This is a genomic window from Pedobacter sp. GW456-11-11-14-TSB4, assembly GCF_059424425.1.
Genome location: NZ_JBWKZK010000001.1, coordinates 738819 through 796489, shown reverse-complemented (window position 1 = coordinate 796489; position 57671 = coordinate 738819). Strand labels below are relative to the sequence as shown.

Sequence of the window (57671 nt, the reverse complement as noted above, 5' to 3'; positions counted from 1 at the left end):
AAATCTTCAGCAATAATTAAAAGTGGTTTACCAGTTTGAACAGTTTTTTCCAATACTGGCAACAATTCTTTCATGTTGCTAATTTTCTTGTCGTAAATTAAAATGTAAGGAGAATCTAATTCAGCTTCCATTTTATCTGCATTAGTTACAAAATACGGAGATAAATAACCTCTGTCAAATTGCATACCTTCTACAGTTTTTACTTCAGTTTCAGTACCTTTTGCTTCTTCAACAGTAATTACACCATCTTTACCAACTTTTTGCATTGCTTCTGCAATTAGAGAACCAATTACCTCATCGTTGTTTGCAGAGATAGATGCAACTTGTTTAATTTTGTTATTGTCATCGCCAACCGCTTGAGATTGTTTTTTCAAATTCTCAACAACCGCAGCAACAGCTTTATCAATACCACGTTTCAAATCCATTGGGTTTGCACCAGCAGCTACGTTTTTAATACCTGCAGTTACAATAGCTTGCGCTAAAACAGTAGCAGTTGTAGTTCCATCACCAGCAATATCTGCAGTTTTAGAAGCCACTTCTTTAACCATTTGAGCACCCATGTTTTCAATTGGGTCTTTCAATTCAATTTCTTTAGCTACAGTTACACCATCTTTGGTAATTGCTGGTGAACCGAATTTTTTATCGATAATTACGTTACGACCTTTAGGGCCTAAAGTTACTTTTACTGCATTTGCTAAAATGTCAACACCTCTTTTCAGGGCGTCACGTGCTTCAACGTTATATTTTACTTGTTTTGCCATTTCTTTTTTAAATTTTGAATGATTGATTGAGAGAATGATTAAAAAACCCTCAACGTATTATATTTTTTAGTTTATGCTGAATTCAATCATTTTAAATTCAGTGATTCAATCATTTTTTATAATGATCCTAAAATATCAGATTCTCTCATGATCAAATACTCTTTACCTTCGATCGTAACTTCAGTACCACCATATTTGCTGTATAAAACTTGATCGCCAACTTTTACAGTTAAAGGAATTAGAGTTCCGGTTTGGTCAGCAAATCTGCCAGGTCCAACTGCAACTACAACACCTTGTTGTGGTTTTTCTTTAGCGGTATCAGGGATGTAGATACCAGAAGCTGTTTTTTCTTCTGCCGCAGCAGTTTCAACAACTACTCTGTCTGCATAAGGTTTAAAGTTTAAAGCCATAAATACTTTTATTTTTAGTTTTTGTAATTGAATTAATTCGTAATCTTATACGATGCTTAGGGTTAATCAGTTTTTATGCCAAGCTTGTTTTGCTTGTCAAATTTGCATTTGCTGTCAGTTTATACTTTTTAGAGTTTAAATGGAGGTGTCAGACTGTCAGAGTAGAAGAAAGCGATTATATTTTAGAAGCGCAAGTGTAGTGCTGCTATCTCCTGCAAGTCCCGCCATACATTACAAGCCGCTCCTCTGTCCATTGGCCAGTCGCTTGCGGGCTTTTCATTGCTGTCGGGGCTAGTTAACAGAAAATTTGCAATTAACGTAGAAATGTATGATGATTATTTTAACTGCGCCATGGTTCCTGTTTCCACGAAGTAATCAAATGCAAATTTCTTTACCGAGGCATGAGCATTAATGGGATTACAAATCCCTTAGATAAGTAAGTTCGAGATGCCTAATAGAACATCTCGAACAGCTGAATTCAGTTGGCCCTAATTCCGCTCTCTTAAATGCCAAATATGCATGTAAAGCCTCATGATAACATGGTTATAAGAATATATTCTTTAGTAGCATTCCTTTGCCATGGTCTGTGGCACACAGAATATTTACTTTATGGTGTTCTGTGTGCCACAGACCACGGAGGGGAACAGCTGGAAGTTCAACGTACTTTGTACGATACAGATAAAAAAACTAATTTTTAATTGGCTCAATTTTTTCGATAGTATTAGTTGTACGCGGGTCATAATGTGTCCACAATGTCATATCGGTAAGTCGAATATGATTTCCGGCTGGTTCAGCAAATACAAATTTGTACAAACCTTTATGGCCAGGTGGTAAGCATTTGAGAGCCAAACCTATTAATTGCGTGATTGAAACAGTTTTGAGCTGCTTAAATTCTTGAAGACTAATCTCCTTTTGTTTTTTATTAGCAATGTCAAATAAAAAAGTGATGCCTCTTGAATATGGAAAACACTTACACTCTAGAATATAACACATTGCAGGACCTTCTCTTTCAATGCGAAACATTCTGTCTTTAATGGGCACCTTCGCAGTATCCAGCAGATAATAAATGGTATCAATTTTTACTTGAGCATTTACTTTTTGTGGGTTAAAAAGTAATAAAGACATTATTCCTATAATGAATGAATATTTCATAATATATTTATTTAATTACAGCCTGTTGTTGGAAGCTTATTTGTGGTAGCAATTAAATTTGCTCTATTGAATGTGGTTAAATCAGATGTGGTTATACTATGTTTTGTTTTTACAGCTTGAAACGCAGCATTAATAGTATTTATCTGCGCTTGTGAAGTGCCTGGCTCATAACTATCAAGACCGTATAACATAGCCATTCTCATTTCTTTCATTGAATAAATAAAACCTTGTTTTGCATTCCAGGCCTCTAAAACAGCAATAGATTTCTCGAAATAATCTTCTAACATCATGGTATGATTAGAATAATTAGCTGGCAAATTATTCATTAAATAAAAATTGTTTAAAGCCAACATCCAATTATCTTCATTATAGCTGCCATAATTATACTGTGCTGTTTCAATATTATATTTAATGTAGGCATGGAGCGTTTCATGAATAACTGTAGCTGCAATTAATAGTTGCGAACTATTTTGTAACATTTTCTCATTAAACCTGATGATTGAAGATTGACCTAGCCCGCTAGTAGGATCAGGACCATTTTCCCCCGTTTGGTTTAAGTCTTCCGTAGGGCGACTTAAATTTATTCTGAAAACCCAGGTCTCCAGATCGAGATATAATTCTACATAAATATTATCGGCACGAGCCCACGCCTTTCCAAAGGTTATAAAATGTGGTATGCCATCATCTCCAAATCTAAATCGTGTTGCCATTCCAGTTTTTCATTTGTTTTGTGTGTTATATTTCCAGACAAAGTCTTCGTTTTCAATATGGATTTAAGTGACCGCTGAAAAAGCGAACACTTAAACCAGATGGGGATTACAAATCCCTTAGATAAAAGTTCGAGATGCCTTTCAGAACACCTCGAACAGCTGGGTAATACTAAACAGAGCCTAAATTAATTTTTCATTGGTTCAATTGTTGTAACTGTGCTATTATTACGGGGCTTTGAAGGTATCCAAACTTTCATCTCTGTTAGTATAATGTTGTCTCCTTTCGGTTCAGCAATTATAAATTGATATTTACTTCTATTATCTGGTGCTAAGCATTTAAGAGCTAAATCTATTAACTGCGTAATTGATACCGTCTTAAGCTTTCTAAATTCTTGAACACTAACCTTATTCTCTTTTTTATTGACAATTGGATAGTAAAAACCAATTCCGTACCCATAGGGAAAACATTTACATTCTAACGTATAAAACATAAAAGGATTCTCGATTTCAACACGAAACATTCTATCTTTAATAGGCACATTTGCAGTATCCAATAGGTAATAAATGTTATCAGTTTTAACTTGAGCACTTACTTTTTGTAGGTTAAAAAGCAATAAAAATAATGTTCCTATAATGAATGAATATTTCATAATATATTTATTTAATTACAGCCTGTTGTTGGAAGCTTATTTGTGGTAGCAATTAAATTTGCTCTATTGAATGTGGTTAAATCAGATGTGGTTATACTATGTTTTGTTTTTACAGCTTGAAACGCAGCATTAATAGTATTTATCTGCGCTTGTGAAGTGCCTAGCTCATAACTATCAAGACCGTATAACATAGCCATTCTCATTTCTTTCATTGAATAAATAAAACCTTGTTTTGCATTCCAAGCCTCTAAAACAGCAATAGATTTCTCGAAATAATCTTCTAACATCATGGTATGATTAGAATAATTAGCTGGCAAATTATTCATTAAATAAAAATTGTTTAAAGCCAACATCCAATTATCTTCATTATAGCTGCCATAATTATACTGTGCTGTTTCAATATTATATTTAATGTAGGCATGGAGCGTTTCATGAATAACCGTAGCTGCAATTAATAGTTGCGAACTATTTTGTAACATTTTCTCATTAAACCTGATGATTGAAGATTGACCTAGCCCGCTAGTAGGATCAGGACCATTTTCCCCCGTTTGGTTTAAGTCTTCCGTAGGGCGACTTAAATTTATTCTGAAAACCCAGGTCTCCAGATCGAGATATAATTCTACATAAATATTATCGGCACGAGCCCACGCCTTTCCAAAGGTTATAAAATGTGGTATGCCATCATCTCCAAATCTAAATCGTGTTGCCATTCCAGTTTTTCATTTGTTTTGTGTGTTATATTTCCAGACAAAGTCTTCGTTTTCAATATGGATTTAAGTGACTGCTGAAAAAGCGAACACTTAAACCAGATTGAGGGATCTAAAAATCTATTCTCTGACTGCTTTGGTGTCAACAGACAGGTGTATTAAACCGGCAAATAAAAAGCTATAAGGAATAAGATAAAATAAATAGTTAAGATTTCTCCAATAAGGATAAACCCATATATTCATAAATGTTCCCAATAAGCAGAAATTAATTATTACAATCGCGAAGAATAATATTACCTTGTTTAAAAGAGCAAGTTTTTTTTTTAGGATTATTATGTTGTAGGGTAGTAAAACAAATATTAAAAATATAATTGGAATGATTACAAATACGGTTAGAGCAATAATTTTTTCATATTCTAAGAATGAACCTGAAAATTGTGAGTAATTCTTATTGATCTCTATGCTGATGTAATCATGAATTAATTTGATAATTGGCAATAGAATAAAAGCTAATATTAAATTTATGATAATTCTACTTTTCATTTTTAGGTTTTTTTATTAAAGGTTACTAATCTGGACAATTTTTCGACAATGTGCTCAGTGGTTTTTTACCTTCCATAACTTCTTTTACCAAATCCCATTGCGGACGAAAAATCTCAGTACTACTGATATTAGAATTTCCACCGTTAGTTTTCACAAAATTATCTATAGAATTTTGAAAAGTAGTCCAAAGTGCATCAGCTTCATTAAATGGTATGTTGGTAAACTCTTGCAAAGTTGTTCCCGCCCAACTTGTTAATCTATCTACACCTCGGGTGTAAAAAGTATATGACCCATTAGAGTTAACTATATACCCAAAATCCCTATTACCACTAACAGGATGATCGCCATACATCGGTTCGTGGATGGTGGTAAATGTCCACCTATCTGCTGATGAAAAAGAGGTGATAACGGAACCATCATCAGCAGGTAAATCAATTCCAATAATAGCCCCTAAAGGGTTTGTTGACGCCCATTTATCTCTGTCATCCAATCCATTAGCATTATATGGGTTAAACTGTTTAGTGCCACCGGTAAAAGAATTAATATTGATGCGTATATATTTCAAAAATTGACCTGGAGATAATCGTTGTCCATTAACTATTGGGAGCTGAGTTATGGTAATGGGGAAATAATCCATATTTACGATTGTACTGTGAGCATCGTCCAATTTTTGGATATTAGCCTTCTTTAAAATATAAAACCCTTGATTTGTCGCTAAAGCAGTTAAGTGATCCAAATTATCTATTACTATTTGAGGGGGCATAAACTTAGCAACAGCTAACCATTTTTTTAAAGTTTCACAATCAATATCACCAAATAGTGCAAATGGTTTGTTTTTAATTTGATCTTTTAGTTGTTGTTCATTTGACGGGCACTCCGTTATCCCCGTATTCCCACCAATGCATCCGCATGCAGAATCAGAAGCTGTTCCATTTGGCTCGCCTGCACAATCTTCATAAACATCTTTACCTCCTGGTGGCTGCTGGCCTACTGGGTATCCAGTACATACAGGATACAAGAAACGAATGATCTCTATGTAGGTAATGTTTCCCCATTCATCCTTTTCAATATAGGCAAGGTAAACATTGTCACAGGTTTGTCCTCCCTCTATCTCTGGTTCGAAACTGCTGATTGGATTTTTTGGATTTGCGGATGAGTTTTGTCTGTTAGTCGTTTTATTCCCCAATGTTTTGATGCTGTTCAGCCCTTTTTTATCCAGTTGGTTATCTGGTAATTGGGTTATGGTAACTTCGCCAGCGGTCTGTTTACCATCCTTAAATTGCCTGCCATTTGTCTGCTTGTAATTTAGGTCATAGTTGATGATATAACCAGTGAAGTTGATCTCTTTGGCATTTATACTTCCAGTAGCAAGGAGCAATCCATTTTCGCTAATGGACTGGGGAGTGCCTAATACCTCTGTTATGCCACCCGATACAATTGCTCCATTGTTCTCCTCAAAAACAACGCTTCTCTCGTAATCTATTTCCTTATTGTCTATCAAATATTTGGCAAGTGGCACACTGAGGATATGCTGGCCAGCTGCATTGACACTGGTGGAAGCGCTCTCCCATAAAGGTGGGAATCTAGCTATCTGTTTTGTTTTGCCCTTAGCACTGTTAGCAGATGAGATTTTTCTATTTTTTTCATTTTCGATGCTAATTTTTTCGGCGTAAAATTGTTTTGCTTTACTTAACAGGGCTGCGCTTGGGGCTTGTGGAGCCATTCTCAGATCTTTCTTACAAGAATTAATTACAAACAACAGCATGGCAAAGCCCAAAATTAAGCTAAGGTTAAATTTTTTAAGGGGGGGTAAAAAGTGTATTCATGATTGCGTTAATTATTTCTATAATAATAATTATAAAAAAAAATTATCACAAATTTATTGTACCAACTGGCATGTACGTTGTATGAAAGGCTAGTTTGGTTGTATAAAACAATTGTTAACAGCAATAGCATTTCTTTCGCATTACGATTGCAAATCGAGTTGGCAATGGCGCATCCCTAATAAACAAAAAAACTCCCTAGTCATTAAACTAGAGAGCTATCTATACTTTGCGCTAAAAATTATTTCTTAGTTGTATCAGCAGGTGTTGTTGCTGGAGTAGCATTTTGTTGTGTGCCACCTCCAATAACAGATGGAGTTGCTGCTTTATTGATTAACTCATCGGCTTTACCAGCTGCGCCAGTAGAAACACCAGCACCAGATTTGCCAATAGTTGTAATAGCCAATGAAGCGATAACAATTAAAGTTAACAATACCCAAGTTCCTTTTTCTAAAACATCGCCTGTACGTTGTACGCCAAACATGTTACTGCCCGAACCGCCCGTTGCTAAACCGCCACCTTTAGGGTTTTGTATTAAAACGAATAAACCTAATGCAACGCAAAAAATAATTAATAAAATGACTAATAAGGTTACCATGTATAATATGTTGTTAAATTTTCTTTTCTAAAGATTGAATAAGGTCGGCAAAGTAACGGCTTTTTTCTGGAAACTTCAAACTTAATTTTTCATAAGTGTCTATTGCCTTGTGGTAAAGCATTTGCTCTATATAAATTGAAGCCAAGGTTTCAGAAACAAGATCGTTATGATCTTCGGCACTTTTCTTCGCTTTATTCTCTGTATTAATTTGCTCTGCCTTTGGTGGTCTAATTTGTGGCTCGTTTTTAATAAAAGATTCAATAATATCGGCTCCTTTATGGGCTATTTGTTTATTAATTGGTCCTTTACTCGCTTCATCAGCAACATTAAAAGGCGTTTGCAGATGAAATATATGCTCTACATATTGCTGTTGCAGCTCGCTAGGGTTAGGATTGCTGGTTTTTTTTGGTGTTACATAAGGCTGAAAAATCTGCTCATGCTCTTTACGCGTTTTTGCTAACCACCATAAAAAAGTATAAGGTAATTTATCGTCGTCGTATTTGCTAACCGTTTGTGCTTCGGCTTCTTGGTCGTATTCTTCTACCAAAGGGATGACAGGTTTTTGATCATCAATAGTAATTTGGTCTGCACTAAAACTTTTTTCGAAAGCGAAAAAATCTGAGGCTACAATACTTTCAATCGCAAATTCATCTGGTAGTGTTTCTTCTGCTGATTTTTCCTCTTCTTCAAAAACCGGTGCAGGTTTTAACTCTTCTGTAGGGATGTATGACGATGCATTCAGCTCAATAATTTCATCAAAAGTTTCTTGCTCATCAGTTAAAGGAATGTTTGAAGTTTGAACCGAACTAACTTCGTTAATTTCTTCAAAAACCTCGTCTTCTTCAAATTCGTAATGCGTGTTTTGCGCAATACCTAACTCGTTAATTTCTTCAAAAACTTCTTGATCATCAGCTAAGTCAATTGCTGTTTTTTCTGCTACTTCCAATTCATCCGCCTTGATGGCGCCAAATGAAATTAAATGATATGGCTTTTGAATTAAACTTGCAGGAGCGTGGATAACCTGATGCAATAAGCCGCCATTATTGTAAAGAGCCGCGGTTGCCAACTTGTGGTTTTGAGTTTTGCCATTAAAACTAGCTTTAGCCAATAGCAAATGCAAAGGTTGGTAATATGGATATTTATTTACAAGATTTTGCAACATACCAGCATGTTCTTGTGTAACCAATAATGGTTTTGCAAGTAAATTTGCCAGCTGTTGTTTGGTTTGTAAATCGAGCTCCATGCCGCTAAGTTAATAATTGAAAGTTCAAATTTATTACCATTGTGCAAAAGCTTGGTTAAATATATTTTCGGTAAGTTTAAAATTTACCGCTTTAATTAACCTTGCCTGTTGGGCTTCTAAGCTTTGTCCGGCTAAAGAAAAATCTTCGAAAGCACTAAAGGTCGATTCGAAACTTTTGCTCTCCTTAAACTCGGTATTGTTGGTGTATTTTACTGCAACAGTTATAGTTAGCCTGTTTGCGCCAGCAATTGGTGCACTGTTGTCTTGTATGGCAATTGGCTTAATGTCATAACCGGTAATTCGGCCTTCAAAAACTACATCGGCCTCGTTTTGGGTTAAAGTTAAACGACTTTGCGTGCGAATACGTTCTTTTAAATCTTCAGTAAAAACGTTACTCAAAGTTGGGATTACCAATGGTGCATTGTTCTCGAATAACTGCACGCGAACGGTTTTTAAACCTGTTGTAGAAGCGCCATTAAATTTATAGCCACAACCGCTTAGAGCGCTTAGAGTTAAAACTGTTAAAATGAAGATCAGCTTTTTCATCGGTATATAATTTTTTTAATTGTGATGAAACCATGATGGTTTCATGCTTATAAGTTAAGTTCTTTTATTTTACGGTAAAGCGTACGTTCTGATATGCCCAACTCTTGCGCCGCAAATTTGCGTTTGCCTTTATGCTTCTTAAGTGCTTTTTTAATTAAATCAGACTCTTTATCAATTAAGGATAAGGACTCTTCTACTTCTTCGGCATCATGTGCGTAATTGTAATCTGTAGGGTTGTTTTGTGTAGGATGCTTAATGGTTAGCGTTGCCTCATTTTGGTTTGGCAAATCAATGTCATGGTATAACTGATTGATATATTGAGGATTGTCTGCGATAACATGATCTGTATTTCCCCCATTTTGGATAATTTCCGCTACCAATTTTTTAAGTTCAACCATATCTTTTTTCATATCAAACAGCACTTTGTATAGAATGTCTCTTTCAGAAAAATCTTCTTTGCTGCTGCCATTTATCGCCATTGGCAAATTATTGGCCTGCTCATTTGGGATATAGTTTAACAAAGCTTGGGCATTTACATTTCTATCTTTCTCTAAAACGCAAATTTGCTCTGCAATATTTTTTAGTTGCCTTACATTTCCTGGCCAGCTGTAATTGCTTAAAATTTGTATAGCTTCGGGTTCCAACTGTATACCGGGGCTGCGGTATTTATCGCTAAAGTCTGCTGCAAATTTTCTAAATAACAGATAAATATCTTCTTTTCTTTCGTTTAAAGCTGGAATTCGTAATGGAACAGTATTTAATCTGTAATATAAATCTTCACGAAATTTTCCGTTTTTAACACGGTTGTATACGTCAACATTTGTTGCCGCGATAATCCTTACGTCTGTTTTTTGAACTTTAGATGAACCAACACGCAAGTACTCGCCACTTTCTAAAATCCGCAGTAAACGAGCTTGTGTGCCTAAAGGCAATTCTGCAACCTCATCTAAAAATATGGTTCCGCCGTTGGCAACTTCAAAGTAACCTTTTCGTGCTTCATGTGCTCCGGTAAATGAACCTTTTTCGTGTCCAAATAATTCCGAATCTATTGTTCCCTCTGGTATAGCGCCACAGTTTACAGCTATAAAAGCACCGTGTTTACGAGCACTCATTTGATGGATGATGTGTGAAAAAACTTCCTTTCCACTACCACTTTCACCAGTAATTAAAACCGACATATCGGTAGGGGCTACTTGTCTGGCGGTATCTATAGCACGATTTAACAGCGGCGAACCACCAATTATACCGAACCTATTTTTAATATCTTGTATATCCATTTTTAGGTTTTGCGTTTTGCGTAATGCGAATAGCGGTTAAACGTTTCAACATTACAACCTTTCAACTTTTAAACGATTTTACCAATTAGCGTGGCTGATGTACAACGTTCTATATAAACATTTACATATTCGCCAGGTTTTACATTTTCTACTACCGGAAAAACAGCCATTGCATTTTGATCATTACGACCTCTAAATTCTTTGTCAGATTTTTTAGAGAAACCTTCGATTAAAATTCTAACGGTTTGCCCCACAAATTCTTCTAAACATGCTAATGAATCTTCTTGTTGTTTTTTAAAGATTTCTTCCAAGCGACGAGCTTTTACATCTTCAGGTATATCATCAACATATTTACGGGCAGCTAATGTACCTGGGCGTTCTGAGTAGGAGAAGGTATAAGCAAAATTGTATTTGGCATAATCCATAATGCTCAATGTGTCTTGGTGCTCTTCTTCAGTTTCGGTACAAAAACCTGCAATAATATCTGCCGAGATGGCGCAACCTGGAATAATGCGACGAATGGCATCAATTCTATTCATGTACCATTCGCGAGTGTAAGTACGATTCATTAAAGCTAAAATTCTGCTGTTGCCAGATTGAACTGGTAAATGAATGTAATTACAAATGTTATCGTGTTTGGCAATGGTATATAAAACCTCATCGGTAATGTCTTTAGGGTGCGATGTAGAAAAACGAATGCGTAAATCTGGGTTAATAGCTGCAACCATTTCTAAAAGTTGCGCAAAATTTACTGAATCTAGTTCTTCATCTTTTTTAACTAATTTTTCTGGCAACTCATTTTTGCTAACCAAAGCTTCCAATAAAGCATCGCCAGATAAGGTGTTCATTTCATCCTTTAGGTCGTCTATTTTCACTTGTTCTGCTTTAGGTTGGCTCCATAAATACGAATCAACATTTTGCCCAAGTAGCGTAACTTCGCGGTAGCCATTTTCGAATAATTGCCTACACTCTTCTACGATAGAAAAAGGATCACGACTACGCTCTCTTCCTCTTGTAAATGGAACTACGCAAAAAGAACACATATTATCGCAACCACGCATAATGGTTACAAAAGCAGTAATGCCGTTGCTGTTTAAACGTACCGGACTAATATCTGCATAAGTTTCTTCTCGAGATAAAATTACGTTTACTGCTTTATGGCCTTCTTCTACCTGACTAATTAAGCCCGGTAAATCGCGATAAGCATCTGGGCCCACAACAACATCAACCAATTTCTCTTCTTCTAAAAACTTAGCTTTTAAACGCTCGGCCATGCAGCCTAAAACACCAACAATTAATTTAGGATTTCTTCTTTTTTCTACACCAAATTGTGATAATCGATTGCGAACACGAGTTTCTGCATTTTCTCTGATTGAGCAAGTGTTAATGAAAATTACATCAGCTTGGTGGTAATCTCCAGTGGTTTCAAATCCAGTTTCTGCTAAAATAGAAGCCACAATTTCGCTATCAGCAAAATTCATTTGGCAACCATAACTTTCAATATAAAGTTTTCTGCCGTCGCTTTTAGTGTTTGCTAAAATTAAAGCCTCGCCTTGGCGCTCCTCATCGTGTTTCTTGTCGGCTAAAGTTAATTCAATCATCAATTATTCAATTTTTATCGGGGTTCAAAAATACAAAATTATATTTATAAATGACAAATTGTCAGCATCAAAATTATTGCTCCTTACATTAATCAAACAAAAAGCTATCGGAGTTTGTATTATTGGTTTAATCATAAAAGTATGCTCAAAAATCAGAAGTCGAGGCGATTAGCAAAATGGATAGGTGGAATTTTATTAGGTTTAGTTGTAATTATCGGCATTGCCTCAATTTATATTAATGCCAAGTGGAAGCCTTTATTAACCGAAAAAATTAAAGAGGGTGTTTATGAAGGATCTAATCGCTTGTACAAAATCGATTTTAAAGATATTCATCTCAATTTAATTACGGGCTCTGTTGTTTTAGATAGCATTTCTTTATACCCAGATAGTCTAGTTTTTAATGAACTAAAAGCAGTAAAGAAGGCCCCAACACATTTGTTTAGATTAAAGTTAGCACACTTAAAAATTGGTGGAGTTGGTATTTTGAAAGCCTATTTCAATAAAAATGTTAAAGTAAGTTCTATCGTTTTAGATCATCCATCTATAGATATGGTTTACCATAAAGTGCCAAAAAATACCGATACAATTAAAGATGAAAGAACCTTATATCAACAGATTTCTAAATCGCTAAAATCAATTCGTGTAAATGATATCAAAGTTATTGATGCCAATTTTGATTATTATAACGGATTAAAAAAGTTAAATGCAGTGAAGCATCTGTCTATTAATGTGAAGGATGTTTTAATAGATTCGATGGCTCAATTTGATACAACTAGGGTTTTTCATAGTAAAGATATTGCGTTTAACTTAAGTGGTTACAATTCTTTAACAGCAGATAAAATGTACACTATTAAGGTGGATACAGTTAAAGGTTCTATTAGTAACAAAACATTAAGAATTGTGGGCATTCAAATGATCCCAATGTATCCAGACTTGGTATTTAGCAGAAAATATAAGGTTGGTAAAGATCGCTACGACTTAAAATTTGATGAGATTAGCTTAAGCGGTGTAGATTTTATTGGATTAAATAATGATGGTAGCTTACATGCTAAACGATTAAACATTGGTCCGGCAAAGGTGGCTGTGTTTTTAAATAGAGAATTACCTCCACCTGCGTTTGATAAAGGAAGAAATTATCCGCATAATGCATTAAAACGTTTAGAGATGCAAACTTTAGTTGATACGTTAACTTTAAACAAAGTTGATATTGCCTACACGGAGTATAATGAAAAAACGAATGAGCGAGGAACTTTAAAACTGGATAATTTAAGCGGACAAATATTAAATATTACCAACGATTCAACAAGGCTGGTTACTAAAAATCATGCATATGCAGATTTAACAACCTACGTAATGGGTGCCGGAAAATTGAATGTTAAGATTGATTTTAATTTAACAGATAAAAACTCAGCATTTAGTTACGTTGGTCATGTTGGTCCGTTTAATTTAAAGGTGCTAAACCCTTTATCTAAATCACTAGGTTTGGTTGCTATTGAAAGTGGAAATGTTAGAAGTGTTGATTTTAATATCTCTGCAAACCAAAATGGAAGTAGCGGAACGGTTAAGTTTTTGTATAATGATTTAAAAGTTAATTTACTAAAAGAGAATGATAATGGAACTAAAGAAAAAAAGGGATTACTTTCGTTCTTGGCAAATACTGTTCTAATTAAAAATGATAATCCAACTCAAGGCGAAGCAGCTAGAACAGCAAATATTACTTTTAGTAGAGCACCACAGGCTTCGTTTTTTAATATCATGTGGAAAGGTGTTTTCACTGGCATTAGAGAGATTGTTGGTTTAGGAATCGTTCCGATGAAATCTCCGCCAGAGCCAAAAAATAAAGCTAAAACCGAGCGACAACAGAAGAGGGCAGAACGTAGAGCGGAAAGAGCGAAAAATTAGATTTTTTGTCATTCGGAGCGTTGCGAAGAATCTCTAGCTTTAAATTTTCACTGTAAGATCCGTCTAAACTCTGAAAGATAAATCATTTTACTATATTAGGAACAAAGAAACGACTAACTAGTATGGCAGAAAAAGCATCCCGAAAGATTTTATATAAATGGATTTTAGGCATTCTGCTTTTTGTTACGTTAATTATAGTTTCTGTTTCCTGGTATTTAAGTGCAAAACTTAAACCCATCATTCAAAAAGAGTTAAAAGAGTTGGTTTTAAAATCAACCAAAGGTTTATATAAGGTAGAATTTTCTAATCTTCATACCAATTTAATTACAGGTTCTGCAACATTAGTTGATATTAATATTGAACCTGATACGGCTATTTATAAGCAATTGATAGCAGAGCAGAACGCCCCAAACAACCTGTATTACATTAAGTTAAAAAAACTTTCCATCAAAAATTTTAAACCTTGGAAGGTTTATTTTGATAAAAAAGTAGACGTTAAATTGTTGCTGTTTGATAAACCAGAGATAAAGATGGTAAACAAACACTTCGATTTCAATGATGATCGTCCGCCAAGGCCACGCCAATCTCCATACGATTATATTAAAAAATTGTTTAAATCTATTAGGGTAGAAACAGTTGATTTTAGAAATGCGAAGTTTAAGTACATCAATAATAATGGTATCATACCAGAAGTAGATTCGGTAAACAACATCAGTATAAAATTGAGCGATTGGTTAATTGATTCGCTTTCTGCATCAGATACAACAAGATTTTATTTGCTAAAAAATGTAAATGTTTATGTGAATAATTACACGTATGCTACGCCAGATAGTATGTACCATATCAAAATTAATCAATTAGATTTTAACGCAGCTAGCGGAAGAGTTAACATTAAAAAATTTGGTTTGGTACCTAGATATAGTGAAGCAAATTTTGCAAAAGTAAATGGCTATGCTCGTGATCGTTTTAGCATCCAAATGAATAACATTAATCTTTTAGGGATAGATTTACAGGCTTATTTGCAAAAAAGGGAGCTCATTGCGAATCAGATGCAAATTGCTGATGGCAGCGTGGCCGTTTTTAACAATAATTCTTATCCTAAATTGGTAAAAATTAAGAAGGGGGCATTTCCTCATCAATTGCTGCAACAACTCAATGCAAAGCTTACCATAAAGATAATAAAGCTCAGCAATATCGATGTGACTTATGCCGAGTTTGATAGAACAAGTAAACAGATTGGTAAAATTTCTTTCGAAAAAACATCGGGTATCATCAGCAATGCTACAAATGCACCAAAGGTTAAAGCAATAAGTTCGCTTATGGAAGCAAATTTAGTGAGTTATGTAATGGGGCAAGGTAAATTAGCAATCAATTTTAAGTTCGATTTAAATTCGCCAACAGGAGCGTTTGAGTACAAAGGTGCCCTAACAAATTTAGATGGCAGACAGTTGAATAAAATTACCAAACCTTTAGGGATGGTGCAGGTTAATAGAGCTGATATTAAAAAGCTCTCATTTGATATTAAAGCAGATCATGAAATAGCAAAAGGAAAGCTAGATTTCGCTTTCAAGGACTTATCTGTAGCATTATTAAAAAAGGAAGAAGGCAGGCAACGTTTAGTGAAGAAAGGCTTACTTTCTATTTTGGCTAATGCTTTGGTTTTATATTCAGACAACCCAAGTGCCGATGGTAAATTTACCTCTGCCACTATAAATTACAAGAAAGAGCCAACGGCTTCATTTTTTAGTTTTATTTGGAGAACACTTTTTCAGGGAGTTAAATACAGCGTTGGTGTAACTCCAGAAAAGGAGGCTGAAATTAATGCGCATGTACAAAAGTTTGAACAGATGAAAGAAGATAGAGATGAACGTAGAAAGCGTAGGCAGTTAAGAATTGAACGCCGAGAAAGGCAGCAGCGATGATAAAAAACCGCCTTACAATTATTGCAAGGCGGTTTAAAAAATATTGTTAACTGATAATTGCTAACCGAAAACTAATTACACGATCCAGTTCCAGCCAAATCTATCTTCGGCTATCCCGTTTCTAATGTCGTTTAGCTCTTTCGCAATACCAGTGGAAACCGTACGAGAACTTACTTCGCTTAATTTATATAATTCACCTTCAAAACCAATTTCGCCAATCTGAGTTACTGTTGCAGCTGTACCAACTGCAAAAGCTTCTGTTAAATTACCATTTTTGGCGCCTTCAATAATTTCGGCAACGGTAACTTTTCTTTCTTCAACTGTAATTCCTTTATCTTTTGCCAAAGCGATAATCGTATCACGAGTTACGCCATTTAAAATGGTTTCGCCAATAGCTGCTGTAATTAATTTTCCATCTAAAACAAACATCACATTTGCAGCTCCCGATTCTTCTACCAAAGTATGTGTTGCAGAGTCAGTCCAAATTAATTGATCAAAACCTTCTTTTTGCGCTTCGGCAAATGGATACAGAGAACGAGCATAATTGCCTGCTGTTTTTGCAAAACCAACACCGCCTTCGTTTGCACGAGTGTATTTAGTTTCTATTTTTACTTTTAATGCTTTTGTGTAGTATGGGCCAGTTGGGGCAGCCAATAAAACAAATTTATAAGTGTCGCTCGCTTTTACACCTAAAGATGGATCTGTAGCAAACATTACTGGTCTTAAATAAAGCGAATAATTTTCTTGAGTAGGTACCCAACCTTTATCAATATTAATTAAGGCAGAAACAGCTTGCATAAAAATTTCTTCAGGTATAATTGGCATAGCCATTCTATCTGCAGAGATATTAAAACGCTCAAAATTTTTGTTGGCTCTAAAAACACTTACATCGCCATTTGGCAAACGATAAGCTTTCATTCCTTCAAAAATTGCCTGACCGTAATGTAATGCAGAAATTGCCGGGCTCATTGGAATTGGGCCATATGGTAAAATCTGTAAATTTTTCCATTCGCCATCTTCATAGTCGGCCATAAACATGTGGTCGGTAAAAGTTTTTCCGAACGGGATGTCTTTAAAATCTGTATCAGCTAATCTCGGATTGCTGTTTTCGGTAACCTTAATTTGTAAAGTATCTATCACTGCCTTAAGTATTAAATTTGCGTCAAAAGTACTAAAAAATGCCCTTAAACCCAAATTAATCTTATTTTCGAAGTGTTTGTAATACACTAAGCACCCATCCTTTTCCCCATTCATCCATTTGTTCTTCGGTCCATAAAAAAGGATAAAAAATTCGTTTTTGGAAACGTGGAGGCAAATATTTCTGCCAGTTGGTTCCGCCTGTGGCAGCAACATCAATTGGGTCTTTTTCTAAATATCGCACAGCGGATTTGTAATGCGCCAAAGGCCATTCTACATTTACATAAAGATCTAGTTTGCGTAATTCTTCTGCAAGCGCATTTACATCATCGCCCTGCGAAAGTAATTTATGGTATAAGGCGGAAAAGTTAGTGTGCTCACGTTCTTTTGCCAATGCTAAAAATTGTGCAGCGTATTTTTTGATAAATTGTTTTAACGTTAGCGTTTGCTTGCCACTCGCCAATTCGGTAGCACCAAATTTCCAGTATAAAAATTCAAATTTTTCTTCGATGGTTGCATCTTTTAGTTCTTCTCGCTTGCTTTTATCAACCAATTGAGTGAAATCTGTGGCGCTGATTTCAATCATGCGGTATTGGCCAGATTGAAATCCACTTGCAGGTAATAACGACATGCGGAATTTTAAAAATTGATCTTTTTCCATGCCATTAACCATTACTTCGAACGAAGTTGTTAAGGCATTAAAATAAGCGTTGATTCTTTTAACTCTCGCAGTAAAAAACTCAGTTGTTAAATTTTCATGTTCGGCAATTTGTCTGCATTCATGTAGCACCAACTTAAAATACAATTCTGTAATTTGATGGTACATAATGAAGATCTCTTCATCAGGAAAAGGAGTTTTTGGACTTTGTAAGCTTAGTAAAGTATCGAGATGAATGTAATCCCAATAGGTTAAAAAATCTGCGTATAATAAACCATCAAGATAAGATGCCATGTCTTGGCCCATCGCTTCATATTTTTCTTGAAGCTTGTTGATTTTGTTAATGATATCTGGTGTGAAATCCATGAAATTTTGATTAATGATAATGAAAATTGGTTGCAAATTAGATTTACAACAATATTTAGTTTTACTAATCAATAGCTAACTGGGCCTATCTATAATAAGCGTAAAGTTCGAAACCTGTATGGAAAATAAACACTTCAATTTATTATATTTAAACTTTATCATTAACTTTCTGCCATCCTAAATTTATTTTAGTTCATATCTTTCCGCTTTGTTACAGGTCAGGATCTGTTTGGTATGGCAGATGCTGAAATAAATTCAGCATGACGGCTATAGATATTAATACAACACCCTAAATTTAATCGTATTTTCTATCTTTTTTAATGATTTAAATAATTGTTTATCATACTCTGCATTGATATCTGTAATTGCATAACCCAAAGTTGAGTTGGTCATTAAAAATTGCCCAACAATGTTGATATTATGCTTAGCAAAAATGGTATTAATTTGCGCCATAATGCCTGGTACATTTTTGTGGATATGAATTAAACGATGAGATTTATCAATAGCCGGCAATTGTAAATTAGGAAAATTGCTACTCATATAAGTAGTGCCCTTATTCATAAAATCAATTACTCTTTTAGGGATAAAAGTTGAACTTCTAGGATTGCTTTTCGGATCATCAAAAACTACAATACCCATATCGGTACAGGTTTGGAAAGAGAACTTATTTTTTGCGCTCCCCAAATAACCAATGGTTTTAAGTTTAACTGCTCGCTCCAATTTTTCTTGCTCAATTTTTTCTCCATCGCCTAGCAAAATCATTCCCACATCGGCCACATATTTTTCTTCAAAAGAAGTTTTATGACGAATAGAAAATCCATCCCTTTTTAACAGAGTGATGGTTTCTTCGGGTACATCACCAATTACCAAACATAAAATTCTGTTCTTTGGGTATGATATCGCCCTTGGCAAATTATTTACATACAAAAACTCATCAAAGCTTGGGGTTACGTGGTCGGCTTTAGATACGATACTTTCTCTGGCAATATTTTCGGTAAAAGCATAAAACTTTTTAATCAATCCGCTTTCCCGAAGTTGGTAATCTGAATAGCCATCGCCAATGCCGTAAAGCTCACCTTCTAAAGCCATTTTACCAATCAATTTTACTTTACCACCTTCTTCACTTAGAGGGTTTTCGTGGTCGTAGTCAATAATTTTTCCATCACCTGTGGTTACAAAAGTGTTGGCGTAAATATTCTCTTTTTTAATGTGGTACTGACTTACCACTGGGGTAATAAATTCTTTAAATCCACCAGAAACAATTAAAACCTCATCGGCATGCTTTTTAAAAAAGGCAGCGTTGCGAGAAAATGAAGCAGAAACTTTCTTTTTTAAACGTGTAATAAGCTGCTTTAAATGAGCCTCATTAGCCTCCAATAATTGTACACGTTTAGCTAAACTTTCAGAAAAAGAAAGTTTACCTTCCATGGCTAAATTGGTATAATCTTCAATTTTTTTAAAAATAGCTTCCTTATCAGGATGTTTGTTTAAAGAGATACGGGCCAGTTCATCTAATGCTTCTACCTGTGTAAAAGTGCTGTCGAAATCAATGATGTAATAGTTCTGCTTTTTCATGTAAATTATTTCAAAGCTTCGCAAACTTCGGCAATGCTTTGGTTAAGGGGTTTAAATTCAAAATTGATTGCGGTTTTAATTTTTTCGTTGCTATAGTAACTTAAATTAAAGCTACTTCTTGCCGCATCTTTTGTTAAAGCTGGTGCTTTGCCGGTAAAAAGTGAAGCTAATTTTGCAGCTCGCCAAGCAATGCCCAACATCCAAGGTTTAGCTTCGGTGCTTGGTCTCTTAATACCAAAACCATCAGCTATTGCTGCAAAAAAATCTTTGTAGTGTAAGTTATCTGCCGATAGAGTAAATCTTTCATCACTAATATCACTATTCATCAGCAAAATCATTGCTTTGGCAACATCTTCTACATCAACAACTCCTGTGGCACCATCGGTATAAAATTTTAGGCCATCTTTAACCAGCTTAAAAATTGCGCCACTACCTGTAAAGCCAGCATTTTTGCCAATAATTACTGCCGGATTTACAATTACAGCATCCAAACCTTCGGCTATGCCTCGCCAAACCTCCATTTCTCCTTCATACTTAGAAATAGCATAAGAATGAACATGTGGGTTATACTCCCAAAAATCTTCCTCTGTAATCAGTTCGCCTTTTTTGGCATCGCCTAAAGCGGCAATAGAGCTTACATGTAAAAGTCTGGCGCCATGGTGTACGCACAGATTTACAATGTTAGAAGTGCCTTCGATATTAATTTTTATCAGTTTGTTTTTATCTTTCGGATCAAAAGAAATAAATGCAGCACAATGGTAAACTTGCGTTACACCTTCAAAAGCATCGGCTAAATCTTCGGGCTCATTAATATCTGCAACAAACCATTCAACTTGCTGGTTAGCTGCAATTAGATCGGGTATTTTGGATGTTTTTCTTTTTAATGCCCTTACCTGTATATTTTGGGAGGTTAATTGGTGAATTAACTCTGCGCCTAAAAATCCAGTAGCACCTGTTACCAATATCATTATATTTTTTTTAGGTAGTTCATTAAAATATGCTGTCAAAAATAGATATTTGATGCCAAACATTTATACCGATTTATGTCTTTATCCGATTTTTTTTCGCCCATTAATCCTGAAAAGTTTAGTCCCAAGCAAGGATTTTTAACCAGTCAGCTAGGTTTAAAGGCTCAATTTTTTACAGATCGTTTTCCAGAATTAGAGGATAAAGCCTACGATTTGGCCATTTTTGGCGTTAATGATGATAGAGGTGCGGTAAATAACAATGGTTGTACTTTAGCTGCAGATCATTTTAGAGAACAATTTTATGCCCTAAATGAAGGCGCTTTTACCAGTAAAATAATCGATTTAGGAAATATTAAAGCTGGTAGAGAAATTTCTGATACCTACTTTGCAGTTAAAACTGCTGTTGCAGAGCTGGTTAAGCTAAATATTTTGCCAATAATTATAGGTGGCGGACAAGACATTACCTATGCGCAATACATGGCTTACGAAAATTTAGAGCAAAAAGTAGATTTAGTAGTTATCGATTCGAAATTTGATTTAGATGAAGACACAGATGAAGGAGTTGCAACTACATCAAATTCTTATTTGAGTAAAATTTTCCTTCATCAGCCAAATTACCTATTCAATTTTAGCAATGTGGGCTACCAAACCTATTTTGTAAATCAGGATAGTTTAAAAGTAATGGATAAGCTTTACTTTGACGTGCACAGATTAGGCGAATTTATGCATGATATTTCATTAACCGAGCCAGTTTTGCGCAATGCAAACATGATTAGTTTTGATATGGGCGCTATTCGTTCTGCCGATGCTGGCGCAAATGTAAATGCTGGTCCGAATGGTTTTTACGGCGAAGATGCTTGTAGAATTACTCGCTACGCAGGCATGAATGATAAGTTAACTTCTATCGGTTTTTACGAATTTAACCCTGCTTTTGACAGAAACGGACAAACGGCGATGCTTTTAGCACAAATGGTTTGGTATTTTATAGATGGCTATTATAATCGCAAACAAGATTTTCCACTTACTCCAAAATCGCAATACATTATTTACCGAACAAGTTTAAAAGATGGCTCTGGCGAAATGAATTTTGTGAAAAGCAAACGCTCAGACCGTTGGTGGATGCAAGTGCCTTACCCATCTGGAATTTCTAAAAACGAAAGGTTTCACTTGGTGCCTTGCAGGTACGATGATTACAACACCGCAGTAAATGGCGAAATGCCAGATTTATGGTGGCGTACGTATCAAAAACTTTCTTAAATATTTTATTTGAAGCGCAAAACCTGTGCTCGTAGTTTAGGTTTGGTCCCGCCAATGCTACAATTTTGGTGTGTGTTAAAGCGTTTTGTCAGTGATTGTAACCAAATATTTTCGCTTATGTCGGGGCTAAAAAAGTTAGGTTTGTGTATTATGGCAACAACCGTTGTGCCTAAACCAGATTGCGCCAAATAGCCCCGTGTAACCCACAAACTTTCAGTTTTCGTAGGTGAAAGGGCTATGGGCAAAAGCGGGACTAGCGGTTGTGAGTAGCTGTTACTTTAATTTTCAAATTTTAAGTGTTACTTTAAATAAAAAGCATTACCTTATTTTTACAATAAAAAACTCCTGTTAAAACACATTTTTTTATATTTGTTCTTATATACAATCCCCTAAACCTCAAATATTAACATGAAAAAAATATTAATATCGGCAATTTGCCTTTTACCATTAAGCCTATTGGCGCAAAAACCTTTCTCAGTTAAAGGAGACATTAAAAATTTAAAAACAGGAGACAAGGTTTACTTAGCTTACACTAGCAATGGCTCTAGGGTAATTGATTCTGTAGTGGCAAATAACGGCTCGTTCGAATTTAAAGGAGAGGTTAACGATCCTTCGGCAGCGAATATATTTAAAAACGTAAATCCATATAAAAGAGGCGCAAATACTAAGTTTATGGATTATGCATCATTTTATGTTGAGCCAGGGAACATTGTTATCAGCTCTGTTGATTCGGTTAAATCTTCTAAAGTATCGGGTACATCAACAAATAATGATAATGCAGCGTTAATGGCTAAGTTAAAGCCATATAACGACAAAATGGATGTTTTGAACAAAGAATATGCAGCATTCACTCCTGAGCAAAAGAAAGATAAGGAAGTTATGGGTGCGTTACAAGAAAGAGGAATGAAGATTAATAACGAAATGACTCCTATTTATCTTGATTTTGCAAAGAATAACCCAAATTCGTATCTTGCTTTAACAACCCTTTCTCGTTTTGCTGCAGACCCAGAGCAAGCATCTAATGCAGAAGCTATATTTGCTAACTTAAACCCATCGCTCAAATCATCTAAAATTGGAACGCAGTTAACAGCGGTTTTTGAAGCAGGTAAAAAAACTGCAATTGGCGTAATGGCAATGGATTTTACGCAAAATGATGCAGCTGGTAAACCTGTAAAATTATCTGATTTTAAAGGTAAATATGTTCTTATAGATTTTTGGGCTGCTTGGTGTGGTCCTTGTCGCGATGAAAACCCTAATTTAGTAGCTGCATTTAATAAATTTAAAGATAAAAATTTCACCGTTTTAGGTGTTTCTTTAGATGGTGGTACAACATCAACCAAAAAAGAAGAATGGTTAAAAGCTGTTGCTGATGATCAGTTGAATTGGACGCAGGTTTCTGATTTAAATGGCTGGAGTAATGAAGTTGCTGTAGCTTGGGGCGTGAGAAGTATTCCTGCTAATTTTTTAGTAGACCCAACAGGTAAAATTGTTGCTAAAGGCTTAAGAGGTGAAAATTTACACACTAAACTAGAAGAATTTTTAAGCAAAAAAACGAAGTAATTTTAAAGCTACCATAAACAAGAAAGGCTCGATAATTTATCGAGCCTTTCTTGTTTATAAATATGTTCGTCATATCGACGATAGGAGATTTTGTTTTGTAATACAAATGGTAGTTCTATGCAGATTTCTCCTCGGTGAAGAACCTGGTTCGAAATGACGAGATAAAGCTTACATCAAATCAAAACCAATATCTTCTCTAAAATATTTGCCATCAAAGTAAATTCTGCCAGCATCTGCGGTAGCATGTTGCAAAGCATTAAACTGATCATCTTGCAAGCTAGTAATAGCTAAAACTCTGCCACCATTTGTTTTTACAATGCCGCCTTCTAAAGTTGTACCAGCATGAAATGCTAATGAACTACGTAGGTTTTCGATGCCAGAAATTGCTTTGCCTTTTTCATAATCGCCTGGGTAACCACCAGCAACTAACATAATGGTAGCTGCAGTTTTACTGCTAATTGCCAACTGATAACTGTTTAGTTTTTTATCAGCACATGCGATAAATAATTCAACTAAATCGCTTTCTATTCGAGGTATTACGCTTTCGGTTTCAGGGTCGCCCATGCGACAATTATATTCAATTACATAAGGTTTATCGCCTACTTTAATTAAGCCAAAAAAGATAAAGCCTGTATAATCTATATTGTCTTTTTGTAAACCATCAATAGTTGGCTGTATAATTTCATCTTTAACTTGCGCCATAAAAGCTTCATCGGCAAAAGGTACAGGAGAAACAGAACCCATTCCTCCAGTATTTAAACCTGTATCGCCTTGGCCAATTCTTTTATAATCTTTTGCTTCTGGCAAAATCACATAATTTTTTCCATCCGTTAATACAAAAACAGAAAGCTCAATACCAGTTAAAAATTCTTCAATTACAACGGTACTTCCGGCATTGCCAAATTTGCCGCCTAACATCAGTTTTAGTTCTTCTTGAGCTTCAACAATGTTATCTAAAATTAAAACACCTTTACCAGCAGCTAAACCATCTGCTTTTAAAACAATTGGCGTTGCATGATTAGAAAGATATTCCAATCCTTCGGCTAGGTTTTCATTGGTAAAAGATTTAGATGCTGCGGTAGGTATGCCATGGCGCTGCATAAACTGCTTCGAAAAATCTTTGCTGCCTTCTAAAATTGCACCTTCTTTTTTGGGCCCAATTACAGGAATGTGTTCTAGTGAAGCATCACTAGCAAAAAAATCATGAATACCATTAACTAATGGTTCTTCTGGGCCAACAACTAAAAGTTCGATACCTTCTTTTAATGCAAAAGCTTTAACGGCCTCAAAATCATTCGGATTGATGTTTACATTTTTGCCATAAGCACCAGTACCAGCATTACCTGGCGCAATAAACAACTTTGAGCATTGAGCAGATTGGCTCATTTTCCAAGCAAAAGCACATTCTCTTCCGCCAGAACCTAACAATAGAATATTCATACCAACAAAGATAATAATATGATTATACCGATAGGGATGATTTTTTATTAATATCATCAAATATAAATTGTTAGTAAAACAATGGTGGTGCTTTTGGCTTAATCAGCCCTTCTTTCCGCTTTACTTCGCTGTAACCAAAAGTTACCGCTACGTGTTCGCTACAAAAAGGTTTAATAAACAAAGCGAGAGGTTCTTTTGAGGCTTCTTCCCCCCCTCAATATACCTAGGCACTAATGGTATTTTTTATGGCTTATTGCTATTTACATAAATAGCAGTACAAACCGAAGTATCTTAAACCTGCCTTCCGGTAGGCAGACGGGATTTAGTGAAAATACTTTTTGCATAGCCTGCAAGGCGCAAAAAGATTGCAACGAGAGCCCGACTGCCCTTAATAATAGTACTGCAAGTGATTTTCAAAAAAAAATATTGTTGAATTTTTGGAAGGGTTTTTGAGCTAAAGGCCAATAAATCACTTCATATTTCGATATGTAAAAGATTAAAATTAGATTTGCCGCCAGAATGAAGCACATTGTTACCATATCTCTTGTATTTTTTAGCCTAACTCACTTAGCAAAAGCTGAGCAAAGAGTTGATGGCTTAAGAATTATAACCGAGCGTTATTGTAACAGGTTAGAGGTTGGTAATGAGGATGTTGTTCAGGATGTAACACAGCAAAACGACAATCATAGTCCATTCTTTCTATCATACAGCGAATTAACTTTAATTGGCATACAGCCCACATTTAAAGTTGCCGAATATAAAGTTCGTAATCATATTGTAGCCGATTTAACCATTAGGCAAAACGCAAAAAACAATAGTCCTTAGAGCGTTTTTACCAATTTCCTTAACTATTATCGAGTTTTAAAATTCAAATAACTGCCAAGTTGACTTAGCGTTAAGCAATGGCTTAGTTGTTGAAACTCGATTTTAGAACGTTGAAAAACATAAAGTTGCACGAGCCATGAATATAAGACGTGTTTAATCTTACAACATTTCAACCTTACAACAATTCAAACAATTTTACAATTAACAATAACAAAAACATGTTAGGATTTTTAGCCAAAATATTTGGAAGCAAATCAGAGAGAGATATTAAAGTATTACAACCTTTAGTAACTCAAATTAATGAAGAATATGCAAAACTTTCATCAATTACTAATGATGAATTACGAAATAAAACAGTAGCATTTAAAGCAACAATTGCTGATGCATTAGCAAATATCGATGCAAAAGTAGCTGAGATTAAACATAAAGCAGAAAATCAAGAGCTATCTCTTACAGAAAAAACTGCTTTATATGATGAAGTTGATGCTTTAGGTAAAGAGCGTGATACCGAATTGGAGAAAGTATTGTTGCAAATTATGCCAGCTGCTTTTGCTGTAGTTAAAGAAACTTCTCGTCGTTTAAGTGAAAACGAACAATTAGAAGTTACTGCAACACAATTTGATAGAGATTATGCAGCTCGTAAAAGCAACGTAAAGATTGTAGGCGATAAAGCATATTGGGCAAATAAATGGGATGCCTCTGGTACAGAAGTAGTATGGAACATGGTCCACTACGATGTACAGTTAATTGGTGGTATGGTTTTAAATAGCGGTAAAATTGCCGAGATGGCTACTGGTGAGGGTAAAACTTTGGTAAGTACTTTGCCTGCTTATTTAAATGCACTAGCCGGACAAGGTGTGCATATTGTAACCGTAAATGATTATTTGGCTCGTAGAGATAGTGAGTGGAATGGTCCTTTATTCGAGTTTCATGGTTTACGTGTAGATTGTATCGATAAACACGAGCCAAACTCTCAAGAACGTAGAAACGCTTATTTAGCAGATATTACTTACGGTACCAACAACGAATTTGGTTTCGATTACCTGCGTGATAACATGTCGCAAACACCAGATCAATTGGTGCAACGTAAATTGCATTTTGCAATGGTAGATGAGGTCGATTCAGTTTTAATTGATGATGCCCGTACACCTTTAATTATTTCTGGTCCAGTACCATTTGGCGATCAGCATGAGTTTCATGAATTAAAACCTCGTATCGAGCGTTTGGTAAATGCGCAAAAAGCTTATGTTTCATCAGCATTAAACGAAGCAAAAAAATTAATAAACAGCGGTAATGCTGGTACCGAAGAAGGCGATGGTGGTTTAGCATTGTTACGTGCTCACCGTGGTTTGCCTAAAAACAAAGCTTTAATTAAGTTTTTAAGTGAGGGTAGTGTTCGACAAACCTTGTTAAAAACCGAAAATCATTATATGGCAGAACAATCTAAAAATATGCCTAAGGTAGATTCTGAATTGTTTTTCCATATTGATGAAAAAAACAACCAAGTTGAGTTAACAGAAAAAGGAATTGAATTAATTACTCAACAAGGTGAAGATGCGAGTTTCTTTGTATTACCAGATGTGGGTACAGAGATTGCTGAGATTGAGAAATCTAGTTTAAGCAGCGAAGAAAAAATTGCTCAAAAAGATGCCTTGATGCGTGATTATTCTGTAAAAGCAGAACGTATTCATTCGGTAAATCAGTTGTTAAAAGCTTATACTTTATTCGAAATTGATGTAGAGTATATCATCGATGAAGGAAAGATTAAAATTGTAGATGAGCAAACTGGCCGTATTATGGATGGCCGTCGTTATTCTGATGGTTTGCACCAGGCAATTGAAGCTAAAGAAAATGTGAAAGTGGAAGATGCTTCGCAAACTTATGCAACTGTTACTTTGCAAAACTTCTTCCGTATGTACCATAAACTTTGCGGTATGACGGGTACTGCAACAACTGAGGCTGGCGAGTTTTGGTCAATCTATAAATTAGATGTGGTAGAAATACCAACAAACCGTGTAATGGCTCGTAAAGATGAGCAGGATTATGTTTACCGTACCATTCGCGAAAAATACAATGCAGTAGCCGAAGAGATTGTAACCTTAACACAGGCTGGTCGCCCAGTTTTAGTTGGTACAACATCTGTTGAGATTTCTGAATTATTAAGTCGTATGCTTAAACTTCGTGGTATTAAACACAACGTGTTAAATGCGAAAATGCACCAAAAAGAGGCAGATATTGTTGCAGAAGCTGGACAGGCTGGACAGGTAACAATTGCAACAAACATGGCTGGTCGTGGTACGGATATTAAATTAGGCCCAGGCGTTAAAGATGCTGGTGGTTTAGCTATTGTTGGTACCGAGCGTCATGAGTCTCGTCGTGTAGATAGACAGTTACGTGGTCGTGCTGGTCGTCAAGGTGATCCAGGTACTTCACAGTTTTTCGTGTCATTAGAAGACAACTTGATGCGTTTATTCGGTTCAGAACGTATTTCTAATATCATGGTTAAAATGGGTATTGAGGATGGTGAAGTTATCCAACACTCTATGATTACCAATTCTATTGAGCGTGCTCAAAAGAAAGTAGAAGAAAACAACTTTGGTGTTCGTAAACGTTTGTTAGAGTATGACGATGTAATGAACTCGCAACGTACAGTTATTTATGCTAAACGTAAAAATGCTTTATTTGGCGAACGTTTAGATGTAGATATGAACAACATGGTATTCGATGTTGCAGAAGATATTGTAACCGAGTACAAAGAAGAAGGTAATTACGAAGGATTTAAATTAGAAGTGATTAAAAACTTCTCATCAGATACAGCTATTACCGAACAAGAATTCAATTCTAAAAATATCCACACTTTAACAGATATATTATTTGAAGAGGTAACTTCATTTTATGCTCGTAAATCTGAAGCGATTATTAACCAATCGATGCAGGTTTTGAGACAAGTTTACGAAGAACGTGGTGAGCAGATTGAGCAAGTAGTAGTTCCTTTTACTGATGGAATTAGACATATTCAAGTTCCTGTTAATTTGAAAAAAGCAATCGAAAATAATGGTCGTGAAGTAACTAAAGCTTTTGAAAAAACGATTATTCTTGCTTTAATTGATGACAGTTGGAAAGAGCATTTACGTGAAATGGACGAGTTAAAGCAGTCTGTACAAAATGCGGTTTACGAACAAAAAGATCCATTAATTATTTACAAAATGGAAGCTTTTAATTTATTTAAAACCATGTTAAATGTGGTAAATAAAGAAGTTGTAAGTTTCTTGTATAAAGGTGGCATTCCGGTTCAGCAAGATGTTGATGATGTGAGAGAAGCGCAAGCTCCTAAACGCCAACCAAAGTTGCAAACTACTAAACAAGAGTTTGGCCAAGCAACAGGTGGCGATATGCCAATGGAAGACACTAGAGAATTAGCACCACAACAACCAATTCGTAAAGAAGCAACTGTTGGTCGTAATGAGCCTTGCCCTTGTGGTAGTGGTAAAAAGTTTAAAAACTGCCACGGTGTAAACGCATAATTTGTAATACAAGATAAGAATGCCGAATTTTGCAAAAAGTTCGGCATTCTTTTTATACAGCTGGTTAGTTGTTATATGTTTTTAAAGCAAGCAACGGCCGCAATTATTCAGATTTAATATGATGAAAATATCTCTTTTATTCGTTGTTTTGATTTGTGCAAATCAATCTTTTGCGCAAACAAGAGGCGTAGTAACTGAAAATAAAGATCCATTAATAGATAGTTTAATTGCAAAACGGATAGCGTTGAATAGCGTAAAACCAACAACTACAAATCCGGTTAGCAAAGCAATTTTTAACGGAATGGGCTATAGAGTTCAAGTTTTTTATGGTTCAGATCGTAAAGTGGCATTTAGTGAACAAACAAAATTTCAAACACTTTATCCTAGTACAAGAACTTACATTACCTATAAAGAACCTAATTATTATTTAAAAGTAGGCGACTTTAGAACACGGATGGAAGCTCAAGCATTTTTAAATGAGTTGAGAGGAACTTTTCCAACTTTGTTCATCTTTAGAGAAAAAATAAATGCGCCAATTTTAGAACAATAGCTGTTAAATTGAAAATTTTTGAAACTATCTAGTCGGTTGACTTAGAAAAATATAATCGCGATTAACATTTAACTTTACAACTTTTAAACATTACAGCAACCACACACAATGAAAGAAAAAATACAAGATTTAGCCGCTCAAATTTTTAATGAAGTTGTTGGTTTTCGTCAGCATTTGCATGCTAATCCAGAATTGTCTTTTAAAGAGTTCCAAACATCAGCTTTTGTAAAAGAAAAGTTAGCAAGTTGGGGTATTGAGTTTACGGAGATGGCAATTACTGGTGTGGTTGGATTAATTAAAGGAGCTTTGCCATCAGATCAGGTTATCGCTTTGCGTGGAGATATGGATGCACTGCCTATTGTTGAAGCAAATGACAAGCCTTACAAATCTAAAAATCCTGGTGTAATGCATGCTTGTGGTCATGATGTACACACTTCATCGCTATTAGGTTCAGCATACATTTTAAATGAGCTTAAAAATGAATTTGCCGGAACCATTAAATTGGTTTTTCAGCCAGCAGAGGAGATTTTGCCAGGTGGTGCAAGCATCATGATTAAAGAAGGCGTTTTAGAAAATCCTAAACCTAATGCCATGATTGGTCAGCATGTAATGCCGTTAATCGAATCTGGTAAAGTAGGTTTTAGATCTGGTATTTACATGGCATCAACCGATGAATTGTACGTAACCGTAACCGGAAAAGGTGGCCATGGTGCACAACCACATCAAAATATCGACCCTGTTTTAATAACTGCACACATCATTGTCGCCTTACAGCAAATTGTTAGCCGTAATGCCGATCCTCGTTTACCATCTGTACTTTCTTTTGGAAAAGTAATTGCTAACGGTGCAACTAATGTAATCCCAAATGAGGTAAAATTAGAAGGTACGTTTAGAACTTTAAATGAAGATTGGAGAAAGCAGGCACATATTTTAATGAAAAAAATGGCCGAGGGAATTGCAGAAAGTATGGGTGGAAGTTGTCATTTTGATATCCATCATGGTTATCCTTTTTTAATTAATGAAGAAAAAGTAACAGCTAACGCACGTAAATATGCAGAAGACTATTTAGGTGCAGCAAACGTTTTAGATTTAGATATTTGGATGGCGGCTGAAGATTTTGCTTACTACTCTCAGGTAACTGATGCCTGTTTTTACAGGTTAGGAACCGGTAATGTAGCTAAAGATACCATGCATTCTGTGCATACGCCAAATTTCGATATTGATGAAGATGCTTTAAAAACTTCAACAGGTTTAATGGCGTATATTGCATTGAAACAATTGGGAAATTAAAACTTCAGTGTAAAATTGATCTGAATTTTTACAGGTAAGCATCATCAAATAAATTAGGGCAAGGTATTTGCAATCAACATATTAATGAAAAAAATAATCTTCCTACTTGTATTCACATTTATTGTTTTAAAAGCCAAAAGCCAAGAAATTCAACGTTTTAACCCAGATACTATAAAAACTATTCAATTAGATTCTGTTGTTAAAATTACGGCTCAAAAATTTGGTATAGAAACTTTTATCAATGCAATTATTAGCGATACTAGCTTTTATGAAGCTTTTCGCAATATGAAAAAGTACACTTTCATAGCTGAAAATCGTATTTTTTCTTACGATAAAAACAACAAAGTTGATGGCAAGGTTTACCGTAAAATTAGACATAATAACGATGGTCCATATAAAATGGAATATCTGGTAAAAGAAAATAGCGGTAACCTTTACAAAAAGAATGGCAAATATCAATTGTATACTATCGAGATGTTCGATTACATTTTTATGAATGCCTACAATACCGATTTTGTTCCAAATGCACCAGCAAGTGATGGCAAAGGCGGTACAAATGAGAGTTATAAGGACAAGTTAAAAACCCTAATTTTTAATCCCGGTAGGCCAATTAAAGGTTTGCCATTTATTGGCAACAAGACAGAAATTTTTACGGCCAATATGCGCCAATATTACGATTATTCTTTTTATAGTGCTACGTATTTAGATTCAATTCCAGTTTACAGATTTAAGGTTGCTGTAAAACCAGATTTAAGCAAATGGACCAAAGACGGCCTAATGATTAAGGAATTGGTTACCATATTTGATAAAAGAACTTTCGAAATTTTAGGTAGATATGTTGACATGAAATACAGCAACATGCTGTTTGATTTTGATGTGCAAATGAACATCGAAATGAGTTATTTTAATGATGTTAAACTGCCAACTAAAATCACCTATCAAGGCAACTGGGATTATCCATTTAAAAAAGAAGAACGAGCAAGCTTTTTAGTAGTTCATAAAGACTACAGGCTGGGTAAAGGGAAATAAAAGATTATTATCTTTACTTTCTTTTAAAACACATTTATGCAAATAGTTTATCGTTCATTCGGGCTTTTTTTTATCAGTTCAATTCTATCAATCGCGGGTTTAAGCGCTCAAGTTTTAACCTCAAAGCAAATTGATAGCGTAGCAGAAAAAACCTTGGCTACTTTTAACGTTCCGGGTATTGCAGTTGCAGTAATAAAAGATGGAAAAGTAATCCATTCAAAAGGTTATGGCGTTCGCTCTATAAAAACCAATTTAAAGGTTGATGAAAACACATTGTTTGGCGTTGCATCAAATACCAAAGCAATGACAGCTGCCGCATTGGGCATGTTAGTAGATGAAAAAAAGATAACTTGGGATACGAAAGTAACGGATGTGATTCCTGAATTTAAAATGTATGATCCGTATGTTACGAATGAATTTACGGTTAGAGATTTGCTCACACACAGAAGTGGATTGGGTTTAGGTGCAGGCGACTTAATGATTTGGCCAGATTCATCAACAGTTACAAAGAGTGAGCTTATTCATAACCTTCGCTACTTAAAGCCAGTTTCTTCATTTCGTACTAAATACGATTATGATAACTTATTGTACATTGTTGCCGGAGAAGTTGTGGCCAAAGCTTCTGGGAAGACATATGAAGACTTTATCGAGAGTAGAATTATGCAACCTTTAGGCATGAATAAAACTGCAGCTTCATGGTATCGCTTAAAAGATAAATCTAATGTAATTGATGGTCATGCTCCATACCAAGGTAAATTATTGCCAGTAGGTTTAAGCTTTGGAGAAATTGCCAACGCAGCTGGCGGAGTTTATTCGAGTATAACTGATATGAGCAAATGGGTAATTGCGATGCTAAATGAAGGGAAATATGGAGAAAATTTAGATAAGAGCTTATTCAGTTATGCTGTACACAAAGAACTGTGGACACCACAAACCATCATCGCCGGTGGCAATCCATCTACTTTTAGTAGTTATGGTTTAGGTTGGTTTTTAAGTAATGTAAATGGTAAATTCCAGGCAACACACACTGGCGGTTTATCGGGAATTGTTACCCAAGTAACGCTTTTACCAGAGCTAAAATTAGGAATTATCGTGTTAACTAACCAACAATCTGGTGCGGCATTTAACTCCATAACCAATTCAATTAAAGATGGTTATTTGAATGTTAAAGGGTTAGATAGAATTAAAACTTATAACGATAACCGTTTGCGAAGCGAAAAACAAGCCGATGAAATTGTAGCAAAAACTTGGGCCGATATCGCGGCAGCTCAAAAAGCTAATTCGACCAAGCCAGATTTTAAAAACTTTTACGGAACATTTAAAGATGCTTGGTTTGGTGAGGTTACCATAAGCGAAATGAATGGAAAAATGCATTTTCAGGCAAAGAATTCACCGAAATTAAAAGGTGATATGACTTATTATAAAGGCAACACTTTTATTGTAAAATGGTACGATAGAAGCTTAGATGCCGATGCTTTTGTTAATTTTACTTTAAATAATACGGGCAAAGCCGATGGTTTTAAAATGGAAGCTATTTCTCCATTAACTGATTTTAGCTTCGATTTTCAGGATTTAGATTTTAAAACAACCAAATAAGATATGAGAAATATTACGAAATCAATTACCTTAATTGCAACGTTAGCAATTTTTATTTTAAGCATGGCGATGAAACCAAAACCTAAAAAAGTAATTTTCTTTGGCGATTCGATAACGCAAGCTGGCGTAAGAGGAAACGGCTATATTAATCAATTAAAAAAAGCTATAGACACCACAAAGTTTGAATTAATTGGAGCTGGAATTGGAGGAAATAAAGTATATGATCTTTACTTAAGAATGGAAGATGATGTGCTAAACAAAAAACCAGATTTAGTTTTTATTTACGTTGGCATAAATGATGTTTGGCATAAATTGGGTGCAAAAACAGGTACCGATTATGATAAATATTTAAAATTTTATCAGGCATTAATTAACAAAATACAAGCTAATGGCAGTAAGGTAGTTTTGTGTACTCCAACTGTAATTGGCGAAAAGAAAAATAATGCCAATGAAGTTGATACAGATTTAAATAAATACGCCGAAGGTGTACGTAGTTTAGCAACTAAAAATAATCTTCCACTTTGCGATTTAAGAAAAGCTTTTGTTGATTATGAAAATGCTAACAACACTGAAGATAAAGAAAAAGGTGTATTAACAACAGATAAAGTGCATTTAAATGATGTGGGCAATAGATTGGTAGCAGATACAATGCTGCCATTTGTGAAGTAGAACGCTACTCTAAAAGGGGTGGGGTTCTCAAATACATTAACGATAAATATATAGTCCCTTTTTGGGGATTTAGGGGTATGATTACAGGAGAAACGATAGAAAAAATTAAGGAGACTGCACGTATAGAAGAGGTGGTAGGGGATTTTGTGCACTTAAAAAAACGAGGCTCCAGCTTAATTGGTAACTGTCCGTTTCATGGCGAAAAAACCCCTTCTTTTCACGTTTCGGTAAGTAAAGGCATTTACAAATGCTTTGGCTGTGGTGTTGCTGGCGATTCGGTGCGCTTCATTATGGAGCATGAAAAATATTCGTATCCCGAAGCATTAAAATTTCTAGCCAATAAATACAATATTGAGGTTGAAGAAACGGTTGAAACCGTTCAAGATCTTGAAGCACAAAATACTCGAGAAAGCTTATACATAGTATCGCAATTTGCCGCGAACTTTTTCGAGGATCAAATGTGGAACAGTCAAGAGGGTAAAACTATAGGTCTAAGTTATTTTAAAGAGCGAGGATTTAGAGAAGATATCCTCAAGAAATTTAACTTGGGCTACTCTCCCGATGTTTGGGATGCATTAACACAAGATGCGGTAAAAAATAAACATGCTGAAGAGTATTTAGAAAAAACAGGTTTAGCGATTAGAAATGATAAGGGTAAACTTTACGATCGTTTTCGTGGTCGTGTAATGTTTCCCATCCATAACTTTACAGGTAGGGTTATTGGTTTTGGAGGAAGAACGCTAAAAACAGATAAAAATGTTCCGAAATATGTAAACTCTCCTGAAAGTGAAATCTACCATAAATCAAACGTTTTATATGGTTTATTTCATGCTAAAAAGGCAATTAGAGATCAAGATAATTGCTATTTGGTAGAAGGTTATGCCGATGTACTATCGGTACACCAAGCAAATATAGAAAATGTTGTTGCTTCTTCAGGAACATCATTAACAATTGAGCAAATTAGATTAATTGGTCGTTTTACGCAAAATGTAACCATACTTTACGACGGTGATGCTGCAGGTATTAAAGCATCATTACGTGGTTTGGATATGATTTTGGAGGAAGGATTAAATGTAAAAGTTGTTTCTTTCCCGGCAGGTGATGACCCAGATTCATACATGCACAAAGTTGGTGCAGGTGCTTTTAAAACTTACATAGAAGAAAATCGAAAAGATTTTATTTTATACAAAGCCAACATTCTTTTAGCCGATGCAGGTAACGACCCAATTAAAAGAGCGGGCATTATTCGGGATATTGTAGAGAGTATTGCAAAAATTCCGGATAACATTAAGGCTTCGGTTTTTATTAGAGAATGTAGCAGTTTGTTGCAAATTGAAGAACGCATTTTGCTCACTGAGCTTAATACGATGCGTGCCGCCAAATTAAAAAAGGCTAACAATACGCAAAGTAAACAGCAAGCTCAATATCAGGATATGCCACCTGATAATTTTTTTGATGATAATGCGCCTTCTGCACCAGCAACTGCTTCAGAAAATGTTATTGCTAATGATGATTTACAAGAACATGAAATTGTTCGTTTGTTGCTCTCATTTGGGCATGAATTGGTAAGTTGGGATAAGATTGATAACATGTACATCGGCTCATTCATTATGCAAAATTTAACCGATGTAACTTTCGAAAATGCAATCTGTAAACGCATTATAGATCATTATAGAATAGAAATTGAGAACGGTCAGCTGCCAACTGCTAATCAATTTATTAAAAGCGATGATAGAGCAATTGCAGATTTAGCAATCACTTTATCAACCTCGCCATATACGCTAAGTGAAAATTGGTACAACAAGCATAATATTTATGTTAGAGATGAAACGGTAAACCTAAAAGCAACAATTTTGGGTGGGTTGTATCATTTAAAAAAACGTAAAGTAGATCGAATTTTATTAGATTTATTACATGAGATAAAAACAGAAACTGATGCTACAAATCAAGAAATTTTAATGCAGCGTTATGCTTTTATTAAAAATGTAGAAAAAGAAATTTCAAGATTTTTAGGTTCTGTAATCGTAAAATAGATGAATAAGTCTCAATACTCACATCTCACTTCTCAATACTAAATTTATGGCTCAACATAACGATTTAGGTTTTAGGGGTGAAGCAATTGCCAAAGTTTATTTAGAGAAATTAGGCTACGAAATACTAGATGAAAATTGGATACATGGCAAAGCCGAAATAGATTTAATTGCTTATCAGGATAAAAAAATGATCTTTGTTGAAGTTAAAAGCAGAACATCCATCGCCTTTGGTTTACCCGAAGATTTTGTAAGTGATGCCAAACAAAAACAAATGGATTTAGCTGCAAATGAATATATTGAAATTATGAATCATAAAGGCGAAGTCAGATTTGATATCATTTCTGTACTTTTTGATAAACATCAAAACCATACTATAAAACACATTGAAGATGCATTTTGGCCCTCTTAAAAAATCTTTTTTATCCCTTTGGGGAAGAATTAACTTCATAATATGCTTTGTTTTGTTTTTTGCATCATGCAAAGATGAACCTACAACCATTAATTTCAGTTCGCCAAACCAAGGAGATAACTTTTATTTAGGCGATGAAGTTAAACTCAAATTAGATATCTCGGATAATGTAAATGTAAATTCGGTTGCTTACTTTATTGATGGCAAGCTAATAAATACAAACAAATCTTCAGATTCAGCTTTGCTTAAAACAACTAACTTACCTTTAGGTTACAGATTAATTACGGCTATTGTTACACAGGGTGATGTAAAAGACACCACAAATACCAATATCGTTTTAACCACCAAGCGCATCCCAAAAAAATTGAGTTATACTGTAGTAAACACTTTTCCTCATGATACAAGTGCATATACCGAAGGTTTAGGATATGTTGATGGGAAGTTATTAGAAAGTACAGGAGAAAAGGGAGCTTCGCAACTTAAATATGTCGATTTGAAATCTGGCAAGACCTTGCAAAAAACACAATTAGAACCTCAATATTTTGGCGAGGGATCTTTAAAAATTGGCGATAAGATTATCATGTTAACGTGGCAAGAAAATTTAGGGTTTGTATTTGACGCTAAAACATTTGAGCAAATTGGTACTTTTCCTTATCAGCAAAGCAGAGAGGGTTGGGGTTTAACATCTGACGGAAAAAATATTCTTCGCTCCGATGGCACCAATAAGATTTGGTTAATGAATGCGAAGAATTATCAAGAAGAAGGTTTTATAGAAGTTTATGATAATAAAGGCCCTCTAAACAGCATTAACGAATTGGAATACATTAATGGTAAAATTTACGCCAATGTTTATCTAACCAATAAAATTGTTGTGATCAATCCACAAAATGGAGAAGTTGAGGCTGAAATAGATTTAACTGATTTAGTGCCAAAAAACTTCTTTAAAACTTCAAATGAAGTTGATAATAATGTTTTGAATGGAATTGCTTGGGATGCGAGCGGCAAAAGACTTTTTGTAACTGGTAAAAAGTGGCCAAAGCTTTATCAAATAAAAATAGCTCAATAAATTAATATTGAGCTATTAAATAATATAATAATTTTCAATTATTTTGTTGCAGCTGATTTTTTAGCCTCCTTTAAATAACCATTAAAAGTAATTGACTGCTTATTAATGCTAACTACGCTTAAAGTAGCATATCCACCTTCAGAAACGCTCAAATTCATCTGCACATTATCTTTTACATCCTTCGTTTGTATAGCAATGTTCCACCCTTTTTTTCTTCCTTTTGTGGTTTGATAAGTGAAGTTGGTACTTGTAAATTTATAACCACTTTCATCATTATTTCCGCCATATGCAGTTCCATTAAAAGCTCTTCCATAAAATGGCAAGTACGATATCAAACTGTCTGGTGTTATCCTTAAATCATAATTATCTGTACTCAGGTTAATTGTGCCACCAGTTGGTGGCCCAGCCATTTTATTTAAAATTTTACTTACTTCATTTGAGTTTAATGGTATGGCTGAGGTTGCGACAAAGATGAAGTTTTTTTCATTTAAAATTTTTGTTGTAGTTGCTTTGTCTGTTTGGGCATTTGCATTGAAAGCTAAAAAGCACAAAATGGCAAGTCCTAATTTTTTTATAGTATTCATAATCATTGTATTATATATTAATAACAGTAAATCATTTAATAAGTTTAAATAAGCGCTTACTTCTATTAATGATTAACAAATCAATTAGAATCCATAACTCAACCAGAAATAATTATTGTACATTGATTTAGCTTCATTAGTCAAAATTCTAAGTAACTGCATTTCTCTTAATTATTTCAACAAATAAACAATAACTTATCTCCAGCTTTTATACAAATTAATTAACCCGTTTGTAGATGAGTCATGGGTATTTACTTCAGCATCATCTTTTAATTCTGGCTGTATTTTTTGAGCCAATTGTTTACCCAATTCAACTCCCCATTGATCAAAACTAAATATATTCCAGATTACTCCTTGCACGAAGATTTTATGCTCATAAAGCGCAATTAAACTACCTAATGTATAAGGTGTAATTTTTTTAATTAATATTGAATTTGTTGGTCTGTTGCCATCAAAAACTTTAAATGGAGCCAACTCTTTAATCTGACTGTCTGACTTTCCTGCTTTTTTCAGTTCGGCAATAACTTCTTCTTCGCTTTTTCCATTCATTAAAGCCTCTGTTTGCGCAAAAAAGTTAGACAAAAGTATCGGATGATGATCACCAAGTGGGTTTAAACTTTGAGCAGGAGCAATAAAATCACAAGGGATTAATTTTGTACCTTGATGTATCAATTGATAAAAAGCATGTTGCCCGTTTGTACCTGGTTCTCCCCAAATTACTGGTCCAGTTTCGTAATCAACATTGTTGCCATTTCTATCTACATGTTTGCCGTTACTTTCCATATCTCCCTGCTGAAAATATGCCGCAAAGCGATGTAAATACTGGTCGTAAGGTAATATAGCTTGTGTTTCAGCTCCATGGAAATTAATATACCAAATGCCCAATAATCCTAAAATTACAGGTATATTTTTTTCGAATTCAGTATTTTTAAAGTGCTCATCGCTCGCATGTGCACCAGCCAAAAGTTGTTTGAAGTTATCAAATCCAATTCCTAATGAGATAGATAAACCAATTGCACTCCATAAAGAATAACGACCACCAACCCAATCCCAAAACTCAAACATGTTTTCGGTATCAATACCAAATTCTGCTACATCTTTAGCATTGGTAGATAAGGCTGCGAAGTGTTTTGCAATATCTTCTTTTTTTGCTCCACTTTTCAAAAACCATTCTCTAGCACTATGTGCATTTGTCATGGTTTCTTGTGTAGTAAATGTTTTAGAAGCAACCAAAAATAATGTAGTTTCTGGATCAACATCTTTTAGCGTTTCTGCCAAATGCGTACCATCAATATTAGAAACAAAATGCAGATTTAGTCTCGTTTTATAAGATTTTAAAGCTTCAGTAACCATAACTGGCCCTAAATCAGAACCTCCGATACCGATATTTACGATATCAGTTATTGCTTTACCTGTGTAACCTTTCCATTCTTCAGATATAATGGCGTTGCTAAATTTTTCCATTTTAGCTAAAACGGCATTTACATCAGGCATTACATCTTTGCCATCAACCAAAATTGGTTTGTTAGTTTGATTACGCAAGGCGATGTGTAAAACGGGTCTATCTTCAGTCTGGTTAATTCTATCGCCACTGTACATGGCATTTATTGCCTCATCTAATTTGCACTCTTTTGCCAATTGAACTAGCAATGCAAGCGTAGTGTCGTCAATTCTATTTTTAGAAAAATCTACTAAAATCTCATCAAAAAGGATGGAAAATTTTTTAAAACGTTCCCCATCTTGAGCAAATAAATGCTTAATATCTGTTTCGCTTATGGCTATAAAATGATCTGCAAGGTATTTATAAGCAGCTGTATCGGTAAAATTTATTTTTGGTAGCATAATTGTTTATTTAAATTGTAAAAATACAAATAACAAACAAACTTAAACCAAATATCATGTTAGAAAATTTAGAACAATTAGTAAGGGATAACGCACAAGATTTGATCGTAAAAAATAATGCTGTACCAAATGAGCAAAATGACAATGCAATAAAAGCAGCATCTAGCTCAATTTTTGATACATTAAAATCGCAATTAACATCTGGTAACCTATCGCAAATTGCAGATATTTTTAATCAAGGTAAAGCACCTGAAGGTAACGCGGTTGTACAACAAGCAACTTCTAGTTTAACTGAGAAATTGGCTGGTTTTGGCATTAATGCTGATACTGCAAAAAGTATTGGTGCAGCCTTAATCCCTGTTGTTTTAGGTAAATTAGCTAATAAAACTAACGATCCTAATGATAGCTCATTCAATATTCAAGATGTATTAGGCAAACTAGCAGGCGGTTCTGATGGCAAGTTTGATTTAACTGATGTAATGGGCATGTTTACAGGTGGCCAAAATCAAGCCAATGGGCAACAAACTGGTGGTGGAATGTTGGATAAATTAAAAGGCTTGTTTAACTAAATTAAGCTAGTTTTTAAGGCCGAATTCTTTTTTGAGGATTCGGCTTTTTAGTTGCTTTTTCTTTATCTTGTTCTATTAATCCAATCAACATGAAAACACTTCTCTTATCAGCATTGCTGATTACTCCATTTTTAAACTTTGCGCAAACTAATTTAAAAAGTGATGCGGCTAAAAAAGCCGATGCAATTACGCAAAAGGTAATTAACTGGCGGAGAGATTTTCATGAACATCCGGAATTGGGCAATTTAGAAAATAGAACAGCAGATATTATTGCTAAACACCTACAATCATTAGGTATAGAAGTTAAAACTGGTGTAGCCAAAACAGGTGTGGTAGGTATTTTAGTTGGTGGTAAACCTGGTCCGGTAGTGGCTTTGCGTGCCGACATGGATGGTTTGCCAGTTACTGAAAGAGTAGCTTTACCCTTTGCTTCTAAAGTGAAAACTAACTATAATGATCAAGAAGTTGGCGTAATGCATGCCTGTGGGCACGATAGCCATATGGCGATTTTGATGGGCGTTGCAGAAGTAATGGCTGGTATGAAAAAGGATATTGCCGGGACTGTGAAATTTATCTTTCAGCCAGCCGAAGAGGGAGTGCCTGTTGGACAAGAAGGTGGGGCAGAATTGATGGTTAAAGAAGGGGTTTTGGAAAGCCCTAAAGTTGATGTGATTTTTGGATTGCATATCAATTCGCAAACTCCAGTTGGGCAAATAGTTTATAAGCCAGGCGGCACAATGGCTGCGGTAAATGATATGAAAATTACCATTACCGGTAAACAGGCACATGGCGCTTACCCATGGAGCAGTGTAGATCCAATTGTGGTTTCGGCTCAGATTATCAATAGTTTGCAAACTATAGTAAGCAGAAACTTAAATGTTACCGAAAACCCAGGTGTGGTAACTATCGGAAGCATACATGGAGGTGTTCGTTCTAATATTATTCCAGAAAAAGTGGAGATGTTGGGTACAATAAGAAATTTAAGTGCAGCTGATGAAAAAATGTTTATTGAGCGAATTAAAACAATTGTAACTAAAACAGCAGAAGCGGCTGGTGCAACCGCTGAAGTAAAAATTCCTTATAGTGCACATTATCCGGTTACGTTTAATGATATCGCTTTAACAGAAAAAATGCTCCCATCTTTACAATATACCGCAGGGGCGGATAATGTGAAATTGAAACCACCGGTTACAGGTGCTGAAGATTTTTCTTTCTTCCAAGAAAAAGTACCAGGTTTGTTTTTCTTTTTAGGCGGAATGCCGAAAGATCAAGATCCATTAAAAGCACCATCGCACCATACACCAGATTTCTTTTTAGATGAAAGTGGATTTACTTTAGGCGTAAAAACGTTATGTAATTTAACTTTCGATTATATGGGAATGAAGAAGTAATTTTTAGACATCAAAGATGTCTTATATCTATAGGTAATATGCAATAATGATGTGCGACCCCAGCTGGGGTCGAATTTGCACTTGGTTATATGCTATAGATATGTTTTCCCTCCGGGGTAAAATAAAGCATGCTATTCGACATTTGTAATGTCGAGTTGATATCGTGGGATTTGTAATCCCTTAAATTGAGTTGCTGCTAGATATTTTTTATGCCCTTAACTTATGCAATCTGCAAAATTTTGTGGAATGGCTTAGTTTGTTAAACCCGGTAGTAGCGAACACGTAGGCAAAGCCGAAGTAAAGCGAATAACGGGACTATCGGCGCCTAACAACCACTGTAACTGCTTTTCAAAACCTTCTAATCTGTTAACTTTTAAAAATTTTTGGCCCACCAATCTCGAAGCAATGGATTTCACCTTGCTCAACTTTACAACATTTCAACTTTACAACCTTATTAACGTATATTTGCTATTATGACAAAAGAACAAGTTCAGGATTTAAGGGACAGAGTAACGTCGCTGAGGAGGTATCTTTGACGTTGAAGAGAAACTAGAAGACATTCGTATTGAGCAAGAAATGACCTTGCACCCTAATTTTTGGGACGACCCGAAAAAGGCAGAAAAACACATCGCGGCTATTAATGCAAAAAAAGTATGGACGGATGGTTGGCAAAACGCCAATACTGCTGTAGAAGATATTGAAGTGCTTTTTGAATTTTTTCAAAGTGGTGATGCCTCAGAAGAAGAGTTGCAAGAGCAATTTGATATGAGTTTAAAAGCTGTTGAAGATTTGGAGCTAAAAAATATGCTCAAAACTAAGCAAGATTCACTTAATGCGGTTGTACAGATTACAGCTGGCGCAGGCGGAACAGAAAGCTGCGATTGGGCTTATATGTTAATGCGCATGTATTTAATGTGGGCTGAGAAAAATGGATATAAAGTTACCGAGCAAGATTACAATGAAGGTGAGGTTGCCGGAATAAAGTCGGTAACTATAGAAATTGCTGGCCAATTTGCTTACGGTTACCTAAAAGGAGAAAATGGTGTGCATCGTTTGGTGCGTATTTCGCCTTTTGATTCGAATGCTCGTAGACACACTTCTTTTGCTTCGGTTTATGTTTATCCTTTGGTAGATGATACGATAAATATTGATATTAATCCTGCAGATGTAGAATTTGAGACTTTTAGAGCAGGTGGCGCTGGCGGACAAAATGTAAACAAAGTGGAAACTGCGGTGCGTTTATATCACAAGCCATCAGGGATTATTATTAAAAATCAGGAATCGAGATCGCAGTTGCAAAATAAAGAGAATGCATTAAGGTTGTTAAAATCGCAGTTGTATGAAATTGAGCAGCGTAAACGCGATGAAGAGACTGCTTTAATTGAAGGTAATAAAAAGAAAATAGAGTGGGGTTCGCAAATTAGAAGTTATGTTTTGGATGATAGAAGGGTAAAAGATCACAGAACGAATTACCAAACTTCTAACCCAGATGCAGTGTTAAATGGAGATATCAATGAGTTTTTGAAGGCTTATTTGATGGAGTTTTAATGTAAGGTGATTGCTTTCGGATAGATGACAAAATTAAACTGAGAATATTGTATATTTGCTATAAGCGTCTTAAACTATCATAAAATGGATACTTTAGTAATAGAATTAACCAATCAAAAAGCATATAAGCTTTTAAAGGAGTTAGAGGAATTACATTTGATAAGAGTTATAAAAAAGCAAACTAAATTATCTAAGCTTAGAAATCAAATTAAAACTCCGATGGAGGGTAAAATTATTGATGAGCAATTAAGTAAGCTAAGAGAAGAATGGCAGAGAGATATTTAATTGATACTTCTGTAGTTATCAAATACCTTAATGGTTCCCTTGTTAATAGTGGATTGATAATGATGGATAGGGTTGTTGATGAAGAAAGTAATTTGTCGTTCATATCTGAGATTGAACTACAAGTTTGGAATCCTAAAAATCCTGATGATATCATAGTTTATAAAGATTTCGTTGCCAATTCTATAGTTATAGGCATTGATGATGCAGTTATAGCAGAGACAACCAAAATTAGAAAATCGCATAATCTTAAGCTTCCTGATGCCATTATTGCAGCAAATTGTATTGTTAATAAGCTCACTCTTATTGCAGACAATGATAAGGACTTTCAAAAAGTAAGAACATTGAAGGTTATCAATCCTAATAATTTTTAGTCCATGAAAAATAAACTTTTTTTAATATATATTCTTTTTTTTAGTATTTCTTCAAGCGCCCAAGAGGTTATTCCGTTATATAAAGGAGTGATACCTGGCTCTAAAACAGCGCCTGCTAATTTTAAGGAAAATACAATAACCGGCAGTGATGGTGTGGCGAGAGTTAGCAGAGTTACAGAACCAACTTTAACTGTTTTTACACCTGCCAAACCAAACGGAACAGCGGTAATTATTTGTCCGGGTGGTGGTTATAGTATTTTGGCTATTGGCAAAGAAGGTTATGATGTTGCTAAAAAATTTGCAGAAATTGGTATAACTGCTTTTGTGCTAAAATATCGTTTACCTAATGATACCATTATGGTTGATAAAAAGCTAGCGCCATTGCAAGATGCGTTGCAAGCTATTTACTTGGTACGCAAAAACGCCAGTGTTTGGGGATTACAAAGCAACAAAATAGGCATAATGGGTTTTTCGGCTGGTGGACATTTGGCATCTAGCTTAAGTGTGCATTACAACGATATGAAAATCGAGAACCAAGAAAATATTAGTTTACGACCTGATTTCTCTGTGTTAATTTATCCTGTAATTAGTTTTGGTACGGTTACACATGCTGGTTCTGTAAAACGATTATTAGGCGATGAACCTACACAGGCTCAAAGAACTTATTTTTCTAATCAAAACCATGTTAATGCAGAAACACCGCCAGCTTTTTTGGTACATGCCAATAACGATTTAACTGTGCCTGTTAAAAACAGTTTAATGTATAATGAAAACTTGGCAAAATTTAAAGTGCCTGCTGAGATGCATATTTACCAATCTGGTGGACATGGTTTTGGATTAAACAATAAAACTACTACTGAAAATTGGTTTAATACGCTTAAAGCTTGGATGACTGCTAATAAGTGGTTATAATACAACTTGTCATTTTGGGGGTGATAGATTTCGTAAAAAATTAACGTAAAAGAAGTTTTTCTGCGATTAAAAAAGTCGGAAACATACTTGTCCCCCTTTGGAGGGGGTAGGGGGAGGAATTCCTTAATTTAAATGATCTCAGTAAGTTGATTAATGATAGCATAGCGAAATTTTCATCCTTGCAATAAAGAGTTTAAATAGCTTTAAACATCTACAAAACTGCTTTCTTTAAGTCATAAAAGTTTGTCAAAGTAATTGTGTGTCTTGCACAATCTTTTGTTTTCTAAACCTGATTGCAGTGAAAATCTTTTTTGTGTCATGCTGAGCGTAGTCGAAGCGCACAAAAAAATTGTAGCAAAAAGCAGGACTAACATTACCAAGTATTACTGCAATTGCTTTACAGAACTTAGTTAACAGATAAAATATCTTGTAACTGTTTCAATTCATCAACTTTTTCTGTCGCACCTAAATTTTCATAAGCAGAAATTAGGTTGCGGATAATACGTCGAATGATTTCGGTATTGCTACATGGCGCATAAAAGCCAGGCTGTGGCTCTAAATTTAATTGACGTAAAAACTGATCAACATCATGTTTGCCAAAAATGGCGCCCTTATTAAAAGCATTGATGTAAAACAATACGCCATATTCTTTTTCGGCATTGCTCTCATCAATATATCCTAAAATAAAATGCTGCGGTAGGTTTACGCCATAAACCGGGATATCAAGTTTTTGAGCTAAAGTTGCGTAAATAATTGCCAAAGAAATCTGGTTGCCTTTTTTGCTTTCTAAAACTTGATTAAGGTAAGAATTCTGTGGGTCGTGGTGGTTTTTTGTGTTGCCACTAAAGCCAAATTGGTTGTAAAAAACATGGTTTATGAGTTTTATTTTTTCGATAGAACTCATTTCATATTGCAAACCGACCCAAATTTCGCGTTTAATTTCTTCTATCTGGAAAATAATGGCCTGTTCATCTAAATCTGGATATTGATAGCGATTGATAATTAAAGCACCTTGTAATAAATCGAATGCGCCACTTTGGTACCACAAATTAAGGTCTTCTTTAACATTTGTAAATTGTATGGTATGTACAATGTTTTCGATACGCTCGTGTAATAATGTATCGAGAGACTGCTCCCAAGCACTTTCTAAATGAGTTATTGCTTCGCTACCATATTCTAACAAACGTTGGTGCACGTGTTGGTAAACCTGCTCATCAGGATCATCTAATAATTTAACTAAAGCGTTTATTTCTGCAAGATTTTCCATAAAAATGCAAATTACAAATTTCTGTTTACCTATTTTTGCGGTTATGGTTTTTCAATTCGCAATCGATTATATCAAACATCGTTTAACTGCAAAAAGCAGACACGGAACGCACTCGCCCTTTGTTTATAAGCTAACAGATGAGGTAATTTACGATTTTTCTGCAAAAAAAGTATACGATGATATTGAAAAACAGCGAAAAAAACTTTTGGTTGACGATAGATTGATAACCGTAACTGATTTAGGTGCGGGTTCACATCTCAATAAAAATCGTACAAAAAGGGTTAAAGAAATCGCCAAAAATGCCTTAAAAGCGCCACATTTAGCAAAGCTGATTTACCGTTTGGTTGCTTACCAGCAGCCTAAAAATATGATAGAGTTAGGGACTTGTTTAGGCATTACCACAGCCTACTTAGCGAAAGCACAACCCGACGGAGATGTATTAACAATTGAAGGTTGCCCTGAGACTGCAAAAATAGCCCATCAGAACTTTATGGAGCTTAATTTAGAAAATGTAGAGCTGCAGGTTGGTAATTTTAACGATTTATTACCAAAGGCGATTAACCAAGCTGAGCAACTGGATTTTGTTTACATTGATGGTAACCATACCAAAGAGGCAACTTTAAATTATTTTAATTGGAGTTTGCCAAAACTGCATGAAGGCTCTCTTTTGATATTTGATGACATATATTGGAGTGAGGGGATGAAAGAAGCTTGGACTGAAATTAAAAATCATCCTCAAGTAACAGTTACAGTAGATTTATTTTGGATTGGATTGGTTTATTTTAAGAAAGACCAAGCTAAAGAGCATTTTAAGATCAAATTTTAACCTTATAGCCCACGGTTTAAACCGTGGCTATAAGAGGATTAAAAATTATATCATTAATAATCAGCTATTTGAGGATAACAAACTGCTTTTTCAATTATATAACCTAAAAAACAGTTGTAAAACTGAAAACTTAGTTATATCTTTAGTTTATGGAAGAATTAACTAAAGCAGAAGAGCGCATTATGCAAGTTTTATGGAAACTGCAAAAAGCATTCGTTAAAGATATCATCGATGAAATAGAGGAGGAACCTAAACCTCCATACAACACCATATCATCTATAGTTAGACTTTTAGAAAAGAAAGGTTACGTAAGTTATAAAGCTTATGGCAAAACCTATGAGTATTTTCCGGCCATTAGCAAAGAAGATTATACCAAAACTACTTTCTCAAAACTGTTTTCGGGCTATTTCGATAATTCGCCAAGAAGTCTTTTATCTTTTATGGTAAAAGAAGAAAAACTAAGTGCCAAAGATATAGAAGAGTTAAAAGCGCTCATCAATAAAAACTCATGATATGGAACTTATCATCTACCTTTTAAAAGTTAGTGTATGCACGGTATTGTTTTTTGCTTTTTATTTATTGGTTTTGCGCAAATTGACGTTCTTTAAAATCAATCGTTTTTATCTGTTGACTACCTTGCTGTTAAGTTTTGTAATACCCTCTCTAAATTTTACGATAGAACGAGAAGTTGAAGCAAAACCAGCGGTTTATGCACAAAGTGAAGTTGCTAATGAAAGCCTTATCAATGAACCAATCGCATCCATTAGCGCAATTCAAACTATGCCAATTATTGAAGAAAGCTTTGATTATTATTCGCTGCTACCATATTTATATTTTGGGATTGTCCTATCTCTTTTAATCATCGCCACCTGGCGGATATTGCAATTGCTTAAACATACAAAAGGAAGTAAACATGAGTTAAACGGGTTAATAGTTGTGCAAAAACCTGCAGGATTTACCAATTGCTCGTTCTTCAACTATGTTTTTATTGACGATAAATTGAGTGAAGCAGAATTACAGGTTTTGCTAAAACACGAAGAAGTACATGCCAAACAACTTCATTCTATAGATAAAATTATCATGATGCTCATTAAAGCTTTTTTATGGTTTAATCCGGTAGTTTATTTATACGATAAGGCTTTAGAGCAAGCGCATGAATACGAAGCTGATGAAGCAACTTCACAAAACTTTGGTGCCGAACAATATGCCAGCTTATTGTTGCGGTTAGCAATTGCTAAAAGCGAAATGCCTTTAGTGCACAACTTTGTTAAAAGCCCAATAAAGGATAGGATAAAAATGCTGTTTAATTCAAAATCAAAGAATATGAAAAAATTTATGTACTTGCTTGCTTTGCCAATTGGTTTGGGCTTGCTATGGGGTTTTACGCTTAAGGTTGTAGAGGTTGCTAAGGATACTGAATTATCTGAAATAAATATTCAAGGTGACGTGGCCTCACAAGTCAAAAAATCAAAGAATGATCCACTTTGGAACAAAACCATCCGTGGAAAAGTAAAAAGTATTTTACTAACAGAGGTTGGCGAAGTGCTCAACCTTAAATATGATAAAGGCGTGATTAGGGTGTTAAATTTACCAAAATCTAATGTAAGCGTAGGTGATGAAGTTATCATTACTTTAGATGGTGGAACAACTCTTGATATCAAAGTTTTCGATGCAAAAAAAAATCTAATCAAATCATTAGATGGGCCATGTTACGGAATGAAGATGATGAAAAACTTGGATGGAAAGGTATTATATGATGAAAATATTAAACCATTTCTTTCAAAAGGTGTTGTTATGAAATATGGGAAATACAAAACTGAAAAATTTGTACTACATACCATAAGTGGTAAAATACCGTCAGCTATAATTGAGCACAAACCAATTAGTGATGAACCTACAAAAGTTTTCATTTACGTTAATGGAAAATTGTATTCAGAAAAAGAAACCTTAAAGTTTGATAAAAAATTTATTTCCAACTTGTCAGAAAAAAGAGGGTTTGGCAAAGCAGATGATTATGATATTTCTACAGTTTTGGATATAAAAAACACTTACGTTTTTTGGTTTGGCAATGAACCGAAATTGTCTGCAAAAACGATTAAAAGGAAGAATGATGCTCAGAAAAATAGGAATAAAAAAAATAGTGGTAAAGTTATATCATTAACTAATACTCCGTCAGCGAAAGTATTGAATGACTTTTCTACTAAAAACAACAATGTTAAAAATCTTGTTAAACCCATCTTGATAAGATCATCTTCAATAACAGTTGATACAAAAGCTGATATAAGTTACATTAGAAATGGTGTGATGAAAATAGGAGAAAAGCAGTTGGAAGCTGATGAAATGGCTTATGATAAGAGAAACGAAAAGCTGACGGCTAAGAATGGAAAGCTCAAATTGGAAAATGGAAGTTTGGTGAGTGAAAAATATATCATTTATGATTTGAAAAAGAACTCTTACATTACAAATAACACACCTGATAGTAAAATTCAAGTTAATTCAGGAGGAGCCGAATTTATAACCAATCTTAAAGCGCAAAATAATTCTTTAAACTTGGTTAATATTTTTGGACAACCAAGAATGTTAACAGGTAAAGTAGTAGTTGAAGCAGATAATTACATTTTAAACGCGAAAGTTTTAGAAGCAGAACCAAATTCAAATATTATAAAAGCACACAAAGCATCCGTGTTGTTAAATAATGGCTCAATACTAAATGGAGATATTATTGAATACGATATCGTTTCAAAAAACTATAAAATCATAAATCCATCTGGCTCTTTGTATAGTAAATAAGATATTGTATTTATTGTCATAGATTTTCATCAAAATGGGATGCTCAGTTTGATGTTATTTATTAAGCATTTGTTAACTGTAGCTTTGTCAATTCCGAGGAACGAGGAATCTTATTTATGAATTCAATGAAAGAGATCCTTCGCTGCACTCTGGATGATAAGCAATCTAAAATAAACTTCGTTAATATTGATTTTCCTACATTAGGTGTAGTCACCAAAGATATTTTTATTCGAAATTTACTCCCCCGGCTTATAACTTCTTTCTGCGTTTTTTAAAACATCCTCTTTGTAAAATAGAACATCTTTAAACTCACCTTTGCTGTACATTAAAGCTTGGTCGTTAAAATGTTTAGCATTTGGATCGCCACTATTACCTCCAGCTAAAATAGATTTAGCTTTAATCTTTGGGCCAAACTCTACCGCACAAACAAAACTGTTACCGCTAAAACCATAACGTTTATTGGTTTTAAAAGGGTTGCTTCGGTACGATGAAAGCTGCCCCCACAATGCAGAACCAAAACCAACAGGTAAACTAGGTAAAGCATCGTCGTATTTTTCATTCATGGCGCCAGTTAAACGTTGGTAGCGGTTAATTTCTCCCCAAGCAATTTGCCATTTGCCAAAACGTTTGGTTAAATCTGCAATCGTTGCTTTTAATGGATCTAACAAATCGTTAGGTCTAGCGCTTGCTGCAAAATTTTTAGTATTCTCAATTTGATCTTTCTCACCCGGATTGATATAAACCTTTTGGATAATTGGGTTCAATTTCTGAGCCCATTCAAAAGCCAAAGTTGTAGCTTCAGAGTTTTCACCCGAGCGGTAATCCCAAGCTTTTAACAAAGCAATTGGTGCTTCTAATTCTTTAAGTAAAGGATCACTCTGTGGCAATCTTTCGTAAACCCTAAGCAAAGCTGGAATTAAAACCTCAAAAGCTGGTAAATAAGTATCGTAACCTGTTGCAATTACTTTATCTAAATTGTATTTGGCGGGTTTTTCCAATAATCTATTAGCCGCAACACCTCTAAAATTTTCTCCATCTGGTGCCATGTAAGTTGGGTAATTGGCCTTAATCGGACTGTTTTTGCCAGCCGAACTAAAAGGAGTCGAGTTGCAATTTTGTAGCCAACCATTGGTAGGATTGTATACATGCACCATATCTTTTACCTCATGTAAACCTTTCCAAGCAGTGGCTGATGTAGAGCCGTCAACAACTTCGCTCCAATTGTATTTGGTATCTCTTATTGGAATAAAATTACCATGCCAATAGGCGATGTTCCCCTTTGCATCAGCATAAACCGTATTGTTAGATGCATTTGCTTTCAAATCCATCGCTTTTTTGTATTCCTCAAAACTTTTAGCTTTTGTGCGTATCCAACTTTGTACTAAGCTAGCTGTATTTCTGTTTTTCGATTTTAAGCTGATCCATTTACCCTCGCGTATAGCCATTATCGGACCTTTATTTGTAAAATATGTGTTAAAGGTTTTGCTCTTTAAAGTACCTCCATCCAAATATTTAAAAGTCATTTTTTTCTGTACTACAGGATATTTCTTCTTGTCGTATTCGTAAAATAAACCCTTATCAGTTTTGGTAATTTTTTCTGCATACATATCTGCAATGTCCACATTGTTAGAGGTATGCATCCAACCTAAGTGTTCATTAAAGCCTTGGTAAACAAAAAATTGTCCCCAAGTAACTGCGCCGTAAGCATTTAAGCCTTCTTCGCTTTGCATCTGTACTTCTGGTCGAAAGTAAAATGTAGTATGCGGATTGATGTATAAAATCGCATTTCCCGATTCGGTAATACTTGGTGCAAAGGCAAATCCATTAGAGCCGCTCTGTTGATCTTTAATTACAGGAATGTAAGCTGTTGGTGAATAATCTCCTGTATAAAACTTCCTAAGTTCAGCTAGGGTTAAATCAGCAGTATTAATAGCGCCAATACTTCCGTCTGTCCATAACAAGGCATACCAAGGCTTAAAGTGAGTTATTAAGGCGGGTTTAACTTTTGGGTTTTTGTAGAGATAGAAATTTATTCCGGCAGCATAAGCTTCTAATAATTTTTTAAAAGATGGCTGTAATTTGGCATAATCCGCTTTCGCTTCTGCTGTGTCAATCAATAGGCGAATTTGTAAATCGTTAAAAAGATCTTTCTCTCCATTTATTTCAGAAAGTCTACCTAATTTTTCAATGTAATTTAGTTCAACTCGCTTAAAATCATCTTCGCATTGCGCATACAAAAGTCCGAAAACTGCATCTGCATCACTTTTACCATAAACATGCGGAATTCCCCATTTATCTCTAATGATATTTACATTGTTAGCCTGGGCTTCAAAAGCGGCAATTTCTGTAGAAGTAAATTTTTGAGCGAAAAGAGATAGTGGAAATAATAGCAGTAGGAATAATTTTCTCATAGAGTGAAGTTTAGCAAAGCTTGAAATAAGATACAGTAAAGCTAAATTGTGAAAATTATTTAAGAACAGCGAATTAAACTTTTGGAACCCTTGTCATCCCGAACATTCCTATCTTGTGTACACATCTTTTTGCTGATTGTATTTTTGGCGATTTGCTATATTCCGTTAATAGATTCACAAGTCTTTCCCAAGAACGACCGTCAATCCCCAGTGCCGGCCAAATCAAAAAACAGGAGCACAAAATAACAAACAAGCACTACCAAACCTTATACGCAGTGGTTTTGTGTTCGAATTAGCAGATACTTAAATTTATCACATACGAACAAAACGAAGTGCCACTGTTTTTTGATGAGCAATAGCCTGTGAAAAGGCACATAGAGGGATTGACAAGCATTTTTGTTTACTTTTGATGCCTCAAAAGTAAAATGCCCCGCGGCAAAGAGCGGAAAATAGCTCAATATTTTTTGCCTAAAAGATAGATGAAGGAGGGACCTCATATTACAAATTTTAAAGAGATTCTTCGCGGGCTCAGAAATGACAAATACTTTTTAAAACGCCTCTGCCAAACTAATATACATTCCACTCTGGCGTTTTTCGTTTGGTCTTTTCTCGCCAATGCCATAATCTAAGCGAACGCTTAAACCTTTAGCCGTATCAAAAAAGTATCTGCCACCAACACCGTAGTTGGGTTTTAAATCATTAAAAGATAAATTTCCATTGCTAAAAACCTTACCTCCGCCCGCAAAAGCAACTATACCAAACCTGTTCATGAAGCGATAACGAATTTCTGCTTGTGCGGCCATTAAATTTTCATCGCGGTAGCGGCCATTATAATAGCCACGCATCATCTCATCATTTCCTAATTGCGGCAATAGATAAAATGGTGTTTCTTTGCCTTGTACAGTGTGGTATAAACCTTGTACGCCTAACACCACTTTTGGTGCTAGCGACCAAAAATTACGAACATTTACCCTAATCTGACTTCCTGTAAAGTCATTGCCGCCAAAAATATCTGGTGCAAACTGATAGCTTACTCTACCAAAAAAACCTTTTGTTGGGTAATTGTTAGAGTTTCTAGTATCGTAGCTTTGCGATACACCAAAATACATCACCGAACCACCAGATCTATCAAATAAAAGTGGTGATGAGCTATAAATTCCGCCTAAAATTTTGTCTGTAAAATCGTAGTTCTCAAACCCAACCGATATACCTGTATAGGTATTTTTAGCAAAGGTTTTTTCAGCATCAAACTGAAGTTTAATCTGTTGCTGCACTAATCTATCCTCATCAGCTTGATTGGTATTGTTGCCTATGCCGTAAAAATTAAAGGGCATTTTTCTAAACCTTATCTCGCTTATAAAATGATATTTGTTGCCTGGTGTCCAAGCATCGCCCCTAATGGCCAAATTGTAAGTTTTTTGGGTAGAATAGGATGCCAATCCAGAAAAATTTGAACTTCTGTTGGTGCTATCTTTTCTATCCATGTAAAATGAGTACAAGGCCCCTAAGCCAAATTCAAAGCCTGTTTCTTGTGCATACCCTAAGATAGGGATTGGCATAAAACTGGCTTTACGAGTAGTGTCTTTCTCGTTCGATAATAACTTTTGTATTAACTTTTTTTGTGCCCAAAGTGGATTTATAAATATGGAGAGTAATGTAAGTAGCAATAATTTTTTCATTAGTGCAAAGGTAAAATAATTTTATGGTTACAAATTCATTTAGATTTTCAAGGTTCAACTAGCTATTAAATTATTAAAATCAGAATGTTTTACCAATATTGAGATAATATTTACAATGAACACAACTTCCGCATTTTTGAATTGCTGGCTCTTGCTGTTAGAGCTCCTTTACTTATAAAACTAGTGGCAAACTATTGACTATCAAAATTTAACAAATATGTTTAAACAGAAATAGTAGCTAAAACCCTAAAAAATTCAATTAAAAACGCTATCTTTGCGCCAAATTTATAGGCGCATTTTATGCAAAAGATTAGAAATATAGCTATTATAGCACACGTTGACCACGGTAAAACTACATTGGTTGATAAGATTTTACACTCTTGTTCTGTTTTTCGTGATAACGAACAAAAAGGGGAATTGATACTAGACAATAATGATTTAGAGCGTGAACGTGGGATCACGATCGTATCTAAAAACGTTTCGGTTCAGTACAAAGACGTAAAAATTAACATCATTGATACTCCTGGTCACGCGGATTTCGGCGGTGAGGTAGAGCGTGTGTTGAAAATGGCCGATGGCGTTTTGTTATTGTGCGATGCTTTTGAAGGTGCAATGCCTCAAACGCGTTTCGTAACCCAAAAAGCTTTGGCTTTGGGTTTAAAACCAATTGTGGTTGTAAACAAAGTTGATAAAGAAAATTGTAGACCAGAAGAGGTTTACGAACAAATTTTTGAGTTATTCTTTAACTTAGAAGCTACAGAAGACCAATTAGATTTTCCAGTAATTTATGGTTCATCTAAACAAGGTTGGATGAGTACAGATTGGAAAGTACCTACTACAGATATTTTTGCTTTAATGGATGCTGTTGTTGCTAATATTCCAGCACCACCAATGTTAGAAGGTACTTTACAAATGCAAATCACTTCATTAGATTATTCATCTTTTGTGGGTCGTATTGCAATTGGACGTGTACACCGTGGTACAATTAAAGAAAACCAACCTATTACGTTAATTAAACGTGATGGTAAATTGGTTAAATCTAGAGTAAAAGAATTGTATACTTTTGAAGGTTTAGGTAAAATTAGAACTACTGAAGTTGGTTCTGGTGATATTTGTGCCGTTGTTGGTATTGATGGTTTCGATATTGGTGATACTATTGCTGATTTTGAGGCACCAGAGCAGTTGCCAGTAATTAGTATTGATGAGCCAACAATGAACATGTTGTTTACCATTAACAACTCTCCATTTTTTGGTAAAGAAGGTAAATTAGTAACATCTCAACGTATCAAAGATCGTTTGATGAAAGAGATGGAGAAAAACCTAGCTCTAAAAGTTGTAGAAACTCAAGGTGCAGATTCATGGTTAGTATATGGTCGTGGTATTCTCCATTTATCAGTATTAATCGAAACCATGCGTCGTGAAGGTTACGAGTTACAAGTTGGTCAGCCACAAGTTATTGTTAAAGAAATTGACGGTAAAAAACATGAGCCAATTGAAACTTTAATTGTTGATGTTCCGGGTGATGTTGCTGGTAAGGTAATTGAATTGGTAACTCAACGTAAAGGTGAGTTGTTAATCATGGAACCAAAAGGCGATTTACAACATTTAGAATTCGAAATCCCAGCTCGTGGTATTATCGGTTTACGTAACAACGTATTAACTGCAACTGCAGGCGAGGCCATTATGGCACACCGTTTTAAAGCTTACGAGCCTTGGAAAGGTACAATTCCTGGTCGTTTAAATGGGGTATTAATTTCTATGGATAAAGGTATGACTACCGCTTATTCTATTGATAAATTGCAAGATAGAGGCCGTTTCTTTGTAGATCCTGGAGTTGATATTTACGAAGGACAAATTTTAGGTGAGCACATTCGCGATAATGATTTGGTAATTAACATCGTTAAAGGAAAAGCATTAACTAACATGCGTGCTTCTGGTACCGATGATAATACACGTATCGCACCAGCTATTAAATTCTCTTTAGAAGAATGTATGGAATACATCCAAGCTGATGAGTATATTGAAGTTACACCTCAAAGTATTCGTTTACGTAAAATCTTTTTAACAGAACAACTACGTAAAGCAAACGGAAGTAAAAACTAAGTTTTTAAGTTCCATTCGAATTTAAATATTGAAGCCTGTAAACGAAAGTTTGCAGGCTTTTTTGTACCTCACCCAACCCTCTCCTTGAGGTGAGGGAGTTTTTGCATTAGTATAAACCACTGCACTTTAAATCCCTCTCTTCAAGGAGAGGGAGAGCGGTAGGTTGCACATAGCAATACCTTTGATAGGGTGAGGTTTTTGGAAAGCAATACCTTCTCATAGATTAATGTTTGTCCTTCTTTACGCTATATCTTTTTTGCTGTCCTTCGACAAGCTCAGATCACAGCCAAAAAGTATACCGCTTCAAGAAGGTTTAGAATTGAAAGGCTTGTGCTACTATTTAGGTTTTCCTTGCAACTGATCTAAAGTAATCTCTAATTATTTTTACACCTTAATTTTCCTTCATTCCTTAATGTTGATTGTTAAATTTTACATCCATCAAACTTCCTTAAATTACCTTTTCTCTACTTTAGTATTTCAATATTTATATTATGGAATCATTACAAGGAAAAAATGCAATAGTAACAGGAGCTGGTAAAGGTTTGGGTAAAGCCATTACCATCGCATTAGCTCAAGAACGAGCAAATGTAGCCTTAATAGGCAGGACCGAAAAAGACTTAATCAGTGTAGCTGAAGAACTAAAACAATATGATATCAAAACCGCTATTGCTATTGCAGATGTATCTGATATAGATGCCGTGAATGCTGCTGTAGATAGTGTTAAAGCAGAGTTAGGTGCAATTGATATTCTAATCAACAATGCAGGAGTTGGTGCTTTTGGAAAGTTTATGGAGTTGGAGCCTACAAAATGGAAACAAATTATCGAGATTAATTTATTGGGTGTTTATTATGTAACTCGTGCTGTATTACCAGAAATGATCGAACGCCAGATTGGGGATATCATTAATGTTTCTTCTACCGCTGGCAAAAACGGAGCTGCAGTAACAAGTGCTTACAGTGCTTCTAAGTTCGGCTTAATTGGCTTGTCAGAGTCATTAATGCAAGAAGTGAGAAAACACAATATAAGAGTGAGTACCATGTTGCCAAGTACAGTTGCTACAGATATGGCTATTGATTTAAAGTTAACAGATGGTAATCCTGATAAGGTAATGCAGCCAGAAGATTTTGCAGAGTTATTGATTGCTCAATTGAAATTGAACAGAAGAGTATTTGTAAAAGAAAGTGGTATTTGGTCTACAAATCCTTAAAAAATTTAACCACCTAAGATTTCTGAGATCACTTGAGTTTTTCAAAAAAGCCTTAGGTTTACTCAGGTTTCTTAGGTGGTTTTTTAAA

At 35.1% G+C, this 57671-nt stretch carries 47 protein-coding genes (1 of these 47 only partly in view); 25 read left to right on the top strand and 22 right to left on the bottom strand.

The window, feature by feature from the left end; translation table 11 throughout:
• The 12 genes from groL to AC07XU_RS03535 form a co-directional block, all read right to left on the bottom strand.
• On the bottom strand, window positions 1–761 hold the start of the coding sequence (groL, locus tag AC07XU_RS03590; protein ID WP_494942252.1) for a chaperonin GroEL. The gene continues 880 nt to the left of window position 1, outside the view; the window shows 761 of its 1641 coding nt (coding positions 1–761); its start codon is at window positions 759–761; its stop codon lies beyond the left edge, outside the window.
• A gap of 116 nt (window positions 762–877) precedes the next feature.
• A complete protein-coding gene (gene groES / locus AC07XU_RS03585; protein ID WP_136873945.1) occupies window positions 878–1171 on the bottom strand; it encodes a co-chaperone GroES in 294 nt (97 codons plus the stop codon).
• Between the two features lie 687 nt (window positions 1172–1858).
• The gene (locus AC07XU_RS03580; protein WP_494942251.1) at window positions 1859–2323 is read right to left on the bottom strand and encodes a hypothetical protein; all 465 of its coding nucleotides are present in this window, start codon (window positions 2321–2323) and stop codon (window positions 1859–1861) included.
• Between the two features lie 11 nt (window positions 2324–2334).
• The gene (locus AC07XU_RS03575) at window positions 2335–3033 is read right to left on the bottom strand and encodes a hypothetical protein (RefSeq protein WP_494942250.1); all 699 of its coding nucleotides are present in this window, start codon (window positions 3031–3033) and stop codon (window positions 2335–2337) included.
• 185 nt (window positions 3034–3218) lie between these two features.
• On the bottom strand, window positions 3219–3683 hold the full coding sequence (locus AC07XU_RS03570; protein WP_494942249.1) for a hypothetical protein: 465 nt from the start codon (window positions 3681–3683) through the stop codon (window positions 3219–3221).
• Window positions 3684–3694: 11 nt separating this feature from the next.
• Window positions 3695–4393 carry a hypothetical protein gene (locus AC07XU_RS03565; RefSeq protein ID WP_494942248.1) on the bottom strand — a complete coding sequence of 233 codons (699 nt, stop codon included), beginning with the start codon at window positions 4391–4393 and terminating at the stop codon, window positions 3695–3697.
• 565 nt (window positions 4394–4958) lie between these two features.
• Window positions 4959–6656: a hypothetical protein gene (locus AC07XU_RS03560; RefSeq protein WP_494942247.1), complete on the bottom strand. Its 1698-nt coding sequence runs from the start codon at window positions 6654–6656 to the stop codon at window positions 4959–4961.
• 341 nt (window positions 6657–6997) lie between these two features.
• Window positions 6998–7354 carry a preprotein translocase subunit SecG gene (secG, locus tag AC07XU_RS03555; protein WP_494942246.1) on the bottom strand — a complete coding sequence of 119 codons (357 nt, stop codon included), beginning with the start codon at window positions 7352–7354 and terminating at the stop codon, window positions 6998–7000.
• A 13-nt stretch (window positions 7355–7367) separates the two neighbouring features.
• Window positions 7368–8597, bottom strand: a complete 1230-nt coding sequence (locus AC07XU_RS03550; RefSeq protein WP_494942245.1) for a DUF8458 domain-containing protein — start codon at window positions 8595–8597, stop codon at window positions 7368–7370.
• Between the two features lie 33 nt (window positions 8598–8630).
• Entirely contained in the window at window positions 8631–9143 is a 513-nt protein-coding gene (gene lptE / locus AC07XU_RS03545) for an LPS assembly lipoprotein LptE (RefSeq protein ID WP_494942244.1), read from the bottom strand.
• A 47-nt stretch (window positions 9144–9190) separates the two neighbouring features.
• Complete coding sequence (locus AC07XU_RS03540) at window positions 9191–10420, bottom strand: sigma-54 interaction domain-containing protein (protein WP_494942243.1); 1230 nt, start codon at window positions 10418–10420, stop codon at window positions 9191–9193.
• Between the two features lie 68 nt (window positions 10421–10488).
• Window positions 10489–12021 carry a MiaB/RimO family radical SAM methylthiotransferase gene (locus AC07XU_RS03535; protein ID WP_494942242.1) on the bottom strand — a complete coding sequence of 511 codons (1533 nt, stop codon included), beginning with the start codon at window positions 12019–12021 and terminating at the stop codon, window positions 10489–10491.
• A 141-nt stretch (window positions 12022–12162) separates the two neighbouring features.
• On the opposite strand from AC07XU_RS03535, the gene AC07XU_RS03530 reads away from it, so the two are divergent.
• Together AC07XU_RS03530 and AC07XU_RS03525 are read left to right on the top strand one after the other, a co-directional pair.
• Window positions 12163–13923: an AsmA family protein gene (locus tag AC07XU_RS03530; RefSeq protein WP_494942241.1), complete on the top strand. Its 1761-nt coding sequence runs from the start codon at window positions 12163–12165 to the stop codon at window positions 13921–13923.
• A 122-nt stretch (window positions 13924–14045) separates the two neighbouring features.
• Window positions 14046–15845: a hypothetical protein gene (locus AC07XU_RS03525; protein WP_494942240.1), complete on the top strand. Its 1800-nt coding sequence runs from the start codon at window positions 14046–14048 to the stop codon at window positions 15843–15845.
• 75 nt (window positions 15846–15920) lie between these two features.
• Here AC07XU_RS03525 and AC07XU_RS03520 read toward each other — a convergent pair whose 3' ends face one another.
• From AC07XU_RS03520 to AC07XU_RS03505, 4 genes are all read right to left on the bottom strand, one after another.
• Complete coding sequence (locus tag AC07XU_RS03520) at window positions 15921–16985, bottom strand: branched-chain amino acid aminotransferase (protein WP_494942239.1); 1065 nt, start codon at window positions 16983–16985, stop codon at window positions 15921–15923.
• A 61-nt stretch (window positions 16986–17046) separates the two neighbouring features.
• Entirely contained in the window at window positions 17047–18006 is a 960-nt protein-coding gene (locus AC07XU_RS03515) for a tryptophan 2,3-dioxygenase family protein (protein WP_494942238.1), read from the bottom strand.
• A gap of 276 nt (window positions 18007–18282) precedes the next feature.
• The gene (locus AC07XU_RS03510) at window positions 18283–19581 is read right to left on the bottom strand and encodes an HAD-IB family phosphatase (RefSeq protein WP_494942237.1); all 1299 of its coding nucleotides are present in this window, start codon (window positions 19579–19581) and stop codon (window positions 18283–18285) included.
• 5 nt (window positions 19582–19586) lie between these two features.
• A complete protein-coding gene (locus AC07XU_RS03505) occupies window positions 19587–20549 on the bottom strand; it encodes an NAD-dependent epimerase/dehydratase family protein (RefSeq protein WP_494942236.1) in 963 nt (320 codons plus the stop codon).
• A 75-nt stretch (window positions 20550–20624) separates the two neighbouring features.
• Between AC07XU_RS03505 and AC07XU_RS03500 the strand changes: the two genes are divergently transcribed.
• Window positions 20625–21806 (top strand): formimidoylglutamase, encoded by a 1182-nt coding sequence (locus AC07XU_RS03500; protein ID WP_494942235.1) that lies wholly within the window; start codon window positions 20625–20627, stop codon window positions 21804–21806.
• A 408-nt stretch (window positions 21807–22214) separates the two neighbouring features.
• The gene (locus AC07XU_RS03495; protein WP_494942234.1) at window positions 22215–23366 is read left to right on the top strand and encodes a redoxin domain-containing protein; all 1152 of its coding nucleotides are present in this window, start codon (window positions 22215–22217) and stop codon (window positions 23364–23366) included.
• 168 nt (window positions 23367–23534) lie between these two features.
• Here AC07XU_RS03495 and purD read toward each other — a convergent pair whose 3' ends face one another.
• On the bottom strand, window positions 23535–24806 hold the full coding sequence (gene purD, locus AC07XU_RS03490; RefSeq protein ID WP_494942233.1) for a phosphoribosylamine--glycine ligase: 1272 nt from the start codon (window positions 24804–24806) through the stop codon (window positions 23535–23537).
• A gap of 519 nt (window positions 24807–25325) precedes the next feature.
• Between purD and AC07XU_RS03485 the strand changes: the two genes are divergently transcribed.
• The 10 genes from AC07XU_RS03485 to AC07XU_RS03440 all read left to right on the top strand — a co-directional run bounded on the left by AC07XU_RS03485 (window position 25326) and on the right by AC07XU_RS03440 (window position 37797).
• Window positions 25326–25631: a hypothetical protein gene (locus AC07XU_RS03485; protein WP_494942232.1), complete on the top strand. Its 306-nt coding sequence runs from the start codon at window positions 25326–25328 to the stop codon at window positions 25629–25631.
• A gap of 218 nt (window positions 25632–25849) precedes the next feature.
• A complete protein-coding gene (gene secA, locus AC07XU_RS03480) occupies window positions 25850–29155 on the top strand; it encodes a preprotein translocase subunit SecA (RefSeq protein WP_494942231.1) in 3306 nt (1101 codons plus the stop codon).
• Between the two features lie 118 nt (window positions 29156–29273).
• The gene (locus AC07XU_RS03475) at window positions 29274–29705 is read left to right on the top strand and encodes an SPOR domain-containing protein (RefSeq protein ID WP_494942230.1); all 432 of its coding nucleotides are present in this window, start codon (window positions 29274–29276) and stop codon (window positions 29703–29705) included.
• Between the two features lie 108 nt (window positions 29706–29813).
• Window positions 29814–30995 carry a M20 metallopeptidase family protein gene (locus tag AC07XU_RS03470; protein WP_494942229.1) on the top strand — a complete coding sequence of 394 codons (1182 nt, stop codon included), beginning with the start codon at window positions 29814–29816 and terminating at the stop codon, window positions 30993–30995.
• 84 nt (window positions 30996–31079) lie between these two features.
• Entirely contained in the window at window positions 31080–32024 is a 945-nt protein-coding gene (locus AC07XU_RS03465; protein ID WP_494942228.1) for a hypothetical protein, read from the top strand.
• A gap of 36 nt (window positions 32025–32060) precedes the next feature.
• Complete coding sequence (locus tag AC07XU_RS03460; RefSeq protein ID WP_494942227.1) at window positions 32061–33620, top strand: serine hydrolase; 1560 nt, start codon at window positions 32061–32063, stop codon at window positions 33618–33620.
• 3 nt (window positions 33621–33623) lie between these two features.
• Window positions 33624–34289, top strand: a complete 666-nt coding sequence (locus AC07XU_RS03455; RefSeq protein WP_494942226.1) for an SGNH/GDSL hydrolase family protein — start codon at window positions 33624–33626, stop codon at window positions 34287–34289.
• A gap of 77 nt (window positions 34290–34366) precedes the next feature.
• Window positions 34367–36322 (top strand): DNA primase, encoded by a 1956-nt coding sequence (gene dnaG, locus AC07XU_RS03450; protein WP_494942225.1) that lies wholly within the window; start codon window positions 34367–34369, stop codon window positions 36320–36322.
• A 46-nt stretch (window positions 36323–36368) separates the two neighbouring features.
• Window positions 36369–36731, top strand: a complete 363-nt coding sequence (locus tag AC07XU_RS03445) for a YraN family protein (RefSeq protein WP_494942224.1) — start codon at window positions 36369–36371, stop codon at window positions 36729–36731.
• Between the two features lie 52 nt (window positions 36732–36783).
• The gene (locus AC07XU_RS03440; RefSeq protein WP_494942223.1) at window positions 36784–37797 is read left to right on the top strand and encodes a glutaminyl-peptide cyclotransferase; all 1014 of its coding nucleotides are present in this window, start codon (window positions 36784–36786) and stop codon (window positions 37795–37797) included.
• A gap of 38 nt (window positions 37798–37835) precedes the next feature.
• Here AC07XU_RS03440 and AC07XU_RS03435 read toward each other — a convergent pair whose 3' ends face one another.
• Window positions 37836–38381, bottom strand: a complete 546-nt coding sequence (locus AC07XU_RS03435) for a DUF4251 domain-containing protein (protein ID WP_494942222.1) — start codon at window positions 38379–38381, stop codon at window positions 37836–37838.
• Window positions 38382–38576: 195 nt separating this feature from the next.
• Window positions 38577–40223, bottom strand: coding sequence for a glucose-6-phosphate isomerase (gene pgi / locus AC07XU_RS03430; RefSeq protein WP_494942221.1), 1647 nt, complete (start codon window positions 40221–40223; stop codon window positions 38577–38579).
• Between the two features lie 56 nt (window positions 40224–40279).
• Between pgi and AC07XU_RS03425 the strand changes: the two genes are divergently transcribed.
• The 6 genes from AC07XU_RS03425 (at window position 40280) to AC07XU_RS03400 (ending at window position 45299) form a co-directional block, all read left to right on the top strand.
• Complete coding sequence (locus tag AC07XU_RS03425) at window positions 40280–40792, top strand: hypothetical protein (protein ID WP_494942220.1); 513 nt, start codon at window positions 40280–40282, stop codon at window positions 40790–40792.
• Between the two features lie 89 nt (window positions 40793–40881).
• Window positions 40882–42183, top strand: a complete 1302-nt coding sequence (locus tag AC07XU_RS03420) for an amidohydrolase (protein ID WP_494942219.1) — start codon at window positions 40882–40884, stop codon at window positions 42181–42183.
• A gap of 473 nt (window positions 42184–42656) precedes the next feature.
• A protein-coding gene (gene prfB, locus AC07XU_RS03415; protein ID WP_494942218.1) for a peptide chain release factor 2 occupies window positions 42657–43731 on the top strand; the annotation gives its coding sequence in 2 pieces (ribosomal slippage) (window positions 42657–42716 and window positions 42718–43731; 1074 coding nt in all).
• A gap of 84 nt (window positions 43732–43815) precedes the next feature.
• Window positions 43816–44016, top strand: coding sequence for a hypothetical protein (locus AC07XU_RS03410; protein WP_494942217.1), 201 nt, complete (start codon window positions 43816–43818; stop codon window positions 44014–44016).
• Complete coding sequence (locus tag AC07XU_RS03405) at window positions 43998–44387, top strand: type II toxin-antitoxin system VapC family toxin (RefSeq protein ID WP_494942216.1); 390 nt, start codon at window positions 43998–44000, stop codon at window positions 44385–44387. The genes AC07XU_RS03410 and AC07XU_RS03405 overlap by 19 nt, the downstream gene beginning before the upstream one ends.
• A gap of 3 nt (window positions 44388–44390) precedes the next feature.
• Window positions 44391–45299: an alpha/beta hydrolase gene (locus AC07XU_RS03400; protein WP_494942215.1), complete on the top strand. Its 909-nt coding sequence runs from the start codon at window positions 44391–44393 to the stop codon at window positions 45297–45299.
• A gap of 406 nt (window positions 45300–45705) precedes the next feature.
• Here the strand turns inward: AC07XU_RS03400 and AC07XU_RS03395 are convergent, their stop codons facing one another.
• The gene (locus AC07XU_RS03395; RefSeq protein ID WP_494942214.1) at window positions 45706–46566 is read right to left on the bottom strand and encodes a transglutaminase-like domain-containing protein; all 861 of its coding nucleotides are present in this window, start codon (window positions 46564–46566) and stop codon (window positions 45706–45708) included.
• Window positions 46567–46609: 43 nt separating this feature from the next.
• Between AC07XU_RS03395 and AC07XU_RS03390 the strand changes: the two genes are divergently transcribed.
• The 3 genes from AC07XU_RS03390 (at window position 46610) to AC07XU_RS03380 (ending at window position 50182) form a co-directional block, all read left to right on the top strand.
• On the top strand, window positions 46610–47392 hold the full coding sequence (locus AC07XU_RS03390) for an O-methyltransferase (protein ID WP_494942213.1): 783 nt from the start codon (window positions 46610–46612) through the stop codon (window positions 47390–47392).
• Between the two features lie 149 nt (window positions 47393–47541).
• Complete coding sequence (locus tag AC07XU_RS03385) at window positions 47542–47904, top strand: BlaI/MecI/CopY family transcriptional regulator (RefSeq protein ID WP_494942212.1); 363 nt, start codon at window positions 47542–47544, stop codon at window positions 47902–47904.
• A gap of 1 nt (window position 47905) precedes the next feature.
• Window positions 47906–50182 (top strand): M56 family metallopeptidase, encoded by a 2277-nt coding sequence (locus tag AC07XU_RS03380; protein WP_494942211.1) that lies wholly within the window; start codon window positions 47906–47908, stop codon window positions 50180–50182.
• A 236-nt stretch (window positions 50183–50418) separates the two neighbouring features.
• Here AC07XU_RS03380 and AC07XU_RS03375 read toward each other — a convergent pair whose 3' ends face one another.
• Both AC07XU_RS03375 and AC07XU_RS03370 read right to left on the bottom strand, forming a co-directional pair.
• Window positions 50419–52593, bottom strand: coding sequence for a penicillin acylase family protein (locus AC07XU_RS03375; RefSeq protein ID WP_494942210.1), 2175 nt, complete (start codon window positions 52591–52593; stop codon window positions 50419–50421).
• A 548-nt stretch (window positions 52594–53141) separates the two neighbouring features.
• The gene (locus AC07XU_RS03370) at window positions 53142–54272 is read right to left on the bottom strand and encodes a BamA/TamA family outer membrane protein (protein WP_494942209.1); all 1131 of its coding nucleotides are present in this window, start codon (window positions 54270–54272) and stop codon (window positions 53142–53144) included.
• Window positions 54273–54572: 300 nt separating this feature from the next.
• Between AC07XU_RS03370 and typA the strand changes: the two genes are divergently transcribed.
• Window positions 54573–56375, top strand: coding sequence for a translational GTPase TypA (gene typA, locus AC07XU_RS03365; RefSeq protein WP_494942208.1), 1803 nt, complete (start codon window positions 54573–54575; stop codon window positions 56373–56375).
• 491 nt (window positions 56376–56866) lie between these two features.
• On the top strand, window positions 56867–57583 hold the full coding sequence (locus tag AC07XU_RS03360) for a 3-ketoacyl-ACP reductase (RefSeq protein ID WP_494942207.1): 717 nt from the start codon (window positions 56867–56869) through the stop codon (window positions 57581–57583).
• The last annotated feature ends 88 nt before the right edge of the window (window positions 57584–57671 follow it).

Bases quoted from the DNA above. Each gene is read 5' to 3' on its own strand.
- groES (WP_136873945.1), bottom strand. From the start codon at position 1,171: ATGGCTTTAAACTTTAAACCTTATGCAGACAGAGTAGTTGTTGAAACT.
- AC07XU_RS03580 (WP_494942251.1), bottom strand. From the start codon at position 2,323: ATGAAATATTCATTCATTATAGGAATAATGTCTTTATTACTTTTTAAC.
- AC07XU_RS03575 (WP_494942250.1), bottom strand. From the start codon at position 3,033: ATGGCAACACGATTTAGATTTGGAGATGATGGCATACCACATTTTATA.
- AC07XU_RS03570 (WP_494942249.1), bottom strand. From the start codon at position 3,683: ATGAAATATTCATTCATTATAGGAACATTATTTTTATTGCTTTTTAAC.
- AC07XU_RS03565 (WP_494942248.1), bottom strand. From the start codon at position 4,393: ATGGCAACACGATTTAGATTTGGAGATGATGGCATACCACATTTTATA.
- AC07XU_RS03560 (WP_494942247.1), bottom strand. From the start codon at position 6,656: ATGGCTCCACAAGCCCCAAGCGCAGCCCTGTTAAGTAAAGCAAAACAA.
- secG (WP_494942246.1), bottom strand. From the start codon at position 7,354: ATGGTAACCTTATTAGTCATTTTATTAATTATTTTTTGCGTTGCATTA.
- AC07XU_RS03550 (WP_494942245.1), bottom strand. From the start codon at position 8,597: ATGGAGCTCGATTTACAAACCAAACAACAGCTGGCAAATTTACTTGCA.
- lptE (WP_494942244.1), bottom strand. From the start codon at position 9,143: ATGAAAAAGCTGATCTTCATTTTAACAGTTTTAACTCTAAGCGCTCTA.
- AC07XU_RS03540 (WP_494942243.1), bottom strand. From the start codon at position 10,420: ATGGATATACAAGATATTAAAAATAGGTTCGGTATAATTGGTGGTTCG.
- AC07XU_RS03535 (WP_494942242.1), bottom strand. From the start codon at position 12,021: ATGATTGAATTAACTTTAGCCGACAAGAAACACGATGAGGAGCGCCAA.
- AC07XU_RS03530 (WP_494942241.1), top strand. From the start codon at position 12,163: ATGCTCAAAAATCAGAAGTCGAGGCGATTAGCAAAATGGATAGGTGGA.
- AC07XU_RS03525 (WP_494942240.1), top strand. From the start codon at position 14,046: ATGGCAGAAAAAGCATCCCGAAAGATTTTATATAAATGGATTTTAGGC.
- AC07XU_RS03515 (WP_494942238.1), bottom strand. From the start codon at position 18,006: ATGGATTTCACACCAGATATCATTAACAAAATCAACAAGCTTCAAGAA.
- AC07XU_RS03510 (WP_494942237.1), bottom strand. From the start codon at position 19,581: ATGAAAAAGCAGAACTATTACATCATTGATTTCGACAGCACTTTTACA.
- AC07XU_RS03505 (WP_494942236.1), bottom strand. From the start codon at position 20,549: ATGATATTGGTAACAGGTGCTACTGGATTTTTAGGCGCAGAGTTAATT.
- AC07XU_RS03500 (WP_494942235.1), top strand. From the start codon at position 20,625: ATGTCTTTATCCGATTTTTTTTCGCCCATTAATCCTGAAAAGTTTAGT.
- AC07XU_RS03495 (WP_494942234.1), top strand. From the start codon at position 22,215: ATGAAAAAAATATTAATATCGGCAATTTGCCTTTTACCATTAAGCCTA.
- purD (WP_494942233.1), bottom strand. From the start codon at position 24,806: ATGAATATTCTATTGTTAGGTTCTGGCGGAAGAGAATGTGCTTTTGCT.
- AC07XU_RS03485 (WP_494942232.1), top strand. From the start codon at position 25,326: ATGAAGCACATTGTTACCATATCTCTTGTATTTTTTAGCCTAACTCAC.
- secA (WP_494942231.1), top strand. From the start codon at position 25,850: ATGTTAGGATTTTTAGCCAAAATATTTGGAAGCAAATCAGAGAGAGAT.
- AC07XU_RS03475 (WP_494942230.1), top strand. From the start codon at position 29,274: ATGATGAAAATATCTCTTTTATTCGTTGTTTTGATTTGTGCAAATCAA.
- AC07XU_RS03470 (WP_494942229.1), top strand. From the start codon at position 29,814: ATGAAAGAAAAAATACAAGATTTAGCCGCTCAAATTTTTAATGAAGTT.
- AC07XU_RS03465 (WP_494942228.1), top strand. From the start codon at position 31,080: ATGAAAAAAATAATCTTCCTACTTGTATTCACATTTATTGTTTTAAAA.
- AC07XU_RS03460 (WP_494942227.1), top strand. From the start codon at position 32,061: ATGCAAATAGTTTATCGTTCATTCGGGCTTTTTTTTATCAGTTCAATT.
- AC07XU_RS03455 (WP_494942226.1), top strand. From the start codon at position 33,624: ATGAGAAATATTACGAAATCAATTACCTTAATTGCAACGTTAGCAATT.
- dnaG (WP_494942225.1), top strand. From the start codon at position 34,367: ATGATTACAGGAGAAACGATAGAAAAAATTAAGGAGACTGCACGTATA.
- AC07XU_RS03445 (WP_494942224.1), top strand. From the start codon at position 36,369: ATGGCTCAACATAACGATTTAGGTTTTAGGGGTGAAGCAATTGCCAAA.
- AC07XU_RS03435 (WP_494942222.1), bottom strand. From the start codon at position 38,381: ATGAATACTATAAAAAAATTAGGACTTGCCATTTTGTGCTTTTTAGCT.
- pgi (WP_494942221.1), bottom strand. From the start codon at position 40,223: ATGCTACCAAAAATAAATTTTACCGATACAGCTGCTTATAAATACCTT.
- AC07XU_RS03425 (WP_494942220.1), top strand. From the start codon at position 40,280: ATGTTAGAAAATTTAGAACAATTAGTAAGGGATAACGCACAAGATTTG.
- AC07XU_RS03420 (WP_494942219.1), top strand. From the start codon at position 40,882: ATGAAAACACTTCTCTTATCAGCATTGCTGATTACTCCATTTTTAAAC.
- AC07XU_RS03410 (WP_494942217.1), top strand. From the start codon at position 43,816: ATGGATACTTTAGTAATAGAATTAACCAATCAAAAAGCATATAAGCTT.
- AC07XU_RS03405 (WP_494942216.1), top strand. From the start codon at position 43,998: ATGGCAGAGAGATATTTAATTGATACTTCTGTAGTTATCAAATACCTT.
- AC07XU_RS03400 (WP_494942215.1), top strand. From the start codon at position 44,391: ATGAAAAATAAACTTTTTTTAATATATATTCTTTTTTTTAGTATTTCT.
- AC07XU_RS03395 (WP_494942214.1), bottom strand. From the start codon at position 46,566: ATGGAAAATCTTGCAGAAATAAACGCTTTAGTTAAATTATTAGATGAT.
- AC07XU_RS03390 (WP_494942213.1), top strand. From the start codon at position 46,610: ATGGTTTTTCAATTCGCAATCGATTATATCAAACATCGTTTAACTGCA.
- AC07XU_RS03385 (WP_494942212.1), top strand. From the start codon at position 47,542: ATGGAAGAATTAACTAAAGCAGAAGAGCGCATTATGCAAGTTTTATGG.
- AC07XU_RS03380 (WP_494942211.1), top strand. From the start codon at position 47,906: ATGGAACTTATCATCTACCTTTTAAAAGTTAGTGTATGCACGGTATTG.
- AC07XU_RS03375 (WP_494942210.1), bottom strand. From the start codon at position 52,593: ATGAGAAAATTATTCCTACTGCTATTATTTCCACTATCTCTTTTCGCT.
- AC07XU_RS03370 (WP_494942209.1), bottom strand. From the start codon at position 54,272: ATGAAAAAATTATTGCTACTTACATTACTCTCCATATTTATAAATCCA.
- typA (WP_494942208.1), top strand. From the start codon at position 54,573: ATGCAAAAGATTAGAAATATAGCTATTATAGCACACGTTGACCACGGT.
- AC07XU_RS03360 (WP_494942207.1), top strand. From the start codon at position 56,867: ATGGAATCATTACAAGGAAAAAATGCAATAGTAACAGGAGCTGGTAAA.